At 71.0% G+C, this 57,671-nt stretch carries 41 protein-coding genes and 1 pseudogene (1 of these 42 running past the window's edge); 24 read left to right on the plus strand and 18 right to left on the minus strand.

All coding sequences use genetic code 11. The features are described from left to right. Window positions 1–789, minus strand: a pseudogene (locus AC3WLN_RS02805) (serine protease); the annotation flags it as partial. 141 nt (window positions 790–930) lie between these two features. On the opposite strand from AC3WLN_RS02805, the gene AC3WLN_RS02810 reads away from it, so the two are divergent. The 4 genes from AC3WLN_RS02810 to AC3WLN_RS02825 all read left to right on the plus strand — a co-directional run bounded on the left by AC3WLN_RS02810 (window position 931) and on the right by AC3WLN_RS02825 (window position 11,698). Beyond that, window positions 931–6,282, plus strand: a complete 5,352-nt coding sequence (locus AC3WLN_RS02810; protein WP_492479395.1) for an alpha-2-macroglobulin family protein — start codon at window positions 931–933, stop codon at window positions 6,280–6,282. A 19-nt stretch (window positions 6,283–6,301) separates the two neighbouring features. Further along, window positions 6,302–8,401, plus strand: coding sequence for a penicillin-binding protein 1C (pbpC, locus tag AC3WLN_RS02815; RefSeq protein WP_492479528.1), 2,100 nt, complete (start codon window positions 6,302–6,304; stop codon window positions 8,399–8,401). A 163-nt stretch (window positions 8,402–8,564) separates the two neighbouring features. Continuing rightward, window positions 8,565–10,415, plus strand: coding sequence for a potassium transporter Kup (locus AC3WLN_RS02820; protein WP_492479530.1), 1,851 nt, complete (start codon window positions 8,565–8,567; stop codon window positions 10,413–10,415). A gap of 131 nt (window positions 10,416–10,546) precedes the next feature. Then, window positions 10,547–11,698 carry a sensor histidine kinase gene (locus AC3WLN_RS02825; RefSeq protein ID WP_492479396.1) on the plus strand — a complete coding sequence of 384 codons (1,152 nt, stop codon included), beginning with the start codon at window positions 10,547–10,549 and terminating at the stop codon, window positions 11,696–11,698. A 20-nt stretch (window positions 11,699–11,718) separates the two neighbouring features. On the opposite strand, the gene AC3WLN_RS02830 is transcribed toward AC3WLN_RS02825, so the two are convergent. Further along, complete coding sequence (locus AC3WLN_RS02830) at window positions 11,719–13,263, minus strand: cation:proton antiporter (RefSeq protein ID WP_492479397.1); 1,545 nt, start codon at window positions 13,261–13,263, stop codon at window positions 11,719–11,721. 66 nt (window positions 13,264–13,329) lie between these two features. Beyond that, window positions 13,330–13,839: an OsmC family protein gene (locus AC3WLN_RS02835; protein ID WP_492479400.1), complete on the minus strand. Its 510-nt coding sequence runs from the start codon at window positions 13,837–13,839 to the stop codon at window positions 13,330–13,332. A gap of 171 nt (window positions 13,840–14,010) precedes the next feature. On the opposite strand from AC3WLN_RS02835, the gene AC3WLN_RS02840 reads away from it, so the two are divergent. The 3 genes from AC3WLN_RS02840 (at window position 14,011) to AC3WLN_RS02850 (ending at window position 18,194) form a co-directional block, all read left to right on the plus strand. Then, window positions 14,011–14,886 (plus strand): cell envelope integrity EipB family protein, encoded by an 876-nt coding sequence (locus AC3WLN_RS02840; RefSeq protein ID WP_492479401.1) that lies wholly within the window; start codon window positions 14,011–14,013, stop codon window positions 14,884–14,886. A 177-nt stretch (window positions 14,887–15,063) separates the two neighbouring features. Further along, window positions 15,064–15,639, plus strand: coding sequence for a PilZ domain-containing protein (locus AC3WLN_RS02845; protein WP_492479403.1), 576 nt, complete (start codon window positions 15,064–15,066; stop codon window positions 15,637–15,639). A 452-nt stretch (window positions 15,640–16,091) separates the two neighbouring features. Continuing rightward, on the plus strand, window positions 16,092–18,194 hold the full coding sequence (locus AC3WLN_RS02850) for a putative bifunctional diguanylate cyclase/phosphodiesterase (RefSeq protein ID WP_492479404.1): 2,103 nt from the start codon (window positions 16,092–16,094) through the stop codon (window positions 18,192–18,194). A 9-nt stretch (window positions 18,195–18,203) separates the two neighbouring features. On the opposite strand, the gene AC3WLN_RS02855 is transcribed toward AC3WLN_RS02850, so the two are convergent. Next, window positions 18,204–19,508 (minus strand): flavin monoamine oxidase family protein, encoded by a 1,305-nt coding sequence (locus tag AC3WLN_RS02855; RefSeq protein WP_492479406.1) that lies wholly within the window; start codon window positions 19,506–19,508, stop codon window positions 18,204–18,206. A 291-nt stretch (window positions 19,509–19,799) separates the two neighbouring features. Here AC3WLN_RS02855 and AC3WLN_RS02860 point away from each other — a divergent pair, with 291 nt between their 5' ends. The 4 genes from AC3WLN_RS02860 to AC3WLN_RS02875 all read left to right on the plus strand — a co-directional run bounded on the left by AC3WLN_RS02860 (window position 19,800) and on the right by AC3WLN_RS02875 (window position 25,295). Continuing rightward, window positions 19,800–20,516: a sulfate transporter family protein gene (locus AC3WLN_RS02860; protein ID WP_492479407.1), complete on the plus strand. Its 717-nt coding sequence runs from the start codon at window positions 19,800–19,802 to the stop codon at window positions 20,514–20,516. A 166-nt stretch (window positions 20,517–20,682) separates the two neighbouring features. Further along, window positions 20,683–21,822, plus strand: a complete 1,140-nt coding sequence (locus AC3WLN_RS02865) for a complex I NDUFA9 subunit family protein (protein WP_492479408.1) — start codon at window positions 20,683–20,685, stop codon at window positions 21,820–21,822. Window positions 21,823–21,878: 56 nt separating this feature from the next. Further along, window positions 21,879–23,246, plus strand: coding sequence for a glutamate--tRNA ligase (gene gltX, locus AC3WLN_RS02870; RefSeq protein WP_492479409.1), 1,368 nt, complete (start codon window positions 21,879–21,881; stop codon window positions 23,244–23,246). 120 nt (window positions 23,247–23,366) lie between these two features. After that, entirely contained in the window at window positions 23,367–25,295 is a 1,929-nt protein-coding gene (locus AC3WLN_RS02875; protein WP_492479410.1) for an ABCB family ABC transporter ATP-binding protein/permease, read from the plus strand. Between the two features lie 15 nt (window positions 25,296–25,310). Here AC3WLN_RS02875 and AC3WLN_RS02880 read toward each other — a convergent pair whose 3' ends face one another. Further along, the gene (locus tag AC3WLN_RS02880) at window positions 25,311–27,077 is read right to left on the minus strand and encodes a LysM peptidoglycan-binding domain-containing protein (RefSeq protein WP_492479411.1); all 1,767 of its coding nucleotides are present in this window, start codon (window positions 27,075–27,077) and stop codon (window positions 25,311–25,313) included. A 221-nt stretch (window positions 27,078–27,298) separates the two neighbouring features. Between AC3WLN_RS02880 and AC3WLN_RS02885 the strand changes: the two genes are divergently transcribed. Then, the gene (locus AC3WLN_RS02885; RefSeq protein ID WP_492479412.1) at window positions 27,299–27,901 is read left to right on the plus strand and encodes an LOG family protein; all 603 of its coding nucleotides are present in this window, start codon (window positions 27,299–27,301) and stop codon (window positions 27,899–27,901) included. 28 nt (window positions 27,902–27,929) lie between these two features. On the opposite strand, the gene cysS is transcribed toward AC3WLN_RS02885, so the two are convergent. Next, window positions 27,930–29,309, minus strand: a complete 1,380-nt coding sequence (cysS, locus tag AC3WLN_RS02890; protein ID WP_492479413.1) for a cysteine--tRNA ligase — start codon at window positions 29,307–29,309, stop codon at window positions 27,930–27,932. 328 nt (window positions 29,310–29,637) lie between these two features. On the opposite strand from cysS, the gene AC3WLN_RS02895 reads away from it, so the two are divergent. After that, complete coding sequence (locus AC3WLN_RS02895; protein WP_492479414.1) at window positions 29,638–29,976, plus strand: hypothetical protein; 339 nt, start codon at window positions 29,638–29,640, stop codon at window positions 29,974–29,976. Between the two features lie 96 nt (window positions 29,977–30,072). On the opposite strand, the gene AC3WLN_RS02900 is transcribed toward AC3WLN_RS02895, so the two are convergent. Further along, window positions 30,073–30,591 carry a CreA family protein gene (locus AC3WLN_RS02900; RefSeq protein WP_463771676.1) on the minus strand — a complete coding sequence of 173 codons (519 nt, stop codon included), beginning with the start codon at window positions 30,589–30,591 and terminating at the stop codon, window positions 30,073–30,075. A gap of 164 nt (window positions 30,592–30,755) precedes the next feature. Here AC3WLN_RS02900 and AC3WLN_RS02905 point away from each other — a divergent pair, with 164 nt between their 5' ends. From AC3WLN_RS02905 to mscL, 7 genes are all read left to right on the plus strand, one after another. Then, window positions 30,756–31,769 (plus strand): DUF2865 domain-containing protein, encoded by a 1,014-nt coding sequence (locus AC3WLN_RS02905; RefSeq protein WP_492479416.1) that lies wholly within the window; start codon window positions 30,756–30,758, stop codon window positions 31,767–31,769. A 974-nt stretch (window positions 31,770–32,743) separates the two neighbouring features. Beyond that, window positions 32,744–34,039, plus strand: coding sequence for an OmpA family protein (locus AC3WLN_RS02910; RefSeq protein ID WP_492479417.1), 1,296 nt, complete (start codon window positions 32,744–32,746; stop codon window positions 34,037–34,039). A 349-nt stretch (window positions 34,040–34,388) separates the two neighbouring features. After that, window positions 34,389–36,059, plus strand: coding sequence for a methyl-accepting chemotaxis protein (locus AC3WLN_RS02915; RefSeq protein ID WP_492479418.1), 1,671 nt, complete (start codon window positions 34,389–34,391; stop codon window positions 36,057–36,059). Between the two features lie 228 nt (window positions 36,060–36,287). Continuing rightward, window positions 36,288–37,502: an MFS transporter gene (locus AC3WLN_RS02920; protein WP_463771666.1), complete on the plus strand. Its 1,215-nt coding sequence runs from the start codon at window positions 36,288–36,290 to the stop codon at window positions 37,500–37,502. Window positions 37,503–37,673: 171 nt separating this feature from the next. After that, window positions 37,674–38,384 carry a phosphatidylserine decarboxylase gene (locus AC3WLN_RS02925; protein WP_492479419.1) on the plus strand — a complete coding sequence of 237 codons (711 nt, stop codon included), beginning with the start codon at window positions 37,674–37,676 and terminating at the stop codon, window positions 38,382–38,384. Window positions 38,385–38,393: 9 nt separating this feature from the next. After that, window positions 38,394–39,266 (plus strand): CDP-alcohol phosphatidyltransferase family protein, encoded by an 873-nt coding sequence (locus tag AC3WLN_RS02930; RefSeq protein ID WP_492479420.1) that lies wholly within the window; start codon window positions 38,394–38,396, stop codon window positions 39,264–39,266. Window positions 39,267–39,350: 84 nt separating this feature from the next. Beyond that, on the plus strand, window positions 39,351–39,779 hold the full coding sequence (gene mscL / locus AC3WLN_RS02935; RefSeq protein ID WP_055946911.1) for a large conductance mechanosensitive channel protein MscL: 429 nt from the start codon (window positions 39,351–39,353) through the stop codon (window positions 39,777–39,779). A gap of 10 nt (window positions 39,780–39,789) precedes the next feature. Here mscL and AC3WLN_RS02940 read toward each other — a convergent pair whose 3' ends face one another. The 4 genes from AC3WLN_RS02940 to AC3WLN_RS02955 form a co-directional block, all read right to left on the minus strand. After that, window positions 39,790–40,056 (minus strand): hypothetical protein, encoded by a 267-nt coding sequence (locus AC3WLN_RS02940; RefSeq protein WP_492479421.1) that lies wholly within the window; start codon window positions 40,054–40,056, stop codon window positions 39,790–39,792. 215 nt (window positions 40,057–40,271) lie between these two features. After that, window positions 40,272–40,682, minus strand: a complete 411-nt coding sequence (locus AC3WLN_RS02945) for a DUF1236 domain-containing protein (protein WP_492479423.1) — start codon at window positions 40,680–40,682, stop codon at window positions 40,272–40,274. A gap of 183 nt (window positions 40,683–40,865) precedes the next feature. Then, the gene (locus AC3WLN_RS02950) at window positions 40,866–41,606 is read right to left on the minus strand and encodes a sigma-70 family RNA polymerase sigma factor (protein WP_492479424.1); all 741 of its coding nucleotides are present in this window, start codon (window positions 41,604–41,606) and stop codon (window positions 40,866–40,868) included. 150 nt (window positions 41,607–41,756) lie between these two features. Continuing rightward, window positions 41,757–42,596: a class II glutamine amidotransferase gene (locus tag AC3WLN_RS02955; RefSeq protein WP_492479426.1), complete on the minus strand. Its 840-nt coding sequence runs from the start codon at window positions 42,594–42,596 to the stop codon at window positions 41,757–41,759. Between the two features lie 287 nt (window positions 42,597–42,883). Here AC3WLN_RS02955 and AC3WLN_RS02960 point away from each other — a divergent pair, with 287 nt between their 5' ends. The 3 genes from AC3WLN_RS02960 to AC3WLN_RS02970 all read left to right on the plus strand — a co-directional run bounded on the left by AC3WLN_RS02960 (window position 42,884) and on the right by AC3WLN_RS02970 (window position 47,939). Continuing rightward, window positions 42,884–45,430: an ABC transporter transmembrane domain-containing protein gene (locus tag AC3WLN_RS02960; RefSeq protein WP_492479427.1), complete on the plus strand. Its 2,547-nt coding sequence runs from the start codon at window positions 42,884–42,886 to the stop codon at window positions 45,428–45,430. A gap of 140 nt (window positions 45,431–45,570) precedes the next feature. Continuing rightward, complete coding sequence (locus AC3WLN_RS02965) at window positions 45,571–46,806, plus strand: L,D-transpeptidase family protein (protein ID WP_492479428.1); 1,236 nt, start codon at window positions 45,571–45,573, stop codon at window positions 46,804–46,806. Window positions 46,807–47,039: 233 nt separating this feature from the next. Further along, window positions 47,040–47,939, plus strand: a complete 900-nt coding sequence (locus AC3WLN_RS02970) for an MBL fold metallo-hydrolase (RefSeq protein WP_492479429.1) — start codon at window positions 47,040–47,042, stop codon at window positions 47,937–47,939. A 44-nt stretch (window positions 47,940–47,983) separates the two neighbouring features. On the opposite strand, the gene AC3WLN_RS02975 is transcribed toward AC3WLN_RS02970, so the two are convergent. The 7 genes from AC3WLN_RS02975 to AC3WLN_RS03005 all read right to left on the minus strand — a co-directional run bounded on the left by AC3WLN_RS02975 (window position 47,984) and on the right by AC3WLN_RS03005 (window position 56,525). Next, a complete protein-coding gene (locus AC3WLN_RS02975; RefSeq protein WP_492479430.1) occupies window positions 47,984–49,456 on the minus strand; it encodes an amino acid permease in 1,473 nt (490 codons plus the stop codon). A gap of 163 nt (window positions 49,457–49,619) precedes the next feature. Continuing rightward, the gene (locus AC3WLN_RS02980; protein WP_492479431.1) at window positions 49,620–50,288 is read right to left on the minus strand and encodes a DJ-1/PfpI family protein; all 669 of its coding nucleotides are present in this window, start codon (window positions 50,286–50,288) and stop codon (window positions 49,620–49,622) included. A 152-nt stretch (window positions 50,289–50,440) separates the two neighbouring features. Beyond that, on the minus strand, window positions 50,441–50,818 hold the full coding sequence (locus tag AC3WLN_RS02985) for a response regulator (protein ID WP_492479432.1): 378 nt from the start codon (window positions 50,816–50,818) through the stop codon (window positions 50,441–50,443). A 15-nt stretch (window positions 50,819–50,833) separates the two neighbouring features. Continuing rightward, window positions 50,834–52,105 (minus strand): ATP-binding protein, encoded by a 1,272-nt coding sequence (locus AC3WLN_RS02990; protein ID WP_492479434.1) that lies wholly within the window; start codon window positions 52,103–52,105, stop codon window positions 50,834–50,836. A gap of 200 nt (window positions 52,106–52,305) precedes the next feature. Next, window positions 52,306–53,817 (minus strand): M48 family metalloprotease, encoded by a 1,512-nt coding sequence (locus AC3WLN_RS02995; protein ID WP_492479436.1) that lies wholly within the window; start codon window positions 53,815–53,817, stop codon window positions 52,306–52,308. Between the two features lie 5 nt (window positions 53,818–53,822). After that, the gene (locus AC3WLN_RS03000; RefSeq protein WP_492479437.1) at window positions 53,823–54,647 is read right to left on the minus strand and encodes a DNA-binding protein; all 825 of its coding nucleotides are present in this window, start codon (window positions 54,645–54,647) and stop codon (window positions 53,823–53,825) included. Between the two features lie 702 nt (window positions 54,648–55,349). Beyond that, window positions 55,350–56,525, minus strand: coding sequence for a right-handed parallel beta-helix repeat-containing protein (locus AC3WLN_RS03005; RefSeq protein WP_492479438.1), 1,176 nt, complete (start codon window positions 56,523–56,525; stop codon window positions 55,350–55,352). 1,132 nt (window positions 56,526–57,657) lie between these two features. On the opposite strand from AC3WLN_RS03005, the gene AC3WLN_RS03010 reads away from it, so the two are divergent. Continuing rightward, window positions 57,658–57,671 carry the start of an acyltransferase family protein gene (locus tag AC3WLN_RS03010; protein WP_492479439.1) on the plus strand. It continues 1,045 nt past the right edge of the window, so only the first 14 of its 1,059 coding nucleotides appear in the window; it begins with the start codon at window positions 57,658–57,660; its stop codon lies beyond the right edge, outside the window.

Genomic DNA, 57,671 nt, shown 5'->3' on the forward strand with positions numbered 1-57,671 from the left:
GGCCGGGGCCGAATCGGGGAAGGGCACGAAGCTGTTGGCGATGGCGATGGCGAGGCGGTCGACCTCGCCGGCCAGGGCCTTGTCGTAGCCGAGGGTGAGCCCGCGCAGGCCGGCCTCGCCGGCGGCGTAGCGGATATAGGACTTGCCGGTCCCGGTCTCGGCGGTCACCACCAGGAAGTCGGGGCGCAGGAGCTTGTAGGTCACCCGCCGGTCGGGGCTCGGCGCGGTGATGCGCGCGAAGACCGCCTCGAGCCCGGTCTCGCCCGCCGGATAGGATTTCGTCTCCAGGGTGATTCGCCCGTCGGCGCTCTGCCAGCGGGTGCCGCCGGGCTGCGGCGAGCGCTTCGGCAGCACGCGCTCGGGCACGCCGAGCACCACGCCGCTGGCCGGGTCCGGCTTGACCGCGAAGCGCGCGGCCGCCCGCGCCGCGGCGCCCTCCTTCAGCAGGGCGGCCCGGCCGGCCGCGTCGGGCAGTCCCGTCCCGCCGCTGCGCTTGGCATAGGCCTGGAGCGCTTCGTAGCTGCGCCGCCCGAAGGTGCCGTTGACCACGCTGTTGTAGTCGCCGGTCCAGACCAGGGCGTCCTGCAGGCCCTTGCGCTCGGCCTCGGGCAGGGCCTCGAAGGCGGCCCGCGCCGCCTCGAAGGCCGGATCGGGGGCGGCCGGCTTGGCCCGCGCGGGCGGCGGGGCGGAGGGTGGTGGTGCAAGGGGCGTCTGGGCGGCAGCCGTGCCCACCATCGTCCCGAGCAGCAATCCGGTCACGCCCCGGATGATCCGATCCCGTCGCGTCATGGCCGAGGCGCGTCTCCTCCGCGAGAACCGATCCGGTGTGGCAGAGCCCGCCACCGAATTCCAGGCCGTTGCGGCCGATGCGCGAAGTGCTACGGTCCCGCCCGGCGCCCCGCACCGGCGCCCGGACGACGGGTTGGAAGCATGTCGGGATCAACCGGACACGGGCGCTCGCCCCGATCGGCGGTCGGCGTCGCCGGTCGCCTGCAGGCCCTGGCGATCGCCGGCCTGCTGGCGCTTCCCGCCACGGTCCAGGCCCAGGCCCCGGTTCAGGCCCCCCGGGCCGCGGCCAAGGCCATGCCCCGGCCCTCCGCCGCGAAGAGCTTCGTGCGCGAGGACCTCGCCAGCGACGGCGTCCGGCTCGAGGCCACCCTGAAGGGCGAGGCGGGCACGGTGAGGCCCGATGCGAAGGCCGCCGCGAAGGCCCGGGCCGAGGGCGAGGCCCTGGTCGAGGCCGAGAAGCCGGCGGACGCCCTCAAGCCCCTCGGCCTCGCCGTGGCGGGGGAGCCCGACGAGCCGGCGAACTGGCTCGCCTATGCGCGCGCGGCGAGCACCGTCGGCAACGACGACCAGACCGGCGACTATGCGAGCCGCCTGCGCCTGCGCCGCAACGCTCGGGCCGCGGCCTATCAGGGCTACCTGCGGGCCGCGACGGCGGCGGCCGAGGCCGGGGCCCTCGCCGTCCTGGGCGAGGTCTACGCGGACGAGGCGGAGTGGCGCCCGTCGCTGGGGGCCTACCGCGCCAGCCTGGCGCTTGCCGACGATGCGGAGGTGCGCGAGACTTACGAAGCCCTGCGGGCCGAGCACGGCTTCCGCATCCTCAACTACACCGTCGATTCGGACGCGGCGGCACCGCGCATCTGCTTCCAGTTCTCCGAGGGCGTCGCCGCCAAGACCGACTTCACGCCCTACATCGCGGTCTCGGGCGCGGCCAACGCCGCCGTCACCGCCACCGGTCAGCAGGTCTGTGTCGACGGCCTCAAGCACGGCGAGCGCTACGCCTTCGTGGTCCGCTCCGGCCTGCCCTCCAGCGCTGGGGAGACCCTGCTCAAAGCAGCCGATTACGAGGTCTATGTCCGGGACCGCTCGCCCCAGGTCCGCTTCACGGGGCGCAACTACGTCCTGCCCCGCACCGGGCAGGCCGGCGTGCCCCTGGTCTCGGTGAACGCGGCCCGGATCGACGTGGAGGTGCTGCGCGTCGGCGACCGCGGCCTCCTGCCGTCCCTGCGGGCCGAGGACTTCCTGTCCCAGCTCACCGGCGCCACGGCGCGGACCATCGCCGACCAGAAGGGCCAGCGCGTCTGGAAAGGCGTGCTCGACACGGCCAAGGCCGAACTGAACCAGGAGGCCGTCACCGCCTTCCCGGTGCTCCAGGCGGTAGGCAAGCTGGAGCCCGGCATCTACATCATGCTGGCCCAGGCCAGCGGAGCCGCGACCGCGTCCGCCGACGAGGAGGGCGGCTACGAGACCCAGGCGACGCAGTGGTTCGTAGTCTCGGATCTCGGCCTCACCGCCTTCAAGGGCCGCGACGGCGTCCACGTCTTCGCCCGCTCCCTGGCCTCGGCCGAAACCGTGCCGGGCGCCGAGATCCGGCTGGTGGCCCGCAACAACGAGGTCCTGGCTACCGCCAGGACCGATCGCCAGGGTCACGCCGCCTTCGCGCCTGGCCTCGCGCGCGGGGAGGGAGGCATCGCGCCCGGCCTCGTGGTGGCGCAGATCGGCGACGATTACGGTTTCCTCGATCTCGGTCAGTCGGCCTTCGACCTTACCGATCGCGGCGTGAAGGGCCGGCCGCAGCCCGGCGCGGTCGAGGCCTACGTGTTCCCCGAACGCGGGGTCTACCGCTCCGGCGAGACCGTGAACCTCACCGGACTCCTGCGCGACGCCACCGGCCTCGCGGTGCCGGAGATCCCGCTCACCCTGGTGGTCAAGCGCCCGGACGGCGTCGAGTATCGCCGTGCCCAGCTGGCGGATGCGGGCCTCGGCGGGCGCGCCCTCGCGCTGCCGCTGATGCCGGGCGCCCCCCACGGCACCTGGCGGGTGGCGGCCTACACCGATCCGAAGGCACCGGCCATCGGCGAGGCGAGCTTCCTCGTGGAGGATTACGTCCCCGAGCGCCTCGACGTGACGCTGGAGAGCGCGACGCCGACACTGACGAAAGGCGCACCCGCCACCATCGACGTGGCCGCCCGCTACCTCTACGGCGCCCCCGGCGCCGGGCTGGAGATCTCCGGCACCGTGCTGGTGCAGCAGGCGGCCGGCAACGGCATCAAGGCGCTGGAGGGCTTCTCCGTCGGCCTCGACGACGAGCGGGTGGAGGCCGTCTCGACGGAGATCGACGCCCGCGCCACGACCGATGCCGCCGGCAGGGCCCGGCTCGTGGTGCCGGTCCAGGCGCTCGCCGCCCCGCGCCCCCTTGAGGCAAAGATCACCCTGCAGGTGGGCGAGCCCGGCGGGCGTGCGCTCAGCCGCAGCCTGACCCTGCCGATCCTGCCCGAAGGGCCAGTCCTGGCGATCCGCAAGACTTTCGGCGGCGACATCCAGGAAGGCGGCGTCGCCGGCTTCGACGTGGTGATGGCCGCCCCCGATGGCCGGCGCCTGGCCCAGGGCGACGTCGCCTGGACGCTGCAGCGCGTCGAGAAGAGCTATCAGTGGTATCGCGAGAACGGGCGCTGGTCTTACGAGCCGGTCACCAGCACCCGCCGCGTCGCCGACGGCCGCCTCGACCTGACCCCCGACGCGCCGGGCCGCGTCAGCGCCACGGTGAGCTACGGCACCTACCGGCTGGAGGCGAGCGTGCCGGGCCGCCCGGCGGCCACCGCGAGCGTGACCTTCACGGTGGGCTGGAGCGGCGGCGAGACCGCGGACGTGCCCGACCTCCTCGACCTGCGCCTTGACAAAGCGGCCTACGCCGCCGGCGAGACCCTGCGCGCGCGGCTGCAGCCGAAGTTCAAGGGCCAGGCGACGCTGGCCGTCGTCAGCGACAAGCTGCACGCGCTCCTCACCGTCGACGTGCCGGCCGCCGGCACCACCGTCGACATTCCCGTCAAGGCCGAGTGGGGTTCGGGCGCCTACCTCGTGGCCACCGCCTACCGGCCCCTCGACCAGGCGGCCAAGCGCCTGCCGGGCCGGGCCCTGGGGCTCGCCTGGTTCGGGGTCGACCGGGACAGCCGCACCCTCGGCGTCGCCCTGCAGGCGCCGGCGAAGGTCCGCCCGCGCGAGACCCTGACCCTGCCGATCCAGCTCGCCGGCCTGACATCCGGCGAGGAGGCCCGGGTCAGCGTGGCGCTGGTGGATGTCGGCATCCTCAACCTGACCCGCTACGAGGCGCCCAACCCCTTCGGCTACTTCTTCGGCCAGAAGGCCCTCGGCCCCGAGATCCGCGACCTCTACGGATACCTCATCGACGGCATGCAGGGGACGCTCGGCGCCATCCGCTCCGGCGGCGACGGCGGGGCGGCGGAACTGGCCGATTCGCCCCCGACCCAGGCGCCGCTGGCCCTCTATTCCGGGCCCGTCACGGTCGGGCCGGACGGCAAGGCGAGCGTCAGCTTCCCCCTGCCGGCCTTCAACGGCACTGGCCGGGTGATGGTCACCGCCTGGAGCCGCGCCAAGGTGGGCGCGGCCCAAGCCGACGTGATCATCCGCGATCCCGTCGTGCTCACCGGCACCCTGCCGCGCTTCCTCAATGTCGGCGACCGCTCGCGCGTCCACGTCGCCCTCGACAATGTCGAGGGGCAGGCCGGCGACTACACGGTGGACCTCGACCTCGCCGGCTCCGTCCTCGTCGGCGCCGAGGCCGTGCACAGGACCCTGCGCCTGGAGGCCGGCGCCAAGGGCGCCCTCGTCATCCCCATCACGGCCGCCGGGCCGGGCCTGTCGCGGATCGACCTGACCCTGCGGGGTCCCGGGCTGCCCGAGGGCGTCGGCCAGAGCTTCGCCCTCACCATCGGTCCCGGCACGGGGGCGCTCGCCCGCCGCTCCGTGCAGACCCTCGAACCCGGCGCCAGCCTGACGCTCTCGGACGAACTCCTGGCCGACATCCTGCCCGGCACCGGCACGGTCTCGCTCTCGGCCTCGAACCTCGCCGGCATCGACGTGCCGGCCCTCCTCCAGTCCCTCGACCGCTATCCCTACGGCTGCTCCGAGCAGACCGTGAGCCGGGCGATGCCGTTCCTCTACGTCGACCGCCTCGCGGCCCTCGACAGGCTCGGGATCGACACACAAGCCGACGAGCGCGTGCGCCAGGCGATCGAGCGCGTGCTCGGCCGCCAGAACGGGGCGGGCGATTTCGGTCTCTGGTCCACGGACGGGGCCAGCGACACCTGGCTCAACGCCTACGTCACCGACTTCCTGACCCGGGCCCGCGAGCGCGGCTTCGCCGTGCCCCAGACCGCCTTCGCCAACGCCCTCGACCGCCTGCGCAACGCGGTGGCCAACACCACGGAGGTCGGCGGGGGCGGCATGGACATCGCCTACGCGGCCTACGTGCTGGCCCGCAACGGCCGGCCCGTGATGGGCGACCTGCGCTATCTGGCGGACACCAAGCTCGCGGCCTTCGCCACGCCCCTGGCGCGGGGACAGATCGCCGCCGCCCTGGCCCTGCTGGGGGATCGCCGCCGGGCCGCCAAGGCTTTCACCGCCGCGATGGCCGGCTTCCGGGAGATGGCCGCGAGCCCGGGCTACCGGCCGGATTACGGCTCGCGCCTGCGCGACGGCGCCGGCCTCCTGGCGCTGGCCGCCGAGACGGGGCTCGCCCGCGACAGCATCCAGCCGCTGGGCGCGCTCATCGCGGCCGAGCGCGCCAGCGGCCGGCCGACCAGCACCCAGGAGGAGGCCTGGATGGTGCTGGCCGCCGAGGGCCTGAGCGCGGAATCCGACGCCCTGCGCTTCACCCTCGACGGCCGCCCCGAGAGCGGCGCCGTGGCGCGCAGCTACCGGGCCGCCGCCCTGGAGGCGAGGCCCGTGACCCTGGCCAACGCGGGCAGCCAGACCGTGCAGGCCGTGGTCAGCGTCTCCGGCAACCCGATCGCGCCGGAGCCGGCGGAGGCGCGCGGCTACACGATCGAGCGGCGCTACCACCGCCTCGACGGGACGCCGGTCGATCTCGCGCAAGGGGTCCGCCAGAACGACCGCTTCGTGGTGGTGCTCACGGTGACCGAGGCCAAGGCCAGCGCCGGGCGCCTCCTCCTCGTCGACCGCCTGCCCGCCGGCTTGGAGATCGACAACCCGAAGCTCCTCGATGCCGACGCGCTCACCGGGCTCGCCTTCGCCAAATCGGACGTGGCCCCGGTCCATACCGAGTTCCGCGACGACCGCTTCGTGGCCGCCTACGAGCGCAGCCCCGAGCAATCCGCCTTCTTCCGGGTCGCCTACACCGTGCGGGCGGTCTCGCCCGGCACTTACGTCCATCCGGCCGCCACCGTCGAGGACATGTACCGGCCGGAGCGCTTCGGACGCACGGGCTTCGGGTCGATGACGGTGAGCGCGAAGTAGGGCCGTGGAGACGGGTCGCCTGAACCCTCCCCCCGCAGAGGGAAGAGGGCGTCTCGCGATCATCGCGGGCCTCCTCCTGCTCCTCCTGCCGGCCCTCGCCCTCTGGCGCTTCGTCGACACCCTGCCGCCCCTCGACCTGACCCAGGCCGGACTCCGATCGACGGTGGTGCTCGACCGGGACGGGCGGCTGCTGCGCCCCTTCGCCACCGCCGACGGGCGCTGGCGCCTGCCGGTGACGGGACACCAAGTCGATCCGCGCTTCCTGGCCATGCTCACCGCCTACGAGGACCGGCGCTTCGCCTCGCATCCCGGCATCGACCCGGCCGCGACGCTCCGGGCCGCATGGCAATGGTTCACGGTGGGGCGCATCGTCTCGGGGGGCTCGACCCTCTCGATGCAGGTGGCCCGCCTCGTCGAGCCGCGCGCCGAGCGCTCGCTGGCCGCCAAGCTCCGCCAGATGGTGCGGGCGGTGCAGCTGGAGCGGCGCCTCGGCAAGGACGGGGTGCTCGACCTCTACCTGGCGCTCGCCCCCTATGGCGGCCCGGTGGAGGGGCTGCGCGCCGCCAGCCTCGCGTATTTCGGGCGGGAACCCACCCGGCTGTCCTTCGCCGAGAGCGCGCTCCTCGTCGCCCTGCCGCAGGCGCCGGAGGCCCGGCGGCCGGACCGCTTCCCGCACGCGGCCCGGCGCGCCCGCGACCGCGTCCTCGCCATCGCGGCCGAGCAGGGTGTGATCACGCCCACCGAGGCGGAGGCCGCCCACGCCGAGCCTGTGCCGACGCTGCGAAAACCCTTCCCGATGCTGGCCGCCCACGCGGCGGAGGCGGCGCATGCCGCCGATCCCGCGGCGCAGGCAATCCGCCTCACCCTCGACGGCCGCCTGCAGGCGAGCCTCGAGACCCTCGCCGCCGAGCGCGCGGCCGCCCTGGGGCCCGGGATCTCGGCGGCGATCCTCGCTATCGACAACCGCACCGGCGGGGTCCTAGCCCAGGTCGGCAGCCCCGGCTACCTCGATGCGAGCCGTGCGGGTGCCATCGACATGACGGGTGCGATCCGTTCGCCGGGCTCCGCCCTCAAGCCCTTCATCTACGCGCTCGCCTTCGAGACGGGCCTCGCCCATCCCGAGACGCAGCTCGACGACCGGCCCGTGCGCTTTGCGGGCGCCTATGCCCCGGAGAATTTCGACCTCGGCTACCAGGGCACGGTGACGGCGCGGCGCGCCCTCCAGCTCTCCCTGAACGTGCCGGCGGTGGATTTGCTGGAGGTGGTCGGGCCCGCCCGCTTCATCGCGCGCCTGCGGGCGGCCGGCGCCCGGGTCGATCTCCCCCGCGACACCGCCCCGGGCCTGCCGGTGGCGCTCGGCGGCCTCGGCATCACGCTGACCGACCTCGCCCGCCTGTTTTCGGGGCTGGCCCGGCAGGGGCTGGTGCCGAACCTGATGCGTCGCCGCGACGGGCCGCCCGACGAGGTGGCCCCGGAGGCGCGCGTCACGGAAAGCGTCGCCGCCTGGTACGTCGCCGACATCCTGCGGGGGGCGCCCCCTCCGGAGAACGCCCTGGCCGGCCGGATCGCCTACAAGACCGGCACCTCCTACGGCTACCGGGACGCCCTGGCGGTGGGGTTCGACCGGCGCGTCACGATCGCCGTCTGGGTCGGCCGGCCGGACGGCAATGCCGTGCCGGGCCTCGTCGGCCGGGTGGTCGCGGCGCCGATCCTGTTCGATGTCTTCGCGCGCTTCGGCGGGGAGCCCGACCCGGTGCCGACGCCGCGCGATGCCCTGGTGACCACCACGGCCGGCCTGCCGCCACCCCTGCGCCACATCCGGCGGGATATCCCCAAGACCCTGTCGGCGGCCCTGGGCGGTGCCCTGAAGATCGCCTACCCGCCGGACGGCGCCCGCATCGATCTCGGCCTGTCCGAGCCGGAGGCCGGGCCGTCCGCGAGCCTCGCCCTGAAGGCGCTGGGCGGCGTGCCGCCCCTGACTTGGATGGTCGACGGCCTGCCGGTGGCGGCCGGCGCCCGCCGGCAATCGGCCTGGGCCCCGGAGGGCGCGGGCTTCGCGCGGATCTCGGTGATGGACGCCACCGGTGCCAGCGACAGCGTGATGGTGCGGCTCGAGTGACGCCCCCGCCCGGGGTGCAAGGCGGAGACCGCGCGGGCCCCTGGTCGGAAGGAAACCCGCCCCTACCTGCGAGCGGCAGAGCGAACCTTCGCCGTTTCCGGAGAGCGTGCCCGTGGCCCACGACGAATCCCGAACGGGACGGCCGGCCCTGCGCCCGGCGGTGATGCTGGGGGCGCTCGGCATCGTCTACGGCGATATCGGCACGTCGCCCCTCTACGCCTTCAAGGAGGCGGTGCGCGCCGCGAGCGCCGGGGCTCCGCCGACGCCGATCGCGGTGACGGGCGCCGTCTCGCTGATCCTGTGGTCGCTGATCCTCATCGTCTCGATCAAGTACGCCGTTCTGATCCTGCGCGCGGACAACCGTGGCGAGGGCGGCATCGTCGCCATGCTGGCGCTGCTCGGGGCCCGGAACGCCAAGCCCGGCTCCTGGGCCGGCGTGCTCCTCGTGGTGGGCCTCGTCGGGGCCGCCCTCCTCTACGGCGACGGGGCGATCACGCCGGCGATCTCGGTGCTCTCGGCGGTCGAGGGCCTCAAGGTCGAGGCGCCGGCCCTGTCGCGCTTCGTCGTGCCGATCACGGTGCTGATCCTGGTCGGGCTCTTCCTGGTCCAGAGCCGGGGCGTGGCCTTTATCGGGCGCATCTTCGGCCCGGTGATGCTGGTCTGGTTCGTCGTGCTGGCGCTGCTCGGTCTCGGCGGCATCTGGCACGCGCCGCAGATCCTGTCCGCGCTCAATCCGCTGAAAGCCGTGGAATTCCTGACCCATGCGGGCTGGCACGTCAGCTTCGCCATGCTGGGGGCGGCCTTCCTCGCGGTCACCGGCGGCGAGGCGATGTATGCCGATCTCGGGCATTTCGGAGCCGGGCCGATCCGCGCCTCCTGGTTCGGCCTCGTGCTGCCGGCCCTGGTGATCCATTATTTCGGGCAGGGCGCCCTCCTGCTGGTGGAGCCCGACGCCATCGAGAACCCGTTCTACCGCCTGAGCCCCGACTGGGCGCATTACCCGCTGATCGGCCTCGCGACCGTCGCCACCGTGATCGCCTCGCAATCGATCATCTCGGGTGCGTTCTCGCTCACCCAGCAATCGATCCAGCTCGGCTTCCTGCCGCCGATGCGGGTGGTCCACACCGCCCGGCACGAGCGCGGGCAGATCTACGTGCCGATGGTGAACTGGCTGCTCGCCGCCGCCACCCTGAGCGCGGTCCTGATCTTCGGCACCTCGGACGCGCTCGCCGGCGCCTACGGCATCGCGGTCGCCTCCCTGATGGCGATCACCACCCTGCTGGCCGCTCTCGTGGCACTGAAATGGGGCTACAACCCGGTGGCCGTGCTGGCCGTGAACGGGTTCTTCCTCCTCATCGACTTCGTGTTCCTCGGGGCCAACACCGTGAAGCTGTTCGAGGGCGGCTGGTTTCCGCTGATGCTCGCCGCCCTGGTGGCGTTCCTGATGCTGACCTGGCGCAAGGGCAACCAACTCGTCGAGGCGGCGCGAGTCTCCCTGCGCCAGCCCGAGGGGGAATTCCTGGCGCAGCTCCGGCGCGACCCGCCGATCGTCCTGCCGGGCAACGCCGCGTTCCTGTCCTCGGCCACCAGCGCGATCCCGCTGCACCTGTCGCGCTTCGTCGCCCGCAGCCACGCCCTGCACGAGCGCATCCTCATCATCACCGCCCGCTACGAGGAGGAGCCGGCGGTCGCCCGCGACCAGCGCGCCGAGGTCATCGTGATCACCCCCGACATCACCCGCGTGATCCTGCGCTACGGCTTCATGGAGGACGCCTCGATCCCCGACGGCCTGCGCTGCGCGGTGGAGTCCAAGCGGCTGCCGCCCGAATGCCTCGAGGATCTCACGATCTTCATCGGGCACGAGACCATCATCCCGAAGAGCGATCACCGCGGCATGGCCACTTGGCGGGAGGAGATCTACGCCTTTCTCCTGCGCAACGCCGAGCGCACCGGGGCGCATTTCTGCGTGCCGACGCGGCAACTGGTCGAGGTCGGCACCGAGATCGAGATCTGAGCCGGGTCCGGGCCATCAACTCTCGCGCAGAGCCGACCGGATACCCTTGCGGGCAGCGCTCCGGGTGTCGCAAAAGGAGGTCACGCGGGCGGGCGGCCCGGCCCACCGAAACCCGGACGTGTAGCGCAGCGATGACCGAACTGGCGCCGAAGGCCCTGGCGATCCGCCTGCGGCAGCAGGCGATCCTCTCCGATTTCGGGGTCGAGGCCCTGCGGGCCACCGAGCTGCTGCCCCTGCTCCAGCGCGCCACCGAACTCTGCGCCGAGGGCATGGAGGCGCAGTTCTGCAAGGCATTGGAATACAAGCCGCACCAGGACTGCCTCCTCGTCTGCGCCGGGGTGGGCTGGGCTGCGGACGCGGTGGGCACCACCATCATCGGTGCCGACCTCGCATCGCCGGCGGGCTTCGCCCTGAAGACCGGCCGGCCCGTGATCTCGAACCACCTCGAGAACGAGACCCGCTTCCGCACGCCGAAGCTGATGGCCGACCACGGCATCCGCCGGGCGATCAACGTGCTGATCGCCAACCGCGACGGCAATTACGGCGTGCTGGAGGTGGACGACACCCGCGAGGGCCAGTTCGAGGAGGCCGACATCGCCTTCATGCAGGGCTTCGCCAACCTCGTCGGCGGCGCGATCGAGCGCCAGCGGGCCGAGGCGCGGCTGAAGGCGGCCCTGGAGCGCCAGGAACTCCTGTCCCGGGAGATGAGCCACCGGGTCAAGAACAGCCTCGCGGTGGTGGCGGGCTTCCTCGGCCTACAGGCCCGGGGCTCCGACAACGCCGACGTGAAGAGCGCGCTCGCCGATGCCCGCACCCGGGTCGAGGCGGTGGCCCAGGTCCACGACCAGCTCTGGCGCCAGCCGAGCCTGGAGGCGATCGACGTCGCGGGCTTCCTCGAGGCCCTCTGCGCCAAGCTGCAGGAAAGCGCACCGCGCCACCGCCTCGTCTGCCGCGCGGCGCGGGTGAACATCCCCGCCGACCTCGCGATCCCCCTGGGGCTCTTCGTGAACGAGCTCGTCACCAACGCGATCAAGTACGCCTACGCGGACGGCGAGGGCGAGATCCGGGTCGAGGCCCGGCCCGACGAGGCGGGCGGCCTGATCCTCGGGGTGGAGGATGACGGCGCCGGGCTTCCCGAGGGGTTCGATCCCACGGCGGCGCGCAGCGCGAGCCTCGGCATGCGCATCATCAACAGCCTCGCCCGCCAGCTCGGCGGCCCCCTCGCGGTCGCCCCCGACGTGCAGGGCGCGCACTTCTCCCTGCGGGTGGCGCCCGTCACCTGAGGTCGTCGGGCGCCCGCAGCTCAGGTTTCGGCCCGGGGCGTCGCGTTCATCTCGGCCCAGTCGAACTCCTCCTCCAGCACGTAATAGGCGTCGTCGCCGATGTCGCCGGAGCGGCGCAGCGCCAGCACCCGGTCGCGCGCCGCCTCGATGGCGCGGCGCCGGGCGGCGTCGGCGGGCAGCGCCTCGGAGGCGAAGCCCGTGTCGCGGGCCTCCGCCTGCTCCAGGGCGACGCGGAACTCCTCGCGCAGGGCCTCGGAGGGCGCGTCGTCGGCAGTCTCCAAGCTCTCGAGGGCGGCCCGGTAGGCCTCGGTCCGGCCGTGCCCGACCTCGCGGCCGACGGGATCGTCGTCCTCCAGCCCGAGCCGGCCGAGGAGGAGGCGCAGAGTCAGCCCCTGCACCGTCAGCGTGCCGATGATGACGCAGAAGGCGGTGAGCACGATGAGGTCGCGATAGGGGAAGCCGGGATCGCCGTCGGGCAGCGCCAGGGCCGTGGCGATGGTGACGATGCCGCGCATGCCCGCCCAGGAGACCGCGATGCCGGCGGAGAGGCCACGGTCGCGGGTCTCGGTCCCGTCCGCGCCGAGGCGGGCGAGGTAGGCGGTGGGCAGGACCCAGAGGAAGCGCACCACCACCACGGTGAGGAACACCGCCGCGCCGACCAGCGCGTAGGAGATCCGCTGCTCCCGGGTCAGGCGCTCGAGGATCGGACCGATCTGAAGGCCGATCAGCACGAAGGCGAGCACGTTGAGCACGAACACCGCCGTGTCCCAGACCGCGTAGGAAACGATGCGGGTGCGCGGCGGGGTGTGGCCCGGAGCGATGCGCGCCACCATGATGGCGAAGGAGACCACGGTCAGCACCCCGGACAGGTGCACGTGTTCCGCTCCGATCCAGATGCCGAAGGCGGCCACGAACTGCAGCACGATGACGCTCGGCGCGTCGGCGACCGGGCGCGTGGCGGCGCTGTAGAGGAGGGCGAGGACCGGCCCGGCGACCAGGCTGCCGAGGATGCCCACGAGGAAGGCCGGACCGATCTGGCTCACCGAGAACGTGCCGGAGACCGCCGCCGTGACGCCGAGGCGATAGATCAGCAGCGAGCCCGCATCGTTGAGGAGGCTCTCGCCGCGCAGGATCGTGGTGAGGCGGTGGGGCAGCGAGACGTGGCGCAGCACCGAGAGCGCCGCCACGGCGTCGGGAGGCGCCACCACGGCGCCGAGCACGATGCAGGCCGCCCAGGGCATGTCGGGCACGAGCCACTTGACCATCACGGCCACGGCGGCCGTGGTCGCCACCACCGCCCCGAAGGCGAGGCCGGCGATCGGGCGCCAGTGGGTGCGCAGGTCCCGCACCGAGGTGTCGTAGCCGGCATCGAGCAGGACGGGCGCGAGGAACAGGGCCAGCGCCAGCTCCGGGTCGAGCACGAGGTTGGGCACGGCCGGGATGAAGGCGAGGCCGATCCCGCCGAGCGCCAGGAAGACCGGATACGGAGCGCCCACCCGGCGGGCCAGCCCGGCCAGGAGCACGGCGCCGAGGAGGACGCCGACCGTCCATTGAAAAATCATCATGTCGAGGGGAACGCGCCAGCACGGCGCCGGGATCATTCGCCCCGGCGCGAAACCCGGCGCCGCCGGTCAGCCCTGCGCGAGGGTGACGGCCAGCTCCGGCTTGTGGTTCAGGGTCTGGAACACGACGCAGTAGCGCTCGGTCAGCTTGAGGAGCTGGTCGAGCTTGTCCTGGGGGGCGTCGGTATCGAGGGCGAAGGCCAGGCGGATCGCCCGGAAGCCGACGGGGGCCTCCTTGTCGACCCCGAGGGTGCCGCGGAAGTCGAGGTCGCCCTCGGCGCTCACCGTGCCGGAGCGGAGCTCGACACCGATCGCCGTGGCCACCGCCTTGAGGGTGACGCCGGCGCAGGCCACCAGGGCTTCCAGCAGCATGTCGCCCGAACAGAGCTCGGCGCCGGAGCCGCCGGTGGCCGGGTGCAGGCCCGCCACCGCGAGGGCGCGCCCGGTCTCGACCTTGCAGGCGATCGCGCTGTCGTCGAGGCGGCCCCGGGCGCACAGGGTCACCACGGCCGAATCCGGGGCGTTGCGGTAGCGGTCCTTGATCGGGGCCTGGAGCGAGCGCAGGGTATCGGCGTCCATCGTCGTATCCTCCCGTCTTCCGGTTCTTCTTCTGCGGACCTATCTAGGGCGTCCCCCCGGCGCGGCGAATGCGGACGGCGCCGATCGAACCTCGCTCGGGCCCGCCGGATGCCCTATCTGGGGGCGTCACGGGGTTCGGCATCCTCCGGCCCCGCCCTGTCAGGAGAATCCATGCGTCGTCCCAGCATGCGTGCAGCCGCCGCGATGGCGCGGGTCGCCTTCCCCGGCATCGCCGCCGGCTTCGTCCTGTCCGTAACGGCGGCCGCCGCCGCGGCGCCCATCACCCTCGCCAATCACCGGGCCGTCTACGACCTCTCCCTGGCCGAGAGCAGCGGCACCCGGGCGGTGGAGAGTGCGCGCGGACGCATCGTGATCGATTTCACCGGGGATGCCTGCAAGGGCTACACGATGCAGACCCGGCAGGTGACGGTTCTGGAGAGCGGCGAGACCGGCAGCCGCACCTCGGACCTGCGCAACACCACCTTCGAGAGCGGGGACGGGCGCAGCTACCGCTTCAAGACCAGCACGGTTCTCAACGGCACCCCCGGCCAGGCGGTGGACGGCACCGCCGAGTCGAATTCCGACCTGCTGAAGGTCAAGCTGAAGGAACCCCAGCGTGACCAGTTCCAGGATTCGGGCGAGGTCCTGTTCCCCACGGTGCACATGCGGCGCCTGATCCAGGCGGCCCGCGACGGCCAGAACACCATCTCGGTCAAGGTCTTCGACGGCTCGGACGACGGGCGCAAGGTCTACGACACCTTGGCGGTGATCGGCCGGCAGGTTCCGGCCCCGGCGGCTTCCGACAAGGCGGCCGAGCGCGACAAGCCGCTGCGGAACGGCCCGATGGCCAGCGTGCCGCGCTGGCCCGTGACCCTGAGCTACTACATTCCCGGGCAGGGCGAGCGTACGCCGATCTACGTTCTGAGCTTCGATCTCTACGAGAACGGCGTCAGCGGCGCGCTGCGGCTCAACTACGGCGAATTCGCCGTGGTCGGCGACCTGACCCGCCTCGACACCCTGCCGTCGAGCACCGGCTGCAACCCCTGAAGGCTGCGGGCGGCAGGCCTGGGACCGGCACGAGCCGCGCAGGCTGACCACAGCGGAATTCGGGATCGCGCCCAGACTTCGCCGTCCCGTGATCCCGATTGAATCAAATTCTCCGCAACCGGATAAAGGAATCTCCGCGACCGGGCGCCCTTATGGCTCCGTAGCCGCAGGATGATCATGAGCGAGCCCCTCACAGCGACGCCGACGAGACTCATCCTGCCTGCCCTCTGCTGGAACCGGTACCGCGCGGATTTCTATGCCGTCACCGCCGACCTGTCCGTGGCCGGCCTTCGCTTCCGCTCCTCCGTCGTGCCGGCCCGCGGTGAGATCCTGTCCTGCAGCATCCGGCACGCGGGCTCCCTCGAGGCGCTGGTCATCGAGGGCGGCAAGGAGCAGTTCGTCACCCGCGTGACCCGCGCCGAGGCGCCGCTCTCCGTCATCGTGCGCCGCCTGCTCGACCTCGCGACGGAGCAGAACAGCGGCGAATTCCCCCAGCGCGTCCACCCCCGCTTCGTGCCGGACCACCCCGACATCCTGGTCACCATGGCCTGCGGCACCCGCATCCCGGGCCGGCTCATCAACGTCTCGGCCTCCGGCGCTGCCCTGCGGATCGACATCCCCCTGGAAACGGGCATGCGGATCACCATCGGGCGAACGCCCGCCACGGTCGCCCGCTGCTTCGAGAACGGCATCGGGGCCACGTTTCTCCAGCCTCTGCCGACCGAGGGACTCGGACCCCACGTGGTGCTGTGACCCGAGTGCCGGCGTTCGACGGGAGCGTTCCGGTGCGAGGCGGGACGGGTCTCGCCGAATTCCGGCCTGCGCGCTCGGCGACGGCGAGCGGCATCTCGCCGTTCGGCGTCCGAGGATGCAATCGAGACCGGTTCGCGGCCGGGGGGAATTAAGTCTCTATCAAATGATAAGGGCTAGTCTGCAGTCTCGCCGTCGGTTCGGAGACTTGACGATGCAGGCCGTAGACGATGCGGGCATCCCGCCTTCACCGGCGCCCATCCGGTTCCGTCCCGGCCCGAACCCCCGCCCCGATCCGGCCGGCCGCCGCGATCGGCGAATCTCTGACGTTCGTGCACGCAATGCGCCGCCTGCCTGACCCGCTCCTCGCCGGAGCCGCCCCCACCCCCGCTGCCGGGTCGCGACCCGCTTGCGCGAGCGGATCGCGGGCGCCCGAGGCGGCGTGGGGGCATCGGATGGGCGATGGGGCACGCGCCTCGGCCCCCGCCGGCCCGGAGCCGGCTCAGCTGTGCCGCGAGAGCCGCCCGACGGCGCGCGACGACGCAGAGGCGCGGGCCCGCGACCTCGCTCTCGCCACGAACCGCACCGTGGGCTCCCTCGCGCCTCTCGGTCTCGCCTATTGCGCGCCGATCGTCCTGGGCAGCCTGACGAGCCTGTTCCTCGCCGGCGAGCCTGCCGCCGGGTGGCTGACGGTGTGGCTGTCGATGCTGCTCGCCGTCTGCGCCGTGTTCGTCGGCTGGACGGCCCGGAGGATGGGGCGCCTCCCGAAGTCGCGGAGCATCGACTGTGCTCGGATCAGCGAGCAGGACGAAACGATCAGCCTGCTGCTCCACGACTTCGAGGCGAGCACCAGCGACTGGCTCTGGGAGACCGACGCCGAGGGGCGGCTGCAGCACGTGTCCGAGCGCATCGGCCAGGTGGCGGGGGAGCCCCCGGCCGCCCTGCACCGGGCGCCGTTCGAGGCCCTCTTCCTCGGCCGCCGCGAAGTCCGGCCGATGACCCCCGAGATCGCCGAGATCCTCGCTCTCGTGGCCGAGCGCCAGGTCTTCCGCGAGCGCGTGGTCGAAGTCACCATCGGCGGCCTGGCGCGCTGGTGGCGACTCAGCGGCCGGCCGATCACCGACGGCGGCGGGACCTTCCAGGGCTTCCGCGGCGTCGGCTCGGACATCACCGACGCCCGTCAGTCCGAGGCGCGGATCGCCTATCTGGCGACCTACGATTCGCTCACGGGCCTGGCCAACCGTACCCGGTTCCAGGACAAGGCGACCGAGTTCTGCGCCCGGGCGGAGGCCGGGGGCGAGCCCTGCGCGCTGCTCTACCTCGACCTCGACGGCTTCAAGTTCGTCAACGACACCTTCGGCCACGCCCTCGGCGACATCCTGCTGGTCCGGGTGGCGCAGCGCCTGACCGGCGTGGTCCCGCCCGAGGCGCTGGTTTCGCGCCTCGGCGGCGACGAGTTCGCCGTCCTCCTGGCCGAGGGCGACGAGGAGGCCCTGGTCGCCCTGAGCCGACGCCTCATCGAGGCGCTGAGCATGCCCTACACCCTCGACGGGGTGCAGGTGGAGATCGGCGCCAGCGTCGGCCTCGCGATGGCGCCCCGCGACGCGCACAGTCCGGAAGGCCTCCTCAGCAAGGCCGACCTCGCCCTCTACCGCGCCAAGGCCAGCGGCCGCGGCAAGGTCCGGATCTTCTCGCCCGACCTCGAGGCCACGATGCGCCTGCGGCGCGAACTCGAGATCGACCTCAAGCGGGCGGCCGCGCTGGGCGAGTTCAGCCTGCACTATCAGCCCCTGGTGGGGCTGAAGGACGGCCGGGTGCGCAGCTTCGAGGCCCTGCTGCGCTGGACCCGCAGTTCCGGCGAGCGGGTTTCCCCGGCCGTTTTCGTACCCGTCGCCGAGGCCTCGGGCCTGATCACCGAAATCGGCCGCTGGGTCCTGATGCAGGCCTGCCGGGAGGCCGTGCGCTGGCCCGACGAGATCCGGCTCGCGGTCAACCTCTCGCCCATCCAGTTCCGGAACACCGACCTCGTCGCGGACGTGACGCGGGCGCTGGAGACCAGCGGACTGGCGCCGGAGCGCCTGGAGATCGAGGTCACCGAGTCGGTGTTCTTCGAGATGAACGCGACGACGATCGCCAATCTCAAGGAACTGCGTGCGCTGGGCATCCGCGTGGCGCTCGACGATTTCGGCACCGGCTACTCGTCGCTCAGCTACCTGGTCCGGTTCCCCGTGGACAAGATCAAGATCGACCGCTCCTTCATCAAGGACATGGACAGCCGCCCCGAGTGCCTGGCGATCGTCGAGGCGATCCTCGCCCTGGCCCACAAGCTCTCGATTACCGTCACGGCCGAGGGCGTGGAGACGGTGCGGCAGGCGCAGATGCTCAAGGCCGGCCGCTGCGACGACATCCAGGGCTTCCTCTTCAGCCCCGCTCGGCCGGCCGACGAGATCGCACATCTCATCGCGTCCCTGCCGACGCGCTTCGGAGAGGTCTTCCCCCTCCGGCCGGTGACCTTCCGCCATGCGGTCCCGCGCGGGCGGCCCAATCCCGCGACGTAGCTCCGCGGATCAATCCCGCAGATGGTCGGCCACGGCCGCCGCCGCCCGCGTGCCCTCCTCGTAGGCGCCTCCCGCCGTGCCCCATTGCAGGCGCGACAGGGCCTCGCCGGCGAACCACACCCGGTCCGCCACGGGAGCCTGCAGCCGCGCCCGGGCGCCGGCATGGCCGGGCGGCACCACCGCCCAGGACCCGAGCGCCCAGGGGTCGTGGCGCCAGGCGCTCACCGCCGGGATGGTCAGGTCGTGCAGGGCCCGGGGCCCGAAATGTGCGGCGAGCGTCGCCCGGACCAGACGACGGACCCCGTCCGCCCCGACCCGGCGGGCATCCAGCGCGGCGGCCATGGGCGCGTCGAGCTCGAAGAAGTGGAACGGGGTTCCGTCGATCCGGGTGAGGAGGCCGGGGCTCGCTTCGCGCCCGCCGACGAGGCTGGCGAGCCGGTCCGCCCCGCGGAACGGGCAGGACGGCCAGTGCAGCACCGCGTGCTCGTAGATCCCGGTGGCAAACCCCGTGATCGCGTCCGCGATTTCCGGGGGGAGGGCGGGGGTGAAGAGCGGCGTGGCCCGCAGCACCATCGTGGGAACCGTGACGATGACGGCCCGGGCCGCGAAGCTCCGGGACCCCGCGCGCACCCGCACGCCCGGCCCCGTCCAGTCGATGCCGGTGACCGGCGTCCCGAGGGAAATCGGCAGGCCCTGGGCGAGGCGGGCGAGATAGCCGCCGTAGCCGCCGGCGATGAAGCGGTTGTCGCCGTACTCCATGCTGGGGAAATCCTGGAGCGAGACCCGGCCCAGGGATTGGCCGGAGACGAGGCCGTGAACCCGCTCCACCCGTCGTCCCCAGGGGCCGAGGCCCGGCGGCAGGGCGGTGGCGGCCGGCCGGTCCGGCGCCGCCCAGCCCGCCTGGGTGCTCATCGCCCGGTCGGCCACCGCGAAGGCGCGGCCCAGGGCCGCCGCCTCGGACGGGCGGCCGCGCCGGCGCCCGACCCAGAGGTGGCTGTGCTGCGCCGCCACCCGAAGGGGCTCGCCCCGCTCGGTGCCCAGCCGCACCAGCGGGTTGATCGGCCCCGCATGCAGCCAATGCCCGCCGAGATCGACGGCGTGGCCCCGCAGGGATACGGTGACGAGGCGCCCGCCGACCCGGTCGCGCGCCTCCAGCACCGCCACCCGGATCCCCCGTGCCGCGAGGCCCCGGGCCGCCGCGATGCCGGCGGCGCCGGCTCCCACGACGACGACCTCCGGATCGTCGGGCAGCGGCGCCAGGCGCGGCGCGATGCTCGGGCGCCAGCGTTCGTGCTCGGGGCGGGACGTCCTCATGGATGACGGTCTCGTTCCTGACTGAAGGGTGGCGACGGGCCTATCAGAGCGCGCCGGCCGGCGACACCGCGCCTCCGGTCGCAATCCGGTCGCACCGGTTCAGTCACACGGGAGAAACCTCCGGCGTCGAGGATCGCGGCGGCGAATCGCCGTTTCGCCGGCCCGCCCTTGCGCCGGGGGACGGCCATAGCCAGAACCAGTGGCCAGAACCTCGGGATACGGTGCGCGCGGGGGCGACGCAGGCCGGGCCCTTCACGACCGGACCGACACGAGACCACGGGATCCCCAGGTATGCTCATCCAGGCCGCCTTCGCCGCCATCCGGCAGGTGTTCTCAGCCCCCTTGCGCGCGATCCTGTGGAAGTCCCTCGGGCTCACGGTGGGCATCCTCCTCGTCGTCTGGTTCGGGCTCACGCGGGCGATCAACTGGTTCCTGTCCCAGCACCATCTCTCGGTGGATTATCCCTTCCTCGACACGCTGGCGGTGTTCTTCGCCGGGGCCGGCCTGTTCGTGGGGCTCGCCTACGTGATGCCGGCGGTGTCGATCCTGGTGGCGGGCTACTTCCTCGACGCCGCCGCCGAGATCGTCGAGCGCACGGACTTTCCCGGCGACCCGCCCGGCCTCGCCCTGCCCCTCGGCACCGCGATGTTCTACGCCGTGCGCTTCGCCGGCCTCGCCCTGCTGGTGAATCTCGTGGCGCTGATCCTGTTCTTCGTGCCGGGGGTCAATCTCGTCGCGTTCTTCGGCGCCAACGCCTACCTGCTGTCGCGGGAGTATTTCGAGCTCGCCGCCGGGCGCTTCCGGCCCATGGCCGAGGCCGGCGCCATGCGGCGCCATTACGGCGGCACCACGCTCCTCGCCGGCGTGCTCCTCGCCGGCCTCATGGTGGTGCCGGTGCTCAATCTCGTCACTCCGCTCTTCGGCATCGCCCTGATGGTGCATGTCCACAAGAGCCTGAGCCGGCGCACCCCGGTCGCCGGCCCGCAGGCCCAGCCGCGCCTGCGCTGAGGCCCCCCGGCCCCTCGGGACAGCCGGGCCCGAATTTCACCGCGCGGCCTCCCGTCCTGGCTGGAAGTGGTCTAGATACGCTGCACCAGGCTCAAGGACCGGCGCCGATCGATGCCCTGCAGGGATCGGACGGGCGCGGGGGCCGCTTTTCGAGACGTGACGCGCGATGACCGGCTTCGAGACCCTTCCCCTGACCCGCCCCGCCTCGCAGCTCGTCACCGTGTTCGGCGGATCGGGGTTCCTCGGGCGCCACGTGGTGCGGGCGCTGGCCAAGCGCGGCTACCGGATCCGGGTGGCCGTGCGCCGGCCCGACCTCGCTCTCTTCCTGCAGCCCCTCGGCAAGGTCGGCCAGATCGTCGCCGTGCAGGCCAACCTGCGCTACCCCGAGTCGATCGCCCGGGCGGTCCAGGGGGCCGACATCGTCGTCAACCTCGTGGGCATCCTGCAGGAGACCGGCAAGCAGAGCTTCTCGCAGCTCCAGGCCGAGGGCGCGGGCGAGATCGCCCGGGCGGCGGCGGCCGTCGGCGCGCCCCTGGTCCACGTCTCGGCCATCGGCGCCGACGCGACCTCCCCCTCGCAATACTCCCGCACCAAGGCCCTGGGCGAGGCCCGGGTCGCAGAGGCCGGCGGCGCTCACGTGATCCTGCGGCCCTCCCTGGTGTTCGGCCCCGGCGACAGCTTCTTCAACCGCTTCGCCGCCCTGGCCCGCGCCCTGCCGGTGCTGCCGCTGGCCGGCGCCGAGTCGCGCTTCCAGCCCGTCTACGTCGCGGACGTGGCCGAGGCGGTGGCCCGCGCGGTGGAGGGCCACGTGCCCGCCGGCAAGGTCTACGAGCTCGGCGGCCCCGAGGTGGAGACCCTTGAGGCGCTGGTGCGCTACATGCTCAAGGTGACGATGCGCAAGCGCATGGTCCTGGGCCTGCCCCAGCCCGCGGCCCTGCTCCAGGCCCGTGCCCTCGAGGTGGTCGACACCCTGACCCTCGGGCTCCTGCCGGACAGCCTCAAGCTGACCCGCGACCAGGTCATCCTGCTCCAGAACGACAACGTCGTCTCCGAGGCCGCCAAGGCGGAGGGACGCACCCTGGAGGGCATCGGCCTGCAGCCCATCGCCATGGAGGCGGTGGTGCCGGGCTATCTCTGGCGCTTCCGCAAGGCGGGCCAGTTCGCCAAGATCCAGGAGCATGAGAGCGCCATCCCCGAGACCCTGGCCCCGAAGCCCTTCGTGCCGCGCAGCGGCAGCGGGCCGGCGCTCGGGCCGGATTCCAACGCCCCGAGCCGCATGGGCGTCCGCTGGGGCACCCGCGGCTGACGCCTGTCCGCGTCACCGGAGTCCTCAGGGCCGGCGAAATGGTCTAGAGGGCGCCCATGATCCAGACCACTCCGCCCGAAGCCGGCGCACCCCTCGTGCGCTTCGCGCCGTCCCCCACCGGCTATCTGCATATCGGCAATGCCCGGCCCGCCCTGCTGAACGCGCTCTTCGCGCGGGCACGGGGCGGGCGCTTCCTGCTGCGGCTCGACGACACCGACCGGGAGCGCTCGACGCAAGCCTTCGCGGACGCGGTGTCCGAGGATCTGGCCTGGCTCGGGATCGTGCCCGACCTGTTCGCCCGGCAATCCGACCGGGTGGCGATCCACGACGCGGCCGCCGAGCGGCTCAAGGCCCTGGGCCGGCTCTACCCCTGCTACGAGACGCAGGAGGAACTGGAGCGGCGGCGCCGGCGCCAGCTCGGGCGCGGCCAGCCGCCGATCTACGACCGCGGCGCCCTGAACCTCACGCAGGCCGACCGCGCCGCCCTGGAGGCGGAGGGGCGTAACCCCCACTGGCGCTTCAAGCTCGACGCCCGCACCGTGGCCTGGAACGACCTCGTGCGGGGCGAGGCCCATGTGGATTGCGCCTCGCTCTCCGATCCCGTCCTGATCCGCGCCGATGGCAGCTACCTCTACACCCTGCCCTCCGTGGTCGACGACGCCGAGATGGGTATCACCCACGTCATCCGGGGCGAGGACCACGTCACCAACACCGGCGTCCAGGTGCAGATCTTCGAGGCGCTCGGCAGCGCGATCCCAGTCTTCGGGCATCACAACCTCCTGACCACCGTGGACGGGGAGGGGCTCTCGAAGCGCCTCGGCCACCTCTCGCTCCGGGGGCTGCGCGAGGCCGGCTACGAGCCGGGCGCGGTGCGCTCCCTCGCGGTCCTAACCGGCTCGGCGGAAGCCGTCCGGGCCGTGGCAAGCCTCGACGAACTCGCCGGCCTGGTGGACCTGGCGCAGATCTCGCGGGCGCCGGCGAAGTTCGACCCGCACGAACTCGACGGGCTCAACGCCCGCCTCGTCCACGCCATGCCCTACGCGGAGGTCGCCGACCGCCTCGCGGCGCAAGGGATCGCGTCCGAGCGCGCCGAAGCCTTCTGGGCGGCGGTGCGGCCCAACCTCGCCAAGGTCTCGGAGGCCGGCGACTGGTGGTGCGTGGTCGCCGGGCCCGTGACCCCGGTCATCGCCGATCCGGCCTTCATCGGGGCCGCCGCCGCCCTCCTGCCGGCCGAGCCCTGGGACGCCGAGACCTGGAAGGCCTGGACGAACGCCGTGAAGGCGACCACGGGGGCCAAGGGCAAGGCCCTGTTCATGCCGCTGCGCCTTGCCCTCACGGGCCTCGATCACGGGCCGGACCTCGCCGGCCTGCTGCCGCTGATCGGCCGGGACGCGGTGGCCCGCCGGCTGGCCGGGGCGGCCTGAGGCGCGGGGGCTCCTTGCGGTCCACGCGCACCCGCCCCGCCCGCACGGGTGGCTGTCGCCGACGGGCCGGCGCGCCTATATGCGGACCCGACGCGTTTTAATCCCGAGCCCTGGACCCGAATGAAAACCGACCCCGCCCCGGCGGCACCGGTCACGGCCGCGCCGCCCGCGCGGCCCGGCCTGGTGGCCACCTATCGCCGCCTCTGGCCCTATCTCTGGCCCTATGGCCGGCCCGACCTGCAGCGGCGCGTCTTCCTCGCCTTCGGCCTGCTGATCGTCGCCAAGTTCGTCACCATGGTGACGCCCTTCACCTTCAAGTGGGCCACCGACGCCCTGGTGGCGATGACGGACGCGAAGCCGGGGGCCGCCATCCCCACCGGGCTGCTCGCCGCGCCGATGCTGCTGATCGGCCTCTACGGCCTGTCCCGCATCCTGATGGCGGGGCTGACGCAGGTGCGCGACGGATTGTTCGCCAAGGTGGCGATGCACGCGGTGCGTCGCCTCGCGCTCCAGACCTTCGAGCACATGCACCGGCTCTCCTTACGCTTCCACCTGGAGCGCAAGACCGGCGGCCTGACCCGCGTGCTGGAGCGCGGGCGCGGCGGCATTGAGGAGCTCTCGCGCCTGATGGTGCTGACCCTGGTGCCCACCATCGTCGAGTTCCTGCTCGTGATCGGCGTGCTCGCCTACGAGTTCGACTGGATCTACTCGGTGGTCGTCTTCGTGATGGTGGCGGCCTACCTCGCCTTCACCTGGAAGGCGACGCAGTGGCGCATCGAGATCCGTCGGCGGATGAACACCTCCGACACCGACGCCAACACCAAGGCGGTGGACTCGCTGCTCAACTTCGAGACCGTGAAGTATTTCGGCGCGGAACTCCGCGAGGCCGAGCGCTACGACGTCTCGATGGCGAAATACGAAAAGGCCTCGACGCAGACCTACGTGTCGCTCGCCGTCCTCAACGCCGGACAGGCGGTGATCTTCACCGTCGGCATGACCGTCGTGATGTGGTTGGCCGCGCGGGACATCATGGCCGGGCGCACCACGCTCGGCGGCTTCGTGCTGGTCAACACCATGCTGGTGCAGCTCTCGATGCCGCTGAACTTCATGGGCATGATCTACCGCGAGATCAAACAGGCGCTGATCGACATCGACGACATGTTCCAGATCCTGCACCGCAATCCGGAGATCGCCGACCGGCCGGACGCGTTGCCGCTCGCCGTCTCGGACGGCGTGGTGCGGTTCGAGGACGTGCGCTTCGCCTACGATCCGGCCCGGCCCATCCTCCGGGGCGTCAGCTTCGAGGTGCCGCCGGGCCGGACGGTGGCCATCGTCGGTCCCTCGGGGGCGGGCAAGTCGACCCTGTCGCGCCTGCTGTTCCGGTTCTACGAGCCGCAGGGTGGCCGCATCCTCATCGACGGCCAGGACATTGCGCAGATCCGGCAGGCGTCCTTGCGCGCCGCCATCGGCATGGTGCCGCAGGATACGGTGCTGTTCAACGACACCATCGGCTACAACATCCGCTACGGCCGTTGGGACGCCACCCCGGCGGAGGTGCGCGCCGCCGCGTCCCTGGCGCAGATCGACCGCTTCATCTCCGCCCTGCCGGAGGGCTACGACACGCCCGTGGGCGAGCGCGGGCTCAAGCTCTCGGGCGGCGAGAAGCAGCGCGTCGCCATCGCGCGCACCATCCTGAAGGGGCCGCCGATCCTCGTCCTCGACGAGGCGACCTCGGCCCTGGATTCCTTCACCGAGCGCGAGATCCAGGATGCCCTGGACACGGTGAGCCAGGGTCGCACCACCCTGGTCATCGCCCACCGCCTCTCGACGGTGGTGAATGCCGACGAGATCATCGTCCTCGACAAGGGCGTCATCGTCGAGCGCGGCGACCACACCACCCTGCTCGAGCGGGACGGCGTCTACGCCTCCATGTGGAGCCGCCAGCGCGAGGCCGACGCCGCCCTGGAGGTCCTCCAGCGCAACGAGGCGGTGCTGCCCCTATCCAAGGAGCGTGCGGCCCCGGTGCCGGAGCGCGTGCCCGCCGAGTAAGCCGCGGACGCGTCCTCAGCCCCGCCGGTCGGCCTGCGGCACCGCCGCCGTGCCGTCGGCGGGCAGGACGAAGATCTGGCCCGGATAGATCAGGTCCGGATTGCGGATCTGCGGCTGGTTGGCGTCGAAGATCACCGTGTAGCGCGTGCCCTTGCCGTAGATGCGCCGGCTGATCTGCCACAGGCTGTCGCCCCGGATGATCTTCGCGGTCCCGATCTCCGGGACGAAGACCGTGGGGCTCCGATCCGCCAGCGGCACGGCGGGGGGCTGGCTCGACATCGCCGGCGCCTCGGCCTCGGCTGCCCCGCGCGGGGCCGGTTCCGGCTGCGCCCGCGCCTGAAGGCCCGGTGCCTGCGGCTCCCGCACGGACGGTGTCGAGGTTTGGGGCGCCGCGAGTGGGGACGGCTGAGATTGAGTCGTCGGAGCCTGGGTCGTGGGAGCCTGGTTCGCGGCAGCTTGGGGTGTTCCGGCTCCGGACGTCGGGGACGGGAGCGCGGACGGGGCCTTCGAAGCCGCCGTCTTCGGCAGCGCCGCTGCGGGTAGCGTGGCCGGGTTCTCCGGCGTTCCCAGGCGGGCGACAGGCCCTGGCGCCACCGGCGCCGGAGTGCCCTGCGCGAGGATTGCCGGTTTGGTCACGGTGGCCGGTACGTTGAAGGCGACCTCGGAGCGGGTCTTCACCTTGCCGGAGACGGGGTCGACCTGATCCACCCGGACCTTGTAGTCGCCCGGCCGGACGCCGCGCCCGATGGTGAACGCCACGCGCCCGTCGGCCCCGGCACTTCCGGGCGCCACCAGGGCGTCGTTCAGGTACAGCCGCACGGTGGCGCCGGGCGGGGCCTGGCTCGTGACGTAGAGCCGGCCGCCTTCCTCCGCCTCGACGCTGACGATCTTCACCGGCCCGGTGCGGTCCGCCTCGGCCTTGTCGGGCGTGGCCGCGGCCGGAGCGCCCGGCCCGGCCGATCCGGGCTGGGCGCGGGCGCCGGGCATGTTCGTTGCGAGCTTGCTCGCCGCGGGGTCGTTCACGGCAGTCTTGCCACCCTCGGTCTTGCTTCCGTCGGTCTTGCCGGCCCTGCCCGCAGCGGTCCTGCCCGCCTCGGCGAGATCCGTTCCGGGCGTCGCGGAGTCCGGTTGCGAGAGCACGATGGTGGGCTTGTCCGGGGAGGTGAGGGCGATGAGGGGCTTGGTATTGCGGAGCGGCGAGACCACCACCGCCACGCTGTCGCGCGAGAGGCGGGCCTGACCGTCGGCGCCCAGGACCCGCAGGGTGATCTCACTGTTGCCGGTGGGCAGGGCCGGGGGCACGATGGCGAATTGCCCGGACGGGTCGACGAGCGCACGGGCAATCGGCTCGTTGTCGCGCAGCAGTTCGACGGTGGTGTTGGGCGCGGCCCGCCCGGCGATCACCGCCTCGCCATTCGGTTCGATCCGGATGATGTCGAAGCTCGGCGCCTCGCTGGCCCCCTGGGTGCCCGGCCCTTGCGCCGGCGCCCGGCCCGGTTCCAGGGCCGCCAGGGGCTTTCCCGACGGTGCCGCCCCCTCCCCGGGGCCTGCATCCCGGCGGGCGGGGGCGTCGGGCCCGGTCGCGCCGTTCGGGGCGCGGGAATTGCTGTCGGAGGGAAGGGCGGCCGGGGCGCCGCTGTCCTGCGTCGACCCGAGGCCGACCGGAGAGCCGAGCCCGCGCTTGAACAGGGTGCCCGCGCCGTAGAGGGTGACCACCAGGGCAAAGCCCGCCAGAAGCCCCACGCAGGCGAGGAAGATGCTCCGTCGCAACTCCGCCCTCATGACACGCCACTCCTTCGTCCACCGGCACGGCGGCCGAAATTCCATCGCCGCGGGATCGAGCCCGTCGACAAACCGGCGATTGATGGCGACATATTAGCGAACATGACCGGATCACCAAATCACACCTGCCGCATCACGGCCGGATCTTCCGTAAAATCAGCAGTTTGGCTCGTGGATAGGGGCATACGGGCCCCGGCCCCGGCGCATCAGGGAGGTCCGGCATGGCTCCGGTAAGGACGGTCTGCGTCTATTGCGGCTCCGGCTTCGGCGGCGATCCGGCCTTCACGGAGGCCGCGGTGACCCTCGGCAAGGCCCTGGCGGAGGCCGGGATCGGGCTCGTCTACGGTGGCGGCAATGTCGGCCTGATGGGCACGGTCGCGCGGGCGGTTCTCGAGAACGGCGGCCACGTCACCGGCATCATCCCCGACTTCCTGAAATCGCGCGAGCGCATGCTCGACGAGATCCAGGAGACCATCGTCGTGGAGGACATGCACACGCGCAAGCGGCTGATGTTCGAGCGCTCGGACGCCTTCGTCGCTTTGCCCGGCGGCATCGGCACCCTGGAGGAACTGGTGGAGCAGCTCACCTGGGCCCAGCTCGGCCAGCACAACAAGCCGATCCTGCTGCTCTCGGTGGCGGATTTCTGGACGCCGCTCCTGACGCTCCTCAACCACATGCGGGCGCAGGGCTTCATCCGCGAAGGGCTCGATCTGAGCTATCTCGTGGCCACCGAGGCGGCCGACGTGGTCGGCCTCCTGCGCGACGCGGCCGGGGCGGTCGCGCCGGCACCGGCCGCCGAGGCCCTGGTGGCGGAGCGATTCTGAGGCGATGCCCCGGCGCGGCGGCGCGGGTTCAGGTCGCCACGCTCCAGGTCGTCCCGTCCTTGCCGTCCCTCACGGCGACGCCCATGCCCAGGAGTTCGTCGCGAATCCGGTCCGAAGCGGCCCAGTCCTTGGCGGCCCGGGCCGCGCGGCGATCGGCGATCAGCGCTTCGACCCGGGCGACATCGACGCCGGCCGCCCGGATCGTACCCTGATCGCGGGCCGACTTCGTCTGGGTGAGCAGGCCGAGAAGATTGGCTCCGGCCTTCAGCGCCGCCGGATCGTCGAGGCGGTGCAGTTCAGCCAGGGCCGCGGCCGTGTTGAGGTCATCGAGGAGCGGCTCGCGCACGCTCTCCGGGATCGAGCCGGCCGCGTCCGCGTCTCCGACGACGCCGTACCAGCGGTCGAGCATCCGGGCCGCTTCTTCCAGGCCGCGCAGGGTCCAGTCGATCGGCTGGCGATAATGGGTCTTCAGCATGGCGAGGCGCGCGACCTCTCCGGGCCAGTCCTTCAGCACGTCGCGGATGGTGATGAAGTTGCCGAGCGACTTCGACATCTTCTCTCCCTCCACCTGCAGGAAGCCGTTGTGGAGCCAGACGTCGGCCATCACGTCGGTGCCGAAGCAGCAGCGCGACTGGGCCACCTCGTTCTCGTGGTGGGGGAAGATGAGGTCGATGCCGCCGGCATGGATGTCGAAGCGCTCGCCGAGATGCTTCCACGACATCGCCGAGCACTCGATGTGCCAGCCGGGCCGGCCCGGTGCCGCGATCCCGCAGGGCGAGGGCCAGGACGGCTCGCCGGGCTTCGAGGGCTTCCACAGCACGAAGTCGAGGGGCGAGCGCTTGTAGGGCGCGACCTCGACGCGGGCTCCGGCCTCCATCTCGTCGAGAGGGCGCTTCGAGAGCGCGCCGTAATCCGGCATCGAGGGCACGTCGAACAGCACGTGGCCGTCCGCCACGTAGGCGTGGCCGCGATCCACGAGGCCCGCGATGATGGTGTGCATCTCGGCGATGTGGTCGGTGGCCCGCGGCTCGACGAAGCGCGGCCGCTCGCCCGGCCCGTTGACGTCCTCCGGCATCAACACGCCGAGTTCGCGGATGTCGGCGTGGAAGGCCTTCAGGGTCCCGTCGGTCAGTTCGCGGATGCTGATCCCGCGCTCGAAGGCCCGGGCATTGATCTTGTCGTCCACGTCCGTGACGTTTCGGGCATAGGTGACGTGGGCCTCGCCGTAGAGGTGGCGCAGCAGGCGGAACAGCAGGTCGAAGACGATGATCGGCCGGGCGTTGCCGATATGCGCCGCGTCGTAGACCGTCGGACCGCAGGCATACATCCGCACGTTCGTCGGATCGATCGGCGTGAACGCGGCCTTCTCGCGGGTCAGCGTGTTGTAGAGCCGCAACATCGAGGCCATGAAACTTTCCTTGCGTCCCGGGCCTCCATCCGGACCCGTCCGTCCCTGATCCACCGCACCGCGTTGGTTTCGTACGGCTTTTGCCGCACCGCACCCAACCGCCCGCCACATCGTCGCCGCGTTCCGCTCGGGGCCCTGTTGCGCGAAGGCGACGGCCCCGACGCCCGTCCTGCGCTACCCCAAAACCATGAGCAATTCGAGAACGACGCCGGACCGGCAGGCCTCGGAACCGGCTGTCTCGAAAACGACGACGCGGCGAAAGGGTTTGTTAACCCGGTGCCGTGAAATTTTCGCCCCATACGCTTCCGACATCAGCAAGGTTCTGCCCATGCGCCGCGCGGCCGCCAGTATCGGCGCTCTCTTCGCCCTCGCCCTCACCGTTCACGGCGCCCTGGCCTCCGACGGCGAGAGCCCGGCCAAGGCCCCCGGCACGGTCGAGAAGACGTTCCTGATCCCGTCGAGCGAGGGCTACGGCGTCGGCGACTGCCTCACCAACGGCGAGAGCGCCTGCGGGCAGGTCGTCGCCAATGCCTGGTGCGAGGCGCAGGGCTTCGCCTCGGCCGGCTCCTTCGGCGTCGCGGCCCAGGACGAGTACACCGGCGCAATTCCGCCGGCCCCGGTGGCGAAGCCCGCCGAGCGCCCGATCCGGATCACCTGTCAGGACTGATCACGCGACGGGACTGAATTTCCTGCCCGGATCGATCACCCGCGAGGATCGATGGGCGACCGGGCCGTTCCATGCGAAACGGCCCGGCCCCGCGGCCTACTTGTCCATGAACGCGTCACAGCGCGGCGGCGGCTCGGTGCCCCAGGGCATCAGCGGCACGGCAGAGGTGGAGTTCTTGGGCGAGCCCTGGATCACCTTGTCCGAATAGACCATGTAGATCAGCGTATTGCGCTTTGTATCGCAGCCGCGCACGATCTGCATCGACTTGAAGATCAGCGATCGGCGCTCGCTGAACACCACGGCACCCTGCTTGAACTTCTCCTTGAACTGGACCGGGCCAACCTGACGACAGGCGAGCGAGATGTCCGAGACATCCTCCGCCAGGCCGAGCGTGCCCTTGATGCCGCCCTTCTCCGGCTGCGTGTACCAGCAGGCGACGCCGGCCACCGACGGATCGTCGATCCCGTAGACCACGAGCTTGTCGTTGGGCGTCAGCGGACGCCACACGGTCGACTTGTCGAAGATGCGGTCCGCATCGTCCGCGCGCGCAGGAAGCGCGGCGAGGCCGAGCCCCAACGCCAGCGCGCAGCCTGTGAGACCCCGAAGCCACATCATCGTATCATTCCCCTCAGTTTGTTCCGGGCGGATGTGGGAAGGGTGTCGCCGCCGTGCGAGGGTCGCTAATAAACTTGTGTTGAGCCCGTTCGCCCCGCTTCGCCGAAGTCTCTCCCTCGGGAGGCCTCGCGCGGCGGCGTCCCGCCATTCATTGCAATCAGGCCATGCCGCTGATCCCCTTCCAGATCCGCACGCTCGTCCGAGTGCTCGCCGGCGTCCTCACCGCCATCGCCCTGACCGGTGCCGCCGAGGCCCAGACCTCCGCCTGCCTGCGCTACCGCTCGGAACTCGCCGGCCTCAGCGACGGGGCCAGCACCGCGCGGGCGCTGCAGAACGAGATCGGCCGGCTCAACGCCTATTACCGCACCTTGAACTGCGAGGGCGGACGCTTCCTGTTCTTCGATTCGCGGCCCCCGCAATGCGGCGCGGTCGAGCAGCGCATCCGGGCCCTCAATGCCGGCTACGGCGCCGAGAACGGCGAGGTGACGGCCGCCCGCCGGCAGCAGCTCACCGAGGCGATCGCCTCCGCCTGCACGGATGCGGCGAGCCGCAGCCTGCTCAAGGCGGACGGTGCTCCAGGCGAGGCACGGGCGCGGGGCGGCGCGCAGGTGATCTGCGTGCGGACCTGCGACGGGGCCTATTTCCCGATGACCAACCTGCCCGACGGGCGCGAGGGGGCCGACGAGCTCTGCCAGGCGCTCTGCCCGGGCGCCGAGGCTGCCGCCTATTCGATGCCGCATGGCGACGAGGCCCTGAAGCAGGCCGCCACCGTGAAGGGGAGCCGCGCCTACACCGCCCTGCCCAACGCCTTCAAGTTCCGCACCGCGTTCACGCCGAACTGCTCGTGCAAGCGCGAGGGGCAGACCTGGGCACAGTCGCTGGTCAAGGCCGAGAGCATGCTCGTGCGCCACAAGGGCGATATCTTCGTCACCCCGATGCAGGCCGAGGCCCTGTCGCGTCCGCCCAAGGTGCGCCTGACCCTGGTGGGTCGGGCCGACAAGACCGCCGCCGGGATCGCCGCCGACGCGGCCACGCGCAATGCCGGCATCGCCACCGATGCCGCCGCTCCGCCGGAGCCGGCCGCCGCGGCGACGCCGGCGGTCGGCGAGGAGCGTCAGCCCGTGCGGATCATCGCCCCGAACCTGTTCTCGACCGCCGCGCGCCAAGGAGCCCCCTGAGGCCACCTGTCCGCGCCGGGTGGCCGAAAAACGGGAACCATCCCGCCCGCATTCTGTTCCGAAGGCCTCATCAACGACGTGAGTGACCTTCGATGCGGAGCATCCGCCACCTTCTTCTGACCGGCACGGTCCTGCCAGCCCTGATCCTCTCGGGACCAGGGCTGGCCCGACAGGAATCCATGCCGGGCGGCGCCATCCTGCTGGCCCAGGCCGGGCCGGGCGAGGGGCCGCGGGGTGGTGGCGAAGGTCCGCGTGGAGGGCCGCCCGGTGGCGGGCGCGAACGGCCCGAGCCGCGTCAGGAGCGACCGGAACCCCGTCAGGAGCGGCCCGAGCCGCGTCAGGAACGACCGGCTCCCCGTCCCGAGCTGCGTCAGGAACGGCCGGAACCCCGTCAGGAGCGGCCCGAGCCGCGGCAGGAACGACCGGCTCCCCGTCCCGAGCCCCGTCAGGAACGGCCAGAGCCCCGTCAGGAGCGCCCCGAGCCGCGCCCGGACCGTCAAGAGCGTGTCCCGGCGGCGCAGCCGGAGCGTCCGGCCGCCCGGCCGGACCGACCCGAGCCGCGCCAAGAGCGCCCCGCCCGCGACGAGCGCGGTTCCGGCCCCGATCGCGACCAGACTCCGCCGCGGCGCGCGCCCGGTGCCGAGGGACCGGGCGAGCGTCCCTCGCCCCCGCCGGCTGCGCGTGAGCGCGCTCCCGATCGTCCGAACACGCCCGAGCGTCCCACCGAGCCCAACCGCCCGGCACCCGCGCAGCCGCGCCAAGCCCCGACGCCCGGGCAAGCCCCAGCACCCGGACAAGCTCCGGCTCCCGGGCAAGCCCCCGCGCCGAATGCGCCCGAAATCCGCAATCCGGCCAACCCTGCCAATCCGAACGTGCCGGGCGCGGCTCAGCCGGGCCGCCCAAATGCGCCCGGCGAGCCGCGTGCCCCTGGCCAGCCGGCTCAGCCGACTCCACAGCCCGGTCAGCCGGGCGCCGTGGCCCCCAACGCGCGGCCCGGCGTTCCGGGTCGTCCGTTCGTCCCACCGGGCGCGCCCAATCCGGACGCGCAGCGGCCCGACGGGCGTCCGGGTGCGGGCGCCAACCCGGCCGATGCGCGACCGGATCGAGACGGGCCGGTTCCCGGCGGCCGCGATCCGAGAGATCCGGCTGCTCGAGATTCAGGGACCCCTGACCTGCGCCGCGACGATGCGGGTCGGCCCGATCTCCGGCCGGGCGATGCCCGACGCGATGACCGCGGCATCGACGATCGCCGCGAGGACCGTGAGCGGCGCGACGCCTTCGAGCGTCGCGATGCCCGCAGCGGCTTCAACGCACCGGGACGGCCGGGCTACGTTCCGGGCGGCTTCCGCGACGACGACGACGTGCGCGACTACGATCAGGTTCGGCGCGACCGGCGCGAGTTCTCGGAAGGGGGGCGCACCTATATCCGCGAGCCCGGCCGGATCATCGTGCGCGACCGCGACACCTACTTCATCCGGCACGACGAGAACGAGCGTTTCCGCGACCTCGACCGGCGCGCCTACCGCAGCGAGCGTCGCGGCGGAGACACCATCACGTATCTCGACCGGCCGGGCGGCGAGCAGATCGTCACCATCGTGGACGATGACGGCCGCCTCGTGCGTCGCTCCCGCCGCTTCCGCGACGGCCGCGAAGTCGTGATCATCGACAACAGCTTCGGTGGCGGCGTCGCCCGGCCGATCTACGAGGATGTCGTCGACCTGCCGCCGCCGGACATCCGCATCCCGCGCGACCGCTACATCGTCGATTACGACGGCGCCGACGAACGCACCGTCTACGAGGCACTCTCGGCCCCGCCGGTGGTGGCGGTGGACCGGCGCTACACCCTCGATCAGGTGCGCTACAGCCCGCAACTCCGGGCCCGTATGCGCAGCGTCGACATCGACACGATCACCTTCGACACCGGTTCGTTCACGGTGACGCCGGACCAGGCCGCCCGCCTCTCTACCATCGCGGCGGCGATGAACCGGGCGATCAAGGCCAATCCGCAGGAGGTTTTCCTGATCGAGGGCTACACCGACGCGGTTGGCTCCGACATCGACAACCTCTCCCTCTCCGACCGCCGCGCGCAGTCGGTGGCCACCGTGCTGACCCAGAACTTCCAGGTGCCGCCCGAGAACCTGACCACCCAGGGCTACGGCGAGCAGAACCTGAAGGTGAACACGCAGAACGCCTCGCGGGAAAACCGCCGGGTCACGGTCCGTCGGATCACGCCCCTGATCCAGCAGCAGGGCGAAGCGTCCCCGCGCTAGAGGACGAGCTCTCCGACGAACCGAATCCTGGTTCCGTCGGAGGCGCACGGACGGCCGGTCATGCGCGATGTGCTGGCTGGCCGTCCCGCTTTTCGACGCCGCACGACCGGCCCGTCGGCCTGTTCGCGCGCCGCCGGATGCGGATCGGAAAGCCGCTCTTTCAAGCACACGGCTCGGCCGCGCGTCCGATCTCCTCCTTAAGGGAGGACAATCCAAGTCCTTGTTTCCGCATCTTATTTGTTTTTAATCAATTTTTAAGAGATAAGCTGGAAATATAGGCTGTCTCTCAAGGCCTGTTATTTTCTGCCCGCCGCAGACATGGCAGCATCTCCAGTGCGCTGGTCGGACTATGAATATCAATCTCAAGTGGATATTGATCTCGATCATCGGTTCTTTGATCGGAGCCTTGAGTGTTCAAGGGTTCGTAGCAGTCAATAGTCTTCAAAAAATTCGGGCAAATACCACTGAGATATCTGAGGCCTGGCTCCCAAGTGTAAAATCTTTGGGTGAAGTCAAATACACAATGACGAATTTGCGTCTCGTTGATGCCCGTTACGCTCTCGGTCGCGAAACACCCTCGTCGCTGGATAAGCTCGATGCAGAGCGTTCAACGGCGGTCAAGCTGGCCCTGCGGGCTTATCAACCCCTCGTCACTTCGCCCGAGGAGCGTCTGCTGGCGGATGACATCGCCAAGCGCTTCGTCGACTATGACAAGATGCGCGACGGGTTCCGGGAGCTGTTCAGAGCCGGCGATCAGCTAGCCATGGTCAATGCGTTCGAGATGACGCGCTCGGCCTACCATGATCTGATGAACGTCATCGACGACGATGTCGCGCTCAACAACCGTGGTGCCGCCGCGGCGGAGGCCGCCTCGAAGGAGCGCTACGAGCATGCTTTCGGGCTCACGGTTGCGGTCTGCGTAGGCTCCGTCCTGATCGGCGTTTGTGGTGCGATGTTCGTCCTCTTCGGCGTGACGCGGCCGATCACCCGGATCACCGGTGCGATGCAGGCCGTCGCCGGCGGCAACCTGGGTGCGGAGATCCCCTATTCATCCAGCCGTAACGAGATCGGCGCGATGGCGTCCGCCCTGTCGGTCTTCCGCGACAACCTTCAGGAGACCGAGCGCCTGCGCGAGCAGCAGAAGACGCGGGAACTCGCCGCCGAAGACCTGCGTCGGCAGGGCATGCACCAGATGGCCGACGGCTTCGAGAGTGCGGTGAGCGGCATCATCACCATGGTGACGTCGGCCGCGACCGAGCTTCAGGCGACGGCCCAGAGCATGTCGGGCACCGCCAACGAGACGGCCAACCAATCCACCGCCGTGGCCGCGGCGGCGGAAGAGGCCGCCTCGAACGTCAGCACCGTGGCGGCGGCCGCCGAGGAACTCGGCTCCTCCGTGCATGAGATCGGGCGGCAGGTGGACGGCTCGGCTCAGCTCGCCCAGCTCGCCGTGGTCGAAGCGGAGCGGACGGTCTCCCTGGTCCAGGATCTCAGCACGGCCGCGACCAAGATCGGCGATGTGGTCGCGATGATCTCCACGATTGCCGGGCAGACGAACCTCCTGGCCCTCAACGCGACGATCGAGGCGGCGCGGGCCGGCGAGGCGGGCCGGGGCTTCGCGGTGGTGGCGGCGGAAGTGAAGGAACTCGCCAACCAGACCGCGCGGGCCACGGACGAGATCGGGACCCAGATCGGGCAGATCCAGGGCTCGACGGGACAGGCGGTGACCGCCATCGGCAGCATCACCCACCGCATCCGCGAAATCAGCGGCGTATCGACCACCATCGCGGCCGCGGTGGAGGAGCAGGGCGCGGCGACCCAGGAGATCGTCCGCAACGTCTCGCAGGCGGCCGTCGGCACCGAGCTGGTCACCTCCAACATCGCGGGCGTGGCGGGTGCCGCCGAGGAGACCGGGGCCGCCGCCGCCCAGGTGCTGTCCTCTGCGAGCGAGCTCTCGCGGCAATCCGAGCATCTCGGTGCCGAGGTCGCCCGCTTTCTCGCCACCGTTCGGGCGGCCTGATCGCCGCCTTCGAGGACGCGAAACGCGTTCGGTGACATCCGGCGCTCCCTGTCACGCCGGACGCCGACGCGGTTGCCCCATCGTCGACCCGACCTGTATACCCGCCTCGGCCACGCCGACCCCGAGGTATCCGCTGCCCTCGGGCCTCCTTCGTGAGGGGCCGGTGGCCGGGCGAGATCGTCCGCTGCGGCGCGTCACGGTCCCCGGGCCGACTCCGCAGGAGCATCCATGAACGAGGCGAGCGAGCGGTTGATCGAGGCCGGAACCCCGGCCTTCCGCCGCACCGCCATCGCGCTGGGAGCGGCCGGGTTCTCCACCTTCGCGGTGCTCTACGGGGTGCAGCCGTTGCTGCCCGTCTTTGCCGACGACTTCGCGGTCTCGCCCGCCGAGAGCAGCCTCGCCCTGTCGCTGCCCTGCGCCATGCTGGCGATCGCGCTCCTCGTGGTCAGCCCGCTCTCCGAGGTCTGGGGCCGCAAACCCATCATGGTGGCCTCGCTCTTCGCCTCGGCGCTCCTGACCATCGTCGCCGTCCTGGTCCCAAGCTGGCACGGATTCCTGGCCCTGCGTGCGCTGACGGGGCTCGCCGCCTCCGGCCTGCCGGCCGTGGCGATGGCCTATCTCGGCGAGGAGATGCACGGGCGCGCCATCGGCCTGTCGATGGGTCTGCTCATCGGGGGCAACGCGCTGGGCGGCATGGTCGGCCGCCTGCTCGCCGGGATCATCGCCGACCATGCCTCCTGGCGCTGGGGGCTCGGCACCATCGGCGTGCTGGCGCTGCTGGCGGCCATCGCCTTCGTCTACCTGCTGCCGGATTCCCGCCGCTTCCGGGCCAACCGGATGCGCTGGCGCGAGGTGCCCGGCACCTTCGGCCAGCACTTCCGCGATCCCGGCCTGCCCTGGCTGTTCGCGGAGGCGTTCCTGCTGATGGGTGGGTTCGTCTGCATCTACAACTACATCGGCTTCCGCCTGCTCGATCCGCCCTTCTCCCTGAGTCAGAGCGCGATCGGGGCGATCTTCGTCGTCTACCTGTTCGGAACCTTCTCCTCGGCGCTCACGGGCGAGATCGCGAGCCGGCTCGGGCGGCGCAAGGTGCTGTGGCTCGCCATCCTGCTCGGCCTCGCGGGCGTGAGCCTGACGCTGTCCGGCCACTTAGCGCTGATCATCCTCGGCATCGTCCTCGTCACGGTGGGATTCTTCGGCGCGCATTCCGTGGCCAGCAGCTGGGTCGGGCGCCGCGCCCTGCGCGACCGGGCCCAGGCTTCGTCGATCTATCTCTGCCTATACTATCTCGGATCCTCGGTGCTCGGCACCGCCGGCGGCTGGTTCTTCGCCCATTCGGGCTGGATCGGCGTGGTGGCGTTCTTCGCGACCCTCTACGGGGTGGCGCTGGCCATCGCCCTGCGACTGTCGCGACTGCCGCCCCTCGTCCAGGCCGATGGCTGAGCGGATCGCCGCGGCGGCCTCGCGCATCCCTGACGCGGGACCGCGCTGGGACGCCTCGCGCGTCCCTGATCCGAAACCGTATGACGGACGCGCGTCCGTGCCTTATGAGGGGGCCCCTGCCCAGGGAGCCTTCCGGGGGCGCCCACCAGACGAAAGCAGTCCTGAGCCCTCATGACCGACCTCCTCGAGACGATTCGCCGGACGCTCGTGCCGATCCACAAGGAGGGCTATCCCTTCATCGTCATCGGCATCGTGCTGACGGTGATCGGCGCCTACTTCGCGCAGTTCCTCGGCTGGGTCTTCCTGATCCTGACCCTGTGGGTCTGCTATTTCTTCCGCGATCCGGAACGGATCACCCCCGTGGGCGACGGCCTCGTGGTCTCGCCGGCCGACGGGCGGGTGAACCTCATCTCGACGGTGCTGCCGCCGCCGGAACTCGACCTGCCGCAGGAGCCGATGCTGCGCATCTCGGTCTTCATGAACGTGTTCGACTGCCACGTGAACCGGGTGCCGGTGACGGGCCGGATCGGGCAGATTCACTACACGCCAGGCCTGTTCCTGAATGCGGAGCTCGACAAGGCCAGCGACGACAACGAGCGCAACGGCCTCGTGATGGAGACGACCCACAGGGGCCAGCCCCTGCGGGTCGGCGTGGTGCAGATCGCCGGGCTGGTGGCGCGCCGGATCGTCGGATGGGTGCATGCCAACGACACCCTGAACGTCGGCGAGCGCTTCGGCCTCATCCGCTTCGGCTCGCGCGTCGACGTCTACCTCCCCGTCGGGACCCGCGTGCTCGTCGGCCTCGGCCAGAAGGCCGTGGCGGGCGAGACCGTGCTCGCCGATCTCGGCGGTGGGCCCGAGCGCGTGTTCCGGCGCATCTGAGGGGTTCCCATGGACGATCTGTTCCCGCCCTTCGCGCCCGACGCGAACGAGCCCCGGCCCCGCCGCTTCAAGCCGGTGCCGTTCCGGATGATCGCGCCCAACATGATCACCCTAATGGCGCTCTGCCTCGGGCTGACCGCGATCCGCCTCGCCTTCGAGGGCAAGTTCGAGCCGGCGGTGATCTCCATCGTGGCCGCCGCGTTTCTCGACGGCATCGACGGGCGCGTGGCCCGGATGCTCAAGGGCACCTCGCGCTTCGGAGCGGAACTCGACTCCCTCGCCGACTTCGTCAATTTCGGCTGTGCGCCGGCGCTGATCCTGTACGGGTTCGCCCTGAAGGAGCTGCGCTCGGTCGGCTGGATCGTGGCGCTGATCTTCGCCATCGCCATGGCGCTGCGGCTCGCCCGCTTCAACGCGATGCTGGACGATCCCAACCGCCCGGCCTGGAAGAAGGACTTCTTCGTCGGCATGCCGGCGCCCGCGGGGGCCCTGACAGCCATGCTCCCGCTCTACCTCAACTTCCTCGGCCTGCCGATGGAGCACTGGGCGGCTCCCGTGGTGCTCGGCTACATGCTCTGCATCGCCCTCCTTGTGGTCTCCACCGTGCCGACCTTCTCGGGCAAGACCATGGGCAAGCGCGTGCCCCGCGACTGGGTGCTGCCGATCTTCCTCGTGGTGGTGGCGGCCTTCGGCCTGTTCATCAGCTTCCCCTTCGAGGCGATGGTGGCCCTGGCACTCGGCTACCTCGTGACACTGCCGATCGGGGCGGCTCAGTATCGCCGCCGGGCCAAGGCGGAGGGGCATGGCGCGGCCTCGATCGCGGTGGGCGAAGACCTCGCTGAGCCGGCGGCCCCTGCGCAGGATCGGGCCGTGGACATCTGAGGGGCGGCGCTGTCGCTTCCGGCTCGTCTTCGACTAAGCTGCTGGTGGTGACCGGACGCTTCGTCCGAGCCCGGAGGCAAGGCGATGCTCGAGGAGTTCAAGAAGTTCGCGCTGCGCGGCAACGTCGTGGACTTGGCCGTCGGCGTCATCATCGGCGCCGCCTTCGGGGCGATCGTCACGTCGGCGGTCCAGGACCTGTTCATGCCGATGATCGGCGCGATCACCGGCGGTCTCGACTTCTCGAACTACTACATCGCCCTCTCGTCGAGCGTGCAGAAGGGTGCGGCCTACGCCGACGCCAAGAAGCAGGGGGCCGTGATCGGCTACGGTCAGTTCATCACGGTGGCGCTGAACTTCATCATCGTCGCCTTCGTGCTGTTCCTCGTGATCCGGGCGATGAACCGCCTCGTCAGCAAGGAGGAAGCCAAGCCCGAGGCCGTGGCCGAGGTGCCGGCCGACGTGAAGCTCCTCTCCGAGATCCGTGACATCCTGGCGACGAAGCCGACGGTCTGATCGACCTCGCTCACGCCTTAGGCATGGTCCCCGAGACGGCCCCGAGGTCGCCGAGCAAGCCTTCAAGGGCCTGTTCCACGGCCTCCGTGCCCTCTTCGTGGGTCTTCAACCGCACCTCGAGGCGCTTGAGCTGCGGGGCGAAGGCGTCGGGGGCGGCCGGATCGCCGAGATATTCGGGGACCGTGTCGCCGGTGGTGAACACCGCCCGGAGCTGCTGGCCGAGATGATCGCGCACCGGTTCGGGAAGGGCCGGATCGACCGTGGAATCGTCTGCCATTGTCTGGGTATCCTTCGCGTCCATCGACAAATTCGTACCCACGCAACGCGTGCCGGGAGGAACAACGGCCGAGATCGCCAAGTGTTGCACCGTCCATCGCCATGGATCGCCGGACAGGCATCTCGCCTGAACAGTTCCGGACAGACAAAGGCCTCCGGCGATCGAATCGCCGGAGGCCTTGATCAATCCCCGCGCCGGGGCGCGGTGGTCGAGTCTTAGTCGATCACTTCGACGATGCGGTGGCTGCGGTCGACCAGCACCGGACGCTCGTTGACGATGGTGTAGCGGGCGCCGCGGGCGTTGTACTCGGCGGGGACGTCGTAATAGGTCACGCCGGAGCTCGGCAGCACGGCGCCGACACGGATGTCGCCATTGTAGTCGTAGGACGAGCGACGCTCACGGGTGACGTACTGACGGAAGCGGGGACGGTCATCGACGCCGAGGATGCCGCCGACCGTGCCGGTGGCCGCGCCGACGGCGCCGCCGACGATCGCGCCGACCGGGCCGGCCGCGTCCGCACCCTCTTGGGCGCCGCGCTCGGCGCCGCGGACCAGGCCCTGCGCCTGGGCGGCCATGGGCAGGCTGAGGGCGATCGCGGAGGCGGCGAGAAGGGTCTTGAAGTTCATCGTGAAGCTCCTGAACGAGTGTCCCGCGACGCTGTGAAGCGCTGCCGGGTTCAGGGCAGTAACGTCCAACTCCCGGAAGGGATGCGTCGAAAATTCCGGGAACGAAAGGAGCCGGCGGCATCGTCCGCCCCGTTTGCCGGCGCCCACGGACCTGGGCGGGCAGGCGGTCGCGGAGGTTCGGGCTCAGGCTTCCTTGGGCATCGCCGACTGAATCAGCCGGTCCGAACTCAGGTCCTCCTCGTCGTAGCCCAGGAGTTCGGCGAGGCGTCCGCGGGCGCGGCTGACGCGGCTCTTCACGGTGCCGACCTTGCAGCCCATGATGGCGGCGGCCTCTTCGTAGGACACGCCTTCGGCGCCGACGAGCACCAGCGCCTCGCGCTGGTCCGGCGGCAGCTTGCCCAGGGCCGTCTGCAGGTCCTCGACGTCGAGGCGGTCACCCTGGTGCGGGGCGGTGGCGAGGCGGGCGGCGTAGGAGCCGTCCTGGTCCTCCACCTCGCGCACGCGCTTGCGGTGGTCCGAGTAGAAGATGTTGCGCAGGATCGTGAACAGCCAGGCGTTCAGGTTCGTGCCCGGCTGGAAGCGGGCGCGGTGCTGCCAACCCTTCAGCAGGGTGTCCTGCACGAGGTCGTCCGAGCGGGCCGGGTTGCTCGTCAGCGAGAGGGCGAAGGCGCGCAGGGACGGCACGGCGGCGAGCAGGCCGTTGCGGAACTCGGGCTCGATCGCCTCGCCGCGCGCCTTGAGCGCGGCTTCCAGCTGCGCGATGAGCTCGGCGAAGCGGGTCGGCTGCTCGTCCGGCGCCAGCCGCTCGTAGACCGTGCGCAGGTGCTCGCCGAGATGGCTGCGGATGTTGGAAGACAGGTTCGGCCGGCCATCGGCGGAGGCCGACAGGGCGTCGGGGGCGGTGTCGGTCACGTCGCGTGTCATGGCTCGTCGTAATCTGGGGCGGTCAGGTTTCGTGTCGGCCCGAGGCGTCCGAGAAGCACCCGCGCGGTCCACTGATCTCGGGCGTTGTAGCGCATCTGTGCCGGTGACGCATCCCGCCGGCAAACCGTGGCGGTTGTGGCCGGCGCCGCATCAACAGCCGCAGGGGGAGGGAATGCGCACCGCGCGGGGGGGCTTGTCGGCGGCGGCCTTCGGAGCGGCCGACTTGAGAATGCGCACCGCGCCGTCGCGCAGCGAGAGCACGTGGCCGCGCTCCACGTCGGTCCAGCACTCGTCGCGGGTGAGCGCCTTCGTGGCGATCACCGTGACGACGTCCTTCGCCCCGGTCTCCTGCGCGAAATCGACCCGCCAGTCCTCGTCCACCAGGGTCGCGGTTCCGAAGGGCGCGCAGCGCGTCAGGTAGCACAGGCGCTTGCCGCAATGGGCGTAGAGGGTGCGGCTGTCCGACAGCAGCATGTTGAACACGCCGAGGCCGTGCAGTTCGGCGCAGAGGTCCGCCACGGCCCGGTCGATGCGCGCCGGGCTCGGCAGGTCCGGCCAGCGCTGCTGGAGCTGGTCGAGCATCCAGCAGAAGGCGTGCTCGCTGTCGGTGGAGCCCACCGGCTTGAACCAGGTAAGCGGCCACTTCTTCACGCCCTTGAGCTGGCCGTTATGCGCGAAGGTCCAGCGCCGGCCCCACAATTCGCGGCTGAACGGATGGGTGTTCTCGAGATTCACCCGGCCGCGATTGGCCTTGCGCACGTGGGCGATGACGATGCGGCTCTTGATCGGCGTCCGGCGCAGGAGCCGGGCCAGCTCCGACTGCGCGCTTGGCTCGGGCTCGTGGAAGGCGCGGGCACCGCGTCCCTCGTAGAAGCTGATGCCCCAGCCGTCGGCGTGCGGGCCGGTCTCGCCCCCGCGCCGGGCGAGCGCCGCGAAGGAGAAGCGGATGTCCGTGGGCACGTTCGCGCTCATGCCGAGCAGTTCGCACATGGAGGTTCGGGGGACTCGGGTGTGAAGGACCAAGGGGCCTGACGAGGCGGCGGACCCCCGGGAGTGACCGCAGGGCCACGCACTCTAGAGGGATTTTCCCGCCCGCGGGAGCCGGCAATCCTCTCGAAACGCTTCGGATTGCGCAATCGGCCTGCCGGCGATGCGAATCGACGAAGGAGATAGAGAGGCAGGCCCCCGAGGTGCGCCCCCGCGCTTTCGCCCGCTGGAACGATCCTCTAAGCCGCTCCCGGGCCCCAGTTTCCCGGGGCGTCGTGGACAGGGTGCCGATGGACCGCGATCCGATCGCCTTCACCTGGCGGACCGCGCGGAGGGAGCATGCCGCCGCGGTCGGGCTGGCGCTCGGTCTCGGCGGCCCCCTCGCGCTGCTCGCGTTGCTGTGCCTGCGCGATCTCGTCGGCGTCCAGGTGCACGACACCGATCCGACGCGCCCGTTCCTGCGGATCGCCGCGGCCCTGCCCTGGCGTCCCGCCGCCGAGGGGCCCTTCGTGGCCTTCGGCGGCTGGATCCTGCCGCATGGCGAACTGGTGCGGGCGGCCTTCCTGGGACTCGCGGCGGCGGCACTGGCCTCGGCCGGCCTCGGCTGGGCCGTGGCGCGCCTGTGTTTCCACGCCCAGACCCGGTCGGTGGCGGCCCTGCAGGGACGGGTCACGGAGGCGATCCTGCGTGCGCCGCCCGGCGCGCGCGACGAGGCCCGCGCCCTGGCGCAGGCCATGGGCGATCTGCTCGCCCGGCTCGACACCCTGTTCGGCCTGGCGATCCTGGTGCCGGCGCTGGCGATCGGCAGTGCCGTCCTCGCCCTGGTCCTGGCCGGCCTCGCCGCACCGCGCCTCGTGCCCACGGTCGCCGCGGGGATCCTGGCCGCCGGCCTCGCCCGGGCGCTGATCCAGCGGCGGATGCAGGACCGGGCCGCCCTGCGCCTCCGGGCCGGCGGGGCCGCCGGACGGGCGCTGTCCGACCTGATCCGGCGCATGCCGGCGGTGCGGGCGCACGGGGCCGCGGCCTTCGAGCGCCGGCGCCTGGCCGCCAAGGGCGCCAGCACCCGCGACGCCCTCGAGGCTTCGGAATCCGCCCTGGCCTATGCCCGTGCGCCCTCCATGGCGCTGGCGATCCTCTTGCCGGCGATCGTCGTCGCGGTGGCGCTGTGGCGCGGCCATGACGGTACCACCGCGCCGGTGGAACCCGGGGCGCTGCTGGCCGCCGCCGGCGGCTTCGCCCTCGCGGTGGTGGCCCTGACCGTGACCCTGCGGCTGGCGAGCCTTCATCGCGCCCTCACCGGACCGTTCCGCGACGTCGCCGTCGCCGTACCGGCCCTGGAAGGCCGTGCCCCGGCCCGGCCCGGCGCGGTGACGGCCCTGCCCGAGGCGGGCACCCTGGTGGCACAGGGGGTCGGGGCCTACGATCCCGCCACCGGCGAGCGCCTGGCCGGCGTCGACGCCACCCTTCCGATGCCGGGTCACGTCGCCATCCTGGGCGAGCGCGGCAGTGGCAGCCGGGTCCTCGCCGCGATCCTGGCCGGACAGCTCGAACCCTCCGCCGGCGCGGTCACCTACGGCGGCATCGATCTGCGCGCCTTCGAGCCCGAAGAGCGGGCCCGGCGCATCGCCCTGGCCGGCGCGGAGGCCATCCTCATCGAGGGGTCCCTGCGCCAGAACATCCTCTACGGCGCCTCGGGCACGCCCGACCCCGACGACCTGATCACCACCCTGCGGATCACCGGGCTCGACGCCTTCGCGTATGCGCGCGGGTTGGAAGGCACCGTCGATCCGGCGGCCGAGCCGGAGATCGCCCGCGCCGTGGTGGCCGCCCGCCACGCGGTCCGCGAGGCGCTCGCCGCCGACAAGGCCGGCCGTCTGGTCGAGCCCTTCGATCCGGCCCGCTACAATCACCAGGCCACGGTGGGCGAGAACATCCTCTTCGGCGAGGCGGTGGGGCCGGCCTTCGCCCCCGACCACATCGCCGCGCACCCGTATCTCCGCGCCGTGCTGGAGGCGGAGGGACTCAGCCGCCCCCTCACCGAGATCGGCCTCCAGGTCGCCCGCAGCCTCGTGGAGATCTTCGCCGACCTGCCCGACGACCATCCGCTCTTCGAGACGTTCTCGCTGTTCCCGGCGGCCGAGCGCGGCTTCTTCGAGGATCTCGTCGGGCGCCAGCCCGAGGCCAGGGGCTGGCGCCGCGGCCCAGCCGGCCAGCGGGATCGCAAGCGCCTGATCGGCCTCGCCCTCCGCTACAGCGAGACCCGGCACCGCTTCGGCCTCATCGACGCCGCCTTCGAGGAGCGGCTGGTGGAGGCCCGCCGCTCCTTCGCCCGCCTGATGCCGGCCCATTTGCGGGGGAGCGTCGAGTTCTACGATCCGGCCCGGCTCACGGCCGCCGCGAGCCTGGAGGAGAACATCCTGTTCGGGCGCATCAACGGCGAGGAGGCCGGTGCCGAGGCGCGGGTGCGCGCCCTGGTGCGCCGGGTGCTCGCCGACGAGGGCCTGGAACCGGCCGTCTACCGGCTCGGCCTCGAGAGCCGGGTCGAGCCCGGCCTCGCCGGCGGCGGCGCCAGCCTGGGCGAGAACGCCATCGGTCCGCGCGAGCGCATCGCCATCGATCTCGCCCGCTGCCTCGTGCGCCGCCCGGACATCGTCGTCGTCGCGATCGCGCTGGAGGACCGGAAGGGCGACGAGATCCGCGCCCGCCTCGCGGCCCTGCGCGCGGCCCGGGCCGGATGCGGGCTCATCGTCTGCCTGCCGGATGCCGAGGCCCTGGCCGGGGTCGAGCCCTTCGACGCGGTGCTGCGCATCGAGCGCAACACGGTCCTGGCCGCCTGATCGCGGGGGAGGACCGGGCCGCCGCTGCGGTTCCGCGGCATTCCCCTATTGCCGCCCCATTGGGATGCGATAGGCAGGAGAGCGTGCATCGTGCACGGGCGTCCGCCCGCCAGCGGACGGGTCGCTCTTCGGGACCACGCATGGTCTTCCTGTTCCGGGATCCGCTCCGCCGCGCGGCGTCGGCCCTTCTCGCCCTCTCGGCGCCGCTCCTGGCCCTCGGCGCCGTAATCGCGGCGTCGCCCGCCCCGGCCGAGCCGTCCAAGGCCTTCGCACCGATTCCGGCCACGACCCTGGCGCTGATGCAGGCCCGCGGCACCACCGCCTCGGCCCCGGTGCTGTTCCGGGCCTACAAGAAGGAATCCGAGATCGAGGTCTGGAAGCGGGCCGGCAGCGGCCGCTTCGTCCACGTGAAGACCTTTCCGATCTGCCGCTGGTCGGGCCAGCTCGGCCCCAAGCGCAAGAGCGGCGACCGTCAGACCCCCGAGGGGTTCTACACGGTGCCCCAGCGCCAGATGAACCCGAACTCGCGCTACTATCTCTCCTTCGACGTCGGCTACCCCAATGCCTACGACCGGGCCCACGGCTCCACCGGTTCCGCCGTGATGGTGCACGGGGTCTGCTCCTCGATGGGCTGCTTCGCCATGACGGATCAGGTGGTGGGCGAGATCTACGCCATCGCCCGGGAGGCCTTCGCCGGCGGGCAATCCGCCTTCCAGTTCCAGTCCTACCCGTTCCGGATGACGGCCGTGAACATGGCCCGGCACCGGACCGACCCGAACATCGACTTCTGGCGCCAGCTCAAGGAGGGGGCCGACCGGTTCGACGCCATCGGCGAGGAGCCCGCCGTCGGCGTGGTCGCCGGGCGCTACACCTTCGCGCCGGCGAAGGATCCAGCCAAGGAAGCCCAGGTCGTCGCCTATCGCCGGGCCGAGGAGGCGCGCATCGCCACCCTGGTGGAGGAGGGGAGTGCCGCCGTGCGCACCACCTATTCCGACGGGGCGCAGCATCCGTTCTGGGCGGCGCTCGCCGCCAGGGGCGCTCCCCTGGGAGACGTCAGCCGGCCCGAAGCCCTCGCCTATGCGGGACAGGAGGTGGTGGTCATCGCGGCCCGGCCGCGCCCGGTCCAGGTGGCCGAAGCGGTGTGGTCGCGCTGGATCGCCCCGGATTCGCCGCTGTCGCGGACGCGGATGCCGGGCTTCGTCCCCGCCTATGAGCGCGCCGGGCCGCTGTTCGCGCCGCTGGCCACGGCCATCCCCGGGACGCCGACCTACCCGCTCGCCTGGCCGCGCTTGGTCCGCCTCGGCCTCTCGGGCGATCTCCCGCCGCCCGCGATCGCTCCGGCGCGGGGCGTGATCGACGTGCTGGCGCAGCGGTAAATCGGGCCGGTGGCCGGGCCGACACATTGCGCCGGGGAAATTTTCCGCGCGCCGCGTCCCTGCCCGGCCATGTGCGGGCTCGCACATCGGGGTCGAAGGCGGCTTACTACCTCAGAGCGGTTCCACTTCGATCCCGGCACCCGCCTGTCGCCGACCAGCGAGGATTTGGATCGCGCCGGTGCGACGAAGGGCACCCGATCCACGGTGGGATCGGGGCACATGGTAATCGAACGATGACCTTCTCCTCCCGCCCCATCGCGGATGACGACCTCACCCTGACCTTCTGGGGGGTGCGCGGTTCGACGCCCGTCAGTGGCCCGGACTACGTCGAGTTCGGCGGCAGCACGCCCTGTCTCGAGATCCGGTGCGGCGAGCGCCTGTTCCTGCTCGATGCGGGCTCGGGGCTGAATGCCTGTGGGCGCCATCACCGCGATACGATGCCCAAGGAGATCGATCTCCTGTTCAGCCACCTGCATCTCGACCACACCGCCGGTCTGCCGTTCTTCAAACCGGTGGTGCTCGATCCGGGGCGGACCCTCAACACCTATTGCGGCAACCTCGACGGGGAGAGCGCTGCGGCGGCCCTCGACCGGCTGTTCTCGCCGCCGCTGTTTCCCGTCACCCTCGACATCATCCCCTGCCGGCTGGCCCATCACGGCTTCAAGGCCGGCGAGCGGCTGACCTTCCCGGACGGCGCCACCGTCGACACGATCCTGCTCAACCATCCGCAGGGCTCGGTGGGGTATCGTTTCGAGCATGCGGGCCGGCGGCTCTGCGTGATCAGCGACATCGAGCACAGCGATCCGTGGCCGGACACGGCCCTGATGGATTTCGTGCGGGACGCCGACCTCGTGGTCTATGACGGCATGTTCACGGAGGGCGAGTACCCGGTCTGCCGGGGCTGGGGTCACTCGACCTGGCAGAAGGGTGTGGAACTGGCACAGGCGGCCGGGGTCAAGGCGCTCGCCATCATCCACCTCCATCCCTGCCATACCGACGCGATGCTGCGCAGCGTCGAGGCCGACATGCAGGCGGAGATGCCCTCCGCCTTCATCGCCCGCGAGCGCCAGACCGTGGCCGTGGGCGAGCCGGTCCGGAGCGCGCCCACATTGGCGCTGGCGCGCACCGCCTGAGGCGTGGCTCCTCGCCGGCGCGCAGAGGGGTCTCCCCGGTCCGATCAGGCCGCTGCCTCGCGCCCGACCCGGCTGTGGCGCCGGCTCCAGGCGAAGTAGATGACCAGACCGATGGCGAGCCAGATCAGCAGGCGCAGCCAGGTCTCCCCGTCCAGCGAGACCATCATGGCAAAGCAGCTCAGGATGCCGAGGATCGGCACCAGGGGCACGAGCGGCGTGCGGTAGTCGCGCCGCGCCTCCGGCTGGGTCCGGCGCAGGATGATGACGCCGACGCAGACGAGGATGAAGGCCAGCAGCGTGCCGATGCTCGTCATGTGGCCGAGCTGGGAGATCGGCAGGAAGCCGCCGAGCGCGCTGGTGAAGACCATGAAGAACAGGTTCGAGCGGTAGGGCGTCTTCCAGGTCGGGTGGATCTTGGAGAAGAAGCCCGGCAGCAGCCGGTCCTGGCTCATGGAGTAGAACACCCGGCTCTGGCCGAGCAGCAGCACTAGGATCACGGTGGAGAAGCCCGCGATCACCCCGAGGGTCACGAGGCTGCGCAGCCAGGGGAACGGCGTCTGCGCGATGGCGGTGTTCACCGGGGCGGCGTCGCCCTTCATCTGGTCGTAATGCACGAGGCCGGTGAGCACGCCCGCGAAGGCGATGTAGATCACCGTGCAGATGGCCAGCGACCCCAGGATGCCGATCATCATGTTGCGCTGGGGGTTCTTGGCCTCCTGCGCCGCCGTCGAGACCGCGTCGAAGCCCACATAGGCGAAGAACACCACGCCGGCGCCGCGCATGATCCCGCTCCAGCCGTACTCGCCGAAGGTGCCGGTGTTCTCGGGGATGAACGGCACGTAGTTCTGGGCCTTGATGTAGAACAGGCCGACCCCGACCACGACCGCCACCACCGCGAGCTTGACCAACACCACCACGGCGTTGACCCGGGCCGATTCCCGGATGCCGATCATCAGCAGGGCGGAGGCCGCCACGATGATGAGGATCGCCGGCAGGTTGACGAGGCCGTGCGCCACCGTGCCGTCGGCGAGCTTGTAGGTCTCGAAGGGCGAATTCACGAGGCTGGGGGGCAGGTTGACCCCGAGCGTGTCGCGCAGGAACCGCGTGACGTAGCTCGACCAGCTCACCGACACGGTGGCGGCGCCGACCGCGTATTCGAGCACGAGATCCCACCCGATGATCCAGGCCACGAACTCGCCCATGGTGGCGTAGGCGTAGGTGTAGGCCGAGCCCGCCACGGGGATCATGCCGGCAAGTTCGCTGTAGCACATGCCCGCGAAGGCGCAGGCGATGGAGGCGATGGCGAAGGAGATCACCACCGCAGGTCCCGCGTGCTCGGCCGCCGCGATGCCGGTGAGCGAGAACAGGCCGGCGCCGATCACCGCGCCGATTCCGAGCGCGATCAGGCTCCAGGGGCCGAGGGTGCGGGCGAGCTTATGCTCGCCGCCTTCCGCGTCGCTGTTCAGCCGTTCCAGCGATTTCGTCCGCGTGAGGTCGCCCGCGAGGCCTGCCGCCATGGGTTGGTCCTATCCTTTTTGGAGCGGATGGGCCGCCCGGAGTTGCGCGCGGTCCCGGAAGGTCACGGCAAGGGTACGATCTTCGGAGTGCGATCTTGGCGTGTGCCCGACGCGGTGGCAAACGGCCATTGAGGACACCAGCGAGTTTCGGGCCACGGCCCGATCACGGACGCGTGAACTCCGCTGCGGCCGCCGCGGCGTCCGCGCCGTCGATCAGCGGGCGGAGGATCGCCCGCGCCCGCGCGGTGATGCCCGGGCCGGCCGTGGCGGGTGTTCCCGCCGCGAAGGGCGGTGCCGGGGCGTACTCGACCACGAGCTGGCTCGTGCGGGCCGCCTCGGACCCGGCGAGGCGGGCGGAGAGCGCCAGGGCGAAGTCGAGCCCCGCCGAGATGCCCGCCGCCGTGACCCGGTTCCGGTCGAAGACCACGCGTTCATCCACCGGGATGGCGCCGAGGCGCGGCAGCACCCGGTCGCGCACGCACCAGTGCGAGGTGGCGCGGTAGCCGCGAAGCAGGCCGGCCGCCCCGAGAATCAGCGAGCCGGTACAGACGCTGGTGATCCAGCCGGCGCGCTCCGCCCGATCGCGCAGGAAGGAGAGCGTGTCGCGGTCGCGCATCTGGGCGGGGGTCCCGTCGCCCCCCGGCACGAACAGCACGTCGAGGTCGCGCGGGCAGGTCTCGAAGCTGTCGCCGGCCACCAGGGCCAGCCCGGTATCCGATGGGACGGCCCCGGTCGTGCGCCCCACGAGATGCAGCCCACCCCCGGCGATGCCGGACAGGAGGGCCTGCGGGCCGACGAGGTCGAGGGCGGTCATGCCCGGGTAGAGCAGCATCGCGATGCGCAGCGGCCTGCCCGGCGCCGGCGCTTCCCCGGACGTATCAGCCGCGGGTGTGCCGGCCCTGGACGAGCCCGGGGCGGCCAACGCAGCGGCGCTCGCAAGCCCGGCGGCCGTGACCGTACGGCGGGTCGGACAGGGCGGGCGGCTCACGCGGTCGGCCGGGCCTCGAAGGACTCGATCGCCTTGATCAGCGTCGCCGCCCGGTAGGGCTTGGTGAAGAACACGCTGCCCGTGATGAGGCGGGGCGGCGTTTGCGAGAAGCCCGTGGCGTAGATGATCGGCAGGCCCGGCCGCAGCGCCCGCGCGGCCTCTGCCAGCTGCCATCCATCCATGAGGCCGGGCAGCCGGATATCGGTGAACAGGAGATCGACGGACGCCTCGGCCTTGAGGATGTTCAGGGCGATCTCGGCGGTGGCCGCCTGGAAGACGACGAAGCCCGCATCCTCGAGATCGGCCGTGATGACTTCGAGCAGCAGGGACTCGTCCTCGACCATCAGGATGCGCGGTTTGGGTGCGTTGCTCATCGTCGTCACATTCCGTCAGGCGTAACCGACGCGCGGTGCCTGCGTGATTCCTGCCGTCTCGCTGCCCGCGCGCGGCAACGATACCTCGGTCCTGTCACGGGGCAAGTAGATCCAGACGGTCGTGCCGCGACCCGGTTCGCTTTCGATCTGGGCGTGTCCATCGGACTGCTTGGCGAAGCCGAAGACCTGGCTCAGGCCGAGGCCGGTGCCTTCTCCCACCGCCTTGGTGGTGAAGAACGGCTCGAAGGCACGCGCGAGGATGTTCGGGCCCATGCCCCGGCCGCTGTCCTCGATCGCGATGGCGACATGGTCGACGTCGCGCAGGGTGGGAATCGTCGCGGCCTCGGCGGCCGGAACGTTGCGCGTGCGGATCACCACGCGGCCGCCCTCCCGGATCGCGTCGCGGGCATTCACCGCGAGATTCAGCAGGGCGTTCTCCAGCTGATTGGCGTCGACGCAGACCGGCCAGACCTGGGGAGCGAGGACCATCTCGGGGACCTCCACCGTCCCGAGGGCGCCGCGCAGGAGTTCCGACAGGTCGCGGATCAGGCCGTTGGGGTCGACCCGCGTCGGCTGGAGAGGCTGGCGCCGGGCGAAGGCGAGCATCTTCTGGACGAGGGCCGCCGCGCGCTCGGCCCCCGTCATGGCTCCCTGCAGGGATCGGCGTGCGCCGCTCTCCGCGGGCAGGAAGCGCTCGATCCGATCGAGATTGCTGATGACGACGCCGAGTAGATTGTTGAAGTCGTGGGCGACGCCTCCGGTGAGAGCGCCGATGGCCTCCATCTTCTGGCTCTGGCGCAGCATCTCCTCGGCCCGGTCGCGCTCGGCACAGGCCTCCTGCAGGGCGGCGAGCGCCGCGTCACGCTCGCGTATGCGGGCCAGCAGCTCGGCATTCGCGGTGCGCAGCTGCGCGGGCGAGGGCAGGGCGAGGGCTCGCGGCAGCAGGATCCAGAGCAGCACCGCGGTCATGATCGAGGCCGCGGCCGTGACCGCCTTGACCGCCGCCTCGGCCGCGTAGTCCGGCACCCACAGGGTCCAGATCGCGAAGAGATGGGTGGTGCCGCAGGCGAGGATGAACACGGCGAAGGCCCAGAACATCCAGCCGAAGGCGATGTCGCGCCGGCGGGTCACGAAGACGCCGAGGGCGACCGGAATCGTGAAGTAGGCCAGGGCGATGATCGCGTCGGAGACGACATGCGTCCAGATCAGCTCCGGCCGCCAGAGCAGGCAGATCCCATGCGGCGCCAGGCTGGTGCGGTCGAGGAAGCCGGTCAGAATTTCGAGCATGTCGGATCTCGAAGGGTCACGGGGTTAACCGCTTCGGACCCGGCGGGTATCGCGGGACTGATGCCGTCCTGTCTATAGTCTGCCGTGGGGCCGTCGTCTTCGGCAAAAGAATCCGTCGACTGTGAGATTTTTCAAATCAAGCCTGTGAGAGCTACTGTTCAACAAAGCCGTTTCTACGACCTTCGGGTGCCGGGGCCGGACTACTCAACCACGACCTTGTAGGCCTGACCGGCGCGCAGGGTGGCGCCGCGCTCCAGGCCGTTGAGCACGAGGAATCGCTCCACCGGCTTGTCGGGGACGACCATGCGCTGCGCCAGGGTCTCGACGCCCTCACCGGGGCCGGCGGTCACCACGACGAGGCGCAGGGGCCGCAGGGTCCGGGCCTCGGCCGGATCGATCGCGGACAGGCTCTCGGTCCAGCGCCGGAAGGCGCCGTCCGGATCGGTGCTGCCCTTGGCCGCCATGATCATCCGGAAACTGGTCTCGCCGACGCGGATCACGGCGAGGCGGAAGGTCCAGTCCTTGCCGCGGGACAGGGCCGTCGCCGCCGGGAAGCCGGCGACCATGCGGTTCTCGAGGGAGCCGGGCTCGACGACGTCGTTCCAGGTCGCCTTCAGCACCTCCTCGAGGCTCTGGCCTGGATTGCTCTCGACCTGGTCGAAGAGCAGGCGCCGGCTGCCCTCGCCGGTGGTGCCGAGGACCGCGTTCCGGGTGTTCTCGATGGAGAAGGCCTCCGGTACCTCGAAGGCGATGCCGAGGGCGGGATGGAGGAACTTGCGTCCGCGCACGACCCCGTCGCCGGGATTGTCGCCGTAGGCGATGCCGTCGATGGCCGCGAGGTAGCGGGTGCGCTCGTCGACGCCGAGGCCCGGCGCGCCGATGAGGCGGGCGGCGCGGGTCACCAGGGTGATGCGCTCGACGGTGCCCGGATGGGTCGCCAGCATGTCGGGCTCGCCGGCCTGGCCGGTGCCGGTCTTCAGGGCGGTGGTCCGGTTCAGCGCGGTGAGGAAGCGACCGGCCCCGAACGGATCGTAGCCGGCGCGGGCCAGGGTGCGCACGCCGACGCTGTCGGCCTCGAGTTCCTGGTCCCGCGAGAACCGCGCCAGGGCGAATTTCGACTGGCTCTGGAGCTGGGCGCCCGTGACGGGATCGTTGAGCACGTCGGCCACGACCTTGCTCACCAGCTGCGAGCGCAGCGCCAATTCGGTGCGCGCCGTGGCGTGGCGCAGGGTGACGTGGGCGATCTCGTGGGCGAGGACGGCGGCGACCTCGGAAGTGTCGCTCGCCAGCGCCAGCAGGCCCCGGGTGACGTAGAGCCGGCCGCTCGGCAGCGCGAAGGCGTTGATCACCGGCGAGTCCAGCAGGGTGACCGCGTAGGTCTCCTCCGGCCGCTCGGTCGCCTTGACGAGGCGGTCGGTCACGTCGCTGACGAGTCGGAGCGTCGCCGGGGACCGGTACTCCCCGCCGAAGGAGGCCACCAGCTTGGCGTGGTCGGCATCCGAGGCCGTGCGTTCGCGCCCCGTCGTGCGCGGGGCCTCGCGGGGCACGACCAGCGCGGCCTTCTGCACGACGGCACCGGTCTGGTCGCCGATGCAGCCCGTGAGCAGCAGGCCGACGAGCGGCCAGGGAGCGACGCGGACGCCGAGCCGGACCCGGCCCGCGGGAGGATGGGCGGCGGCCGTGCGCATCGTGAGGCGGAGGATCGAAGCCATGCCGTTCAGCGCCTCTGCGCCTGCTCCCCGTCCAGAAGTTCGATCATGTCGGCACTCGCGATGTCGAGGGTCGGGCCACGCCAGGCCTCCATCACCCCCCGGACCCGGACCTGTCGCCCGCGCAGGGAGGCGGCACTCAAACCACGTTCCTGCAAGGCGCGCCAAGTGCGTTTCGACACGGTCACCGTGAGCCCGTCCTCCCCCCGGCGCGCGAAGTCGAGATAGGTGCGGCGCGGGCGTTCTCCGACCCAGAGCACGACGCCCTCAGCCACGACGAAACGACCCAGTCTGGTCCGCAGGGCGGGGCCGTCCCGGACGTCCGGAGCGGCCTGGCGCCAGAGGCCGCGTCCGCTCCGGCGCGCCCCGGCCTCGACGGCGAGGAGGGCCGGCCGGCACAGGGCGTCCCGCTCCCCCGCATCGACTGCGACGAGGCCGAGCGCCACCAGCCCGGCCGCGAGGTCGGGCGCCGCCTCCGCGGTGGAATCCAGCGGCATCGCATCGACATGGGACCGGCCCCAGCGATCGACCTCGCCCCGGGCGACCAGGGTCAGGCGGTCGCCGCTCCGGGCGAGGAGCCAGGCATGGGCCTCCGCCGCGGCCTCGGGGGTGTCCGGCCAGCGCACGCCGTCGAGCACCGCCCGGGCGCCCGAGGCGAGGACCAGTTCGCCCCGTGGGCCGAGGCCGGCCAGACGGTCCTCCCGGGCCGGCGCCGCCAGGCATTCGGGCGCGACCGCGCGCGCCGGGCCCTGCAGTCCCGTGACGAAGCCCGGGATGACGCCGAGGAGCAGCGCTCCCTGGACGAGGAGCGATCGTCGCCGCGCGATCGTCACGAAACCCGGCCCCCCGATGGTGCGAATCCCCCGTCATTGTCGTCCCGCAGGGGGGCGAGGCAAGGAAGGGCGCCCCCGCGAAGGGCGGTTCATGCGGCATTGCGGCAAGATGGCCACAGGCGGACGATGCCGATGGAGGCCGAGACAATCACCGGTGGAGGAGGGGCCGCCGACGGGAGACCGGAGTTCCCGGTCGTCGATCCGGAACGTGCGAGCCCGGTTGGCGGCTCCGGGTGATGATGCTAGGAACGCCCTCGGTGAGTCTCCGTAGCTCAGCTGGACAGAGCACAGGTTTCCTAGATCACAATTGGGCGTCGCGATGGGAAACCGCGCGGCGGATCCGCTCAAATTCGGGGAACGCTCAACGCGTGCCGGTGGCACGCGCAGCCAATCCCGAGCCAAGCCCGGCATCCGCTCCCGCGGGCACCGGGACGGTGTAGAGACTAGACGGGCGGCACCTAAGGGCCCCGGCGACGGGACCTACGGTGAAGGGATAGTCCAGACCACGAACGCACGCCTTCGGGCAGGCGGCGGCGGAAGCCGAAGTGGGATGAAACCTGGGGTCGCAGGTTCGAGACCTGCCGGGGACGCCACCATGCCGCACGGCCCTCTCGGGCTTGCCGCCGAGCTCCATGTCCGACGCAGCCCCACGGGGACGGGCGGCGGGCCGCCGGTCCCCCCCGCTCTCAGGATCGTGCGTTCTCAGAACGCGCCTTTGCCGGCCGCCGGGCTTCCAGGCCTCAGGCGAAGCTTTTCCGTGCCGGGATCGACGAACTGGGGATCGGCGTAGGTCTCGCCGGGGCCGAGGGTCATGGACCAGTTGTTGAACAGGTGCGTGGCCTTGTCCTGCAGGTGGAAGACGTTGCCGGTGTGGTAGCTGCCTTCGCGCTTGAACACGCTGTCCCCGGAGTTGAGGCTGATGATGTTGTCCGCGATGCTGAAGGCGCCGGGTGCCGGATCGGCATCCAGGTAGAAGATACCCATCGCCTTGGAATTGGCCTTCGTGGCCACGATGGTGTTGCGCCGCAGGGTCACGTTGCGGAAGTCGACGGCGAACTGGCCCCCGCCGTTGTGCGGGTTGAAGAAGGGCTTGTTGCGCAGATCGAGCCCGACGTTGAAGGCGATGTCCACGTTCTGGATGACGTCGCCCTTCTGTCCGCCCAGTTCCATGAAGCCGACGCTGTCCGCGCACCAGTTGTGATGCACGCGCAGGTCGGAGACGGATCCGAACAGCTCCAGGCAGCCCCCGTCCTCGCCGTAATCGTCACTGGGCGCCGTATTGCGGAAGAACCGGTTGTGGGCGACCTCGTGTCCGGTTCCCGCCACCAGGACTCCGTTGGCACCGTAATCGTCGTCGGGATTCACCGACTTCGGCGTCACCTTCACCATCGTGAGGTCGTGGATGACGTTGTTGAGCACGCGGCCCCGGCTGCCGAACAACCCGACCCCGATGCCGACGCGGGTCATCTCGCTGTTCTGCACGGTCACGCCGACCGTGTTTTTGGGGGCCGCCACCCCGTAGCGGTTGGTGTCCGTGAGGAGCAGGCCATCGATGACGGTGTACGAGCCGACGGTCAGAGCGTCGGTGAAGGCGGTGGCGGACCCGGTGATCCGGGGGAGCGCTCCAGTCCCGGATCGCTTCACGACGATGGGTTTGCCGGGCGATCCGACGGATTGCAGGACCACCGGACCGTTGATGACGGTGCCGGCGGGAATCAGAATGGTCGTCCCGGGCGGGTAGGCCCTGGCGAGGCCCTGTGCGTCCGTGACGGTGACGGTGCTGTCCGGCCGCGCCCAGCAGGGGGGCGCCGCGATCAGGCCCAGGACGGAGACCGCTCCGAGGAGGGTCCTGCCCGTTCTTGCCGTTGTCCTTGCCATTCCGGATCCTTGTTCTCTGGTGCTCTCGCCAGCGCTCGAAGGTTTGGAATCCGTCCGGTCACGGCGGGCACTCCGTCGACAGCAGGGTAGGGTGCGACCTGCCCAAGGCGCCCAGCGTCGCGCGCGACTGGGCCGGAGTCACGGGTGGTCGGCCATCCGCGTCCGGGTCGTCCGGGGTAAGGCGTGTCATGTCAAGCGCCGGGCTGCCGATGCGAGCTTGAATGATCGACGGCCAGCTTCGTTCCTGCGGCGGGCGTGAGCGATGGATTGTCCGCCCTTTCGGTCGATGGATCGCAGATCCGCCACGTACCGTTCTAACACGGAGCAGACGCATCCTTTCCGAATGGAGGTCGGCATTCGAGGTGCTCGTCGACACCGATGAACGACCGGCTGCGCGCGACGACCTTTGCCGCGACGACTTTCCTCTGCTGCACAGAAGCAGATCGGCCAACCCACATCGAGGCCAGAGCAAGATTCCGGTCGCGAGTTTTCAAAGAAGATTTCAGGAATGTGATAGAATTTTATTTGCATTGATTGTAAATAGATCGTAATTTTAGTTATAATATGAGAAATATAAGCCTTGATCGGTGAGTAAATTTTGGGATTATTTTTATGATTATAGAAATTTGAGTAAAAATCCATGTTTAAATTTTATCTAAAAGATATTCTTTCATTGGGTTGGCTCATCAGCCTGTGCAATACGTAATCAATCGATTTTCTGTGCTGAGCGGATTGACGCGTATCGACAAGATCAATTCGTGCGACCTGCGTATTCAAAGCAGATTTTGGCTGGAAGTTTCTGTTGCGTAATAGAAAAATCCGAGCCATTGGAATAAATTTGACTTCCGGATAAGGTCGGACCTATTCAATTTTGTACAATCACTCAGGAGTTTGAAATCGAGTATTGAGGGTAGATTTTTCAAGTCGCCTCGTATTTTCAAGTTGTATTTTGTTGAATGCTCGATCGGATGCGAAGTGGAAGACGATCAGCCTGTGGGCCAGCGCCTCGATATATCTGCCGATGCCGGTGAAACCGCTCTTTCGGGCATCCCTCAGGAAAATCGGGTCTGGACTGCACGTGCATCCCGAAATTCGTGGCTATCCTTGGGCTTAAATCGAACGGGGATGTGAGATGGTGACACAACG

The organism is Methylobacterium sp. FW306-05-D, assembly GCF_058782155.1.

Excerpts from the sequence above, each read along its gene's own strand:
- AC3WLN_RS02810 (WP_492479395.1), top strand. The coding sequence starts at position 931 with ATGTCGGGATCAACCGGACACGGGCGCTCGCCCCGATCGGCGGTCGGC.
- AC3WLN_RS02820 (WP_492479530.1), top strand. The coding sequence starts at position 8,565 with ATGCTGGGGGCGCTCGGCATCGTCTACGGCGATATCGGCACGTCGCCC.
- AC3WLN_RS02825 (WP_492479396.1), top strand. The coding sequence starts at position 10,547 with ATGACCGAACTGGCGCCGAAGGCCCTGGCGATCCGCCTGCGGCAGCAG.
- AC3WLN_RS02830 (WP_492479397.1), bottom strand. The coding sequence starts at position 13,263 with ATGATGATTTTTCAATGGACGGTCGGCGTCCTCCTCGGCGCCGTGCTC.
- AC3WLN_RS02835 (WP_492479400.1), bottom strand. The coding sequence starts at position 13,839 with ATGGACGCCGATACCCTGCGCTCGCTCCAGGCCCCGATCAAGGACCGC.
- AC3WLN_RS02840 (WP_492479401.1), top strand. The coding sequence starts at position 14,011 with ATGCGTCGTCCCAGCATGCGTGCAGCCGCCGCGATGGCGCGGGTCGCC.
- AC3WLN_RS02845 (WP_492479403.1), top strand. The coding sequence starts at position 15,064 with ATGAGCGAGCCCCTCACAGCGACGCCGACGAGACTCATCCTGCCTGCC.
- AC3WLN_RS02850 (WP_492479404.1), top strand. The coding sequence starts at position 16,092 with ATGGGCGATGGGGCACGCGCCTCGGCCCCCGCCGGCCCGGAGCCGGCT.
- AC3WLN_RS02855 (WP_492479406.1), bottom strand. The coding sequence starts at position 19,508 with ATGAGGACGTCCCGCCCCGAGCACGAACGCTGGCGCCCGAGCATCGCG.
- AC3WLN_RS02860 (WP_492479407.1), top strand. The coding sequence starts at position 19,800 with ATGCTCATCCAGGCCGCCTTCGCCGCCATCCGGCAGGTGTTCTCAGCC.
- AC3WLN_RS02865 (WP_492479408.1), top strand. The coding sequence starts at position 20,683 with ATGACCGGCTTCGAGACCCTTCCCCTGACCCGCCCCGCCTCGCAGCTC.
- gltX (WP_492479409.1), top strand. The coding sequence starts at position 21,879 with ATGATCCAGACCACTCCGCCCGAAGCCGGCGCACCCCTCGTGCGCTTC.
- AC3WLN_RS02875 (WP_492479410.1), top strand. The coding sequence starts at position 23,367 with ATGAAAACCGACCCCGCCCCGGCGGCACCGGTCACGGCCGCGCCGCCC.
- AC3WLN_RS02880 (WP_492479411.1), bottom strand. The coding sequence starts at position 27,077 with ATGAGGGCGGAGTTGCGACGGAGCATCTTCCTCGCCTGCGTGGGGCTT.
- AC3WLN_RS02885 (WP_492479412.1), top strand. The coding sequence starts at position 27,299 with ATGGCTCCGGTAAGGACGGTCTGCGTCTATTGCGGCTCCGGCTTCGGC.
- cysS (WP_492479413.1), bottom strand. The coding sequence starts at position 29,309 with ATGGCCTCGATGTTGCGGCTCTACAACACGCTGACCCGCGAGAAGGCC.
- AC3WLN_RS02895 (WP_492479414.1), top strand. The coding sequence starts at position 29,638 with ATGCGCCGCGCGGCCGCCAGTATCGGCGCTCTCTTCGCCCTCGCCCTC.
- AC3WLN_RS02900 (WP_463771676.1), bottom strand. The coding sequence starts at position 30,591 with ATGATGTGGCTTCGGGGTCTCACAGGCTGCGCGCTGGCGTTGGGGCTC.
- AC3WLN_RS02905 (WP_492479416.1), top strand. The coding sequence starts at position 30,756 with ATGCCGCTGATCCCCTTCCAGATCCGCACGCTCGTCCGAGTGCTCGCC.
- AC3WLN_RS02915 (WP_492479418.1), top strand. The coding sequence starts at position 34,389 with ATGAATATCAATCTCAAGTGGATATTGATCTCGATCATCGGTTCTTTG.
- AC3WLN_RS02920 (WP_463771666.1), top strand. The coding sequence starts at position 36,288 with ATGAACGAGGCGAGCGAGCGGTTGATCGAGGCCGGAACCCCGGCCTTC.
- AC3WLN_RS02925 (WP_492479419.1), top strand. The coding sequence starts at position 37,674 with ATGACCGACCTCCTCGAGACGATTCGCCGGACGCTCGTGCCGATCCAC.
- AC3WLN_RS02930 (WP_492479420.1), top strand. The coding sequence starts at position 38,394 with ATGGACGATCTGTTCCCGCCCTTCGCGCCCGACGCGAACGAGCCCCGG.
- mscL (WP_055946911.1), top strand. The coding sequence starts at position 39,351 with ATGCTCGAGGAGTTCAAGAAGTTCGCGCTGCGCGGCAACGTCGTGGAC.
- AC3WLN_RS02940 (WP_492479421.1), bottom strand. The coding sequence starts at position 40,056 with ATGGCAGACGATTCCACGGTCGATCCGGCCCTTCCCGAACCGGTGCGC.
- AC3WLN_RS02945 (WP_492479423.1), bottom strand. The coding sequence starts at position 40,682 with ATGAACTTCAAGACCCTTCTCGCCGCCTCCGCGATCGCCCTCAGCCTG.
- AC3WLN_RS02950 (WP_492479424.1), bottom strand. The coding sequence starts at position 41,606 with ATGACACGCGACGTGACCGACACCGCCCCCGACGCCCTGTCGGCCTCC.
- AC3WLN_RS02955 (WP_492479426.1), bottom strand. The coding sequence starts at position 42,596 with ATGTGCGAACTGCTCGGCATGAGCGCGAACGTGCCCACGGACATCCGC.
- AC3WLN_RS02960 (WP_492479427.1), top strand. The coding sequence starts at position 42,884 with ATGGACCGCGATCCGATCGCCTTCACCTGGCGGACCGCGCGGAGGGAG.
- AC3WLN_RS02965 (WP_492479428.1), top strand. The coding sequence starts at position 45,571 with ATGGTCTTCCTGTTCCGGGATCCGCTCCGCCGCGCGGCGTCGGCCCTT.
- AC3WLN_RS02970 (WP_492479429.1), top strand. The coding sequence starts at position 47,040 with ATGACCTTCTCCTCCCGCCCCATCGCGGATGACGACCTCACCCTGACC.
- AC3WLN_RS02975 (WP_492479430.1), bottom strand. The coding sequence starts at position 49,456 with ATGGCGGCAGGCCTCGCGGGCGACCTCACGCGGACGAAATCGCTGGAA.
- AC3WLN_RS02980 (WP_492479431.1), bottom strand. The coding sequence starts at position 50,288 with ATGCTGCTCTACCCGGGCATGACCGCCCTCGACCTCGTCGGCCCGCAG.
- AC3WLN_RS02985 (WP_492479432.1), bottom strand. The coding sequence starts at position 50,818 with ATGAGCAACGCACCCAAACCGCGCATCCTGATGGTCGAGGACGAGTCC.
- AC3WLN_RS02990 (WP_492479434.1), bottom strand. The coding sequence starts at position 52,105 with ATGCTCGAAATTCTGACCGGCTTCCTCGACCGCACCAGCCTGGCGCCG.
- AC3WLN_RS02995 (WP_492479436.1), bottom strand. The coding sequence starts at position 53,817 with ATGGCTTCGATCCTCCGCCTCACGATGCGCACGGCCGCCGCCCATCCT.
- AC3WLN_RS03005 (WP_492479438.1), bottom strand. The coding sequence starts at position 56,525 with ATGGCAAGGACAACGGCAAGAACGGGCAGGACCCTCCTCGGAGCGGTC.